At 48.8% G+C, this 55,996-nt stretch carries 59 protein-coding genes, 14 tRNA genes and 1 pseudogene (1 of these 74 cut by a window edge); 32 read left to right on the top strand and 42 right to left on the bottom strand.

The annotated features are described in order from the left end of the window. The 8 genes from fliR to T411_RS0100330 all read right to left on the bottom strand — a co-directional run. A protein-coding gene (fliR, locus tag T411_RS0100365; RefSeq protein WP_000456297.1) for a flagellar biosynthetic protein FliR crosses the window boundary here: on the bottom strand, positions 1 to 147 show its 5' end (the start). 636 nt of this gene lie to the left of the window's left edge; 147 of the gene's 783 nt are visible here — the first part of the coding sequence; its start codon is at positions 145 to 147; its stop codon lies off the left edge, out of view. A gap of 8 nt (positions 148 to 155) precedes the next feature. Continuing rightward, on the bottom strand, positions 156 to 425 hold the full coding sequence (gene fliQ, locus T411_RS0100360; RefSeq protein ID WP_000187051.1) for a flagellar biosynthesis protein FliQ: 270 nt from the start codon (positions 423 to 425) through the stop codon (positions 156 to 158). Between the two features lie 12 nt (positions 426 to 437). Then, a complete protein-coding gene (gene fliP, locus T411_RS0100355) occupies positions 438 to 1,337 on the bottom strand; it encodes a flagellar type III secretion system pore protein FliP (RefSeq protein WP_000831828.1) in 900 nt (299 codons plus the stop codon). Next, positions 1,315 to 1,704: a flagellar biosynthetic protein FliO gene (fliO, locus tag T411_RS0100350; RefSeq protein ID WP_001228179.1), complete on the bottom strand. Its 390-nt coding sequence runs from the start codon at positions 1,702 to 1,704 to the stop codon at positions 1,315 to 1,317. Before fliO ends, fliP begins: the two co-directional genes overlap by 23 nt. A 3-nt stretch (positions 1,705 to 1,707) precedes the next feature. After that, a complete protein-coding gene (gene fliN / locus T411_RS0100345) occupies positions 1,708 to 2,118 on the bottom strand; it encodes a flagellar motor switch protein FliN (protein WP_001129785.1) in 411 nt (136 codons plus the stop codon). A gap of 70 nt (positions 2,119 to 2,188) precedes the next feature. Beyond that, on the bottom strand, positions 2,189 to 3,238 hold the full coding sequence (gene fliM, locus T411_RS0100340; protein WP_000130773.1) for a flagellar motor switch protein FliM: 1,050 nt from the start codon (positions 3,236 to 3,238) through the stop codon (positions 2,189 to 2,191). Between the two features lie 7 nt (positions 3,239 to 3,245). Further along, positions 3,246 to 3,749, bottom strand: a complete 504-nt coding sequence (gene fliL / locus T411_RS0100335) for a flagellar basal body-associated protein FliL (RefSeq protein WP_000796799.1) — start codon at positions 3,747 to 3,749, stop codon at positions 3,246 to 3,248. Between the two features lie 34 nt (positions 3,750 to 3,783). Further along, positions 3,784 to 5,793: a flagellar hook-length control protein FliK gene (locus T411_RS0100330; protein ID WP_001102188.1), complete on the bottom strand. Its 2,010-nt coding sequence runs from the start codon at positions 5,791 to 5,793 to the stop codon at positions 3,784 to 3,786. Positions 5,794 to 5,828: 35 nt separating this feature from the next. On the opposite strand from T411_RS0100330, the gene T411_RS1000000119865 reads away from it, so the two are divergent. Beyond that, a complete protein-coding gene (locus T411_RS1000000119865) occupies positions 5,829 to 5,951 on the top strand; it encodes a hypothetical protein (RefSeq protein WP_001881830.1) in 123 nt (40 codons plus the stop codon). Between the two features lie 20 nt (positions 5,952 to 5,971). On the opposite strand, the gene fliJ is transcribed toward T411_RS1000000119865, so the two are convergent. The 18 genes from fliJ to T411_RS0100240 all read right to left on the bottom strand — a co-directional run bounded on the left by fliJ (position 5,972) and on the right by T411_RS0100240 (position 24,903). Next, positions 5,972 to 6,415 carry a flagellar export protein FliJ gene (fliJ, locus tag T411_RS0100325; RefSeq protein ID WP_000367979.1) on the bottom strand — a complete coding sequence of 148 codons (444 nt, stop codon included), beginning with the start codon at positions 6,413 to 6,415 and terminating at the stop codon, positions 5,972 to 5,974. A gap of 14 nt (positions 6,416 to 6,429) precedes the next feature. Further along, positions 6,430 to 7,749, bottom strand: coding sequence for a flagellar protein export ATPase FliI (gene fliI / locus T411_RS0100320; RefSeq protein WP_000880257.1), 1,320 nt, complete (start codon positions 7,747 to 7,749; stop codon positions 6,430 to 6,432). A gap of 3 nt (positions 7,750 to 7,752) precedes the next feature. Continuing rightward, positions 7,753 to 8,553 (bottom strand): flagellar assembly protein FliH, encoded by an 801-nt coding sequence (gene fliH, locus T411_RS0100315; RefSeq protein WP_000012402.1) that lies wholly within the window; start codon positions 8,551 to 8,553, stop codon positions 7,753 to 7,755. 92 nt (positions 8,554 to 8,645) lie between these two features. Next, positions 8,646 to 9,692, bottom strand: a complete 1,047-nt coding sequence (fliG, locus tag T411_RS0100310) for a flagellar motor switch protein FliG (protein WP_001030089.1) — start codon at positions 9,690 to 9,692, stop codon at positions 8,646 to 8,648. After that, positions 9,685 to 11,427 (bottom strand): flagellar basal-body MS-ring/collar protein FliF, encoded by a 1,743-nt coding sequence (fliF, locus tag T411_RS0100305; RefSeq protein ID WP_000752739.1) that lies wholly within the window; start codon positions 11,425 to 11,427, stop codon positions 9,685 to 9,687. Before fliF ends, fliG begins: the two co-directional genes overlap by 8 nt. 15 nt (positions 11,428 to 11,442) lie before the next feature. Further along, positions 11,443 to 11,754 (bottom strand): flagellar hook-basal body complex protein FliE, encoded by a 312-nt coding sequence (gene fliE / locus T411_RS0100300; RefSeq protein ID WP_001234824.1) that lies wholly within the window; start codon positions 11,752 to 11,754, stop codon positions 11,443 to 11,445. 75 nt (positions 11,755 to 11,829) lie between these two features. After that, entirely contained in the window at positions 11,830 to 13,263 is a 1,434-nt protein-coding gene (locus tag T411_RS0100295) for a sigma-54-dependent transcriptional regulator (RefSeq protein WP_000079330.1), read from the bottom strand. Positions 13,264 to 13,265: 2 nt separating this feature from the next. Beyond that, complete coding sequence (locus T411_RS0100290) at positions 13,266 to 14,321, bottom strand: sensor histidine kinase (RefSeq protein ID WP_001881834.1); 1,056 nt, start codon at positions 14,319 to 14,321, stop codon at positions 13,266 to 13,268. A gap of 111 nt (positions 14,322 to 14,432) precedes the next feature. Further along, positions 14,433 to 15,899, bottom strand: coding sequence for a sigma-54 dependent transcriptional regulator (locus tag T411_RS0100285; protein ID WP_001190986.1), 1,467 nt, complete (start codon positions 15,897 to 15,899; stop codon positions 14,433 to 14,435). Positions 15,900 to 16,130: 231 nt separating this feature from the next. Next, a complete protein-coding gene (fliS, locus tag T411_RS0100280) occupies positions 16,131 to 16,541 on the bottom strand; it encodes a flagellar export chaperone FliS (RefSeq protein ID WP_001214990.1) in 411 nt (136 codons plus the stop codon). 10 nt (positions 16,542 to 16,551) lie between these two features. Next, positions 16,552 to 16,857: a flagellar protein FliT gene (gene fliT, locus T411_RS0100275; protein ID WP_000387035.1), complete on the bottom strand. Its 306-nt coding sequence runs from the start codon at positions 16,855 to 16,857 to the stop codon at positions 16,552 to 16,554. 1 nt (position 16,858) lies between these two features. Next, complete coding sequence (gene fliD / locus T411_RS0100270) at positions 16,859 to 18,859, bottom strand: flagellar filament capping protein FliD (RefSeq protein ID WP_000052031.1); 2,001 nt, start codon at positions 18,857 to 18,859, stop codon at positions 16,859 to 16,861. 21 nt (positions 18,860 to 18,880) lie between these two features. Next, entirely contained in the window at positions 18,881 to 19,342 is a 462-nt protein-coding gene (gene flaG / locus T411_RS0100265) for a flagellar protein FlaG (RefSeq protein WP_000405330.1), read from the bottom strand. 73 nt (positions 19,343 to 19,415) lie between these two features. After that, entirely contained in the window at positions 19,416 to 20,546 is a 1,131-nt protein-coding gene (flaB, locus tag T411_RS0100260; RefSeq protein ID WP_000996996.1) for a flagellin B, read from the bottom strand. A 235-nt stretch (positions 20,547 to 20,781) separates the two neighbouring features. Further along, positions 20,782 to 21,915, bottom strand: coding sequence for a flagellin D (flaD, locus tag T411_RS0100255; RefSeq protein ID WP_000290371.1), 1,134 nt, complete (start codon positions 21,913 to 21,915; stop codon positions 20,782 to 20,784). Between the two features lie 289 nt (positions 21,916 to 22,204). After that, complete coding sequence (locus tag T411_RS0100250) at positions 22,205 to 23,341, bottom strand: flagellin (RefSeq protein WP_001251948.1); 1,137 nt, start codon at positions 23,339 to 23,341, stop codon at positions 22,205 to 22,207. A gap of 123 nt (positions 23,342 to 23,464) precedes the next feature. Then, positions 23,465 to 24,373 (bottom strand): Dyp-type peroxidase, encoded by a 909-nt coding sequence (locus T411_RS0100245; protein ID WP_000477170.1) that lies wholly within the window; start codon positions 24,371 to 24,373, stop codon positions 23,465 to 23,467. Between the two features lie 65 nt (positions 24,374 to 24,438). After that, the gene (locus tag T411_RS0100240; RefSeq protein WP_001270703.1) at positions 24,439 to 24,903 is read right to left on the bottom strand and encodes a DUF2919 domain-containing protein; all 465 of its coding nucleotides are present in this window, start codon (positions 24,901 to 24,903) and stop codon (positions 24,439 to 24,441) included. 143 nt (positions 24,904 to 25,046) lie between these two features. On the opposite strand from T411_RS0100240, the gene T411_RS0100235 reads away from it, so the two are divergent. Then, positions 25,047 to 25,403, top strand: a complete 357-nt coding sequence (locus T411_RS0100235) for a DUF2956 domain-containing protein (RefSeq protein WP_000799584.1) — start codon at positions 25,047 to 25,049, stop codon at positions 25,401 to 25,403. 66 nt (positions 25,404 to 25,469) lie between these two features. On the opposite strand, the gene T411_RS0100230 is transcribed toward T411_RS0100235, so the two are convergent. Continuing rightward, on the bottom strand, positions 25,470 to 25,757 hold the full coding sequence (locus T411_RS0100230) for a winged helix-turn-helix domain-containing protein (protein ID WP_000423624.1): 288 nt from the start codon (positions 25,755 to 25,757) through the stop codon (positions 25,470 to 25,472). A gap of 250 nt (positions 25,758 to 26,007) precedes the next feature. Here T411_RS0100230 and T411_RS0100225 point away from each other — a divergent pair, with 250 nt between their 5' ends. The 4 genes from T411_RS0100225 to T411_RS0100210 are packed head-to-tail and all read left to right on the top strand — an operon-like array spanning position 26,008 to position 28,410. Then, positions 26,008 to 26,355, top strand: coding sequence for an ArsC family reductase (locus tag T411_RS0100225; protein WP_000156592.1), 348 nt, complete (start codon positions 26,008 to 26,010; stop codon positions 26,353 to 26,355). 30 nt (positions 26,356 to 26,385) lie between these two features. Next, positions 26,386 to 27,519 (top strand): succinyl-diaminopimelate desuccinylase, encoded by a 1,134-nt coding sequence (gene dapE / locus T411_RS0100220; protein WP_000132408.1) that lies wholly within the window; start codon positions 26,386 to 26,388, stop codon positions 27,517 to 27,519. A 2-nt stretch (positions 27,520 to 27,521) separates the two neighbouring features. Continuing rightward, complete coding sequence (locus tag T411_RS0100215; RefSeq protein WP_000187300.1) at positions 27,522 to 28,196, top strand: M15 family metallopeptidase; 675 nt, start codon at positions 27,522 to 27,524, stop codon at positions 28,194 to 28,196. A 1-nt stretch (position 28,197) separates the two neighbouring features. Next, the gene (locus T411_RS0100210) at positions 28,198 to 28,410 is read left to right on the top strand and encodes a DUF2897 family protein (RefSeq protein ID WP_000404231.1); all 213 of its coding nucleotides are present in this window, start codon (positions 28,198 to 28,200) and stop codon (positions 28,408 to 28,410) included. A 92-nt stretch (positions 28,411 to 28,502) separates the two neighbouring features. Here the strand turns inward: T411_RS0100210 and bamC are convergent, their stop codons facing one another. Next, a complete protein-coding gene (gene bamC / locus T411_RS0100205) occupies positions 28,503 to 29,522 on the bottom strand; it encodes an outer membrane protein assembly factor BamC (RefSeq protein ID WP_000672778.1) in 1,020 nt (339 codons plus the stop codon). Between the two features lie 57 nt (positions 29,523 to 29,579). Then, the gene (gene dapA / locus T411_RS0100200; RefSeq protein WP_000491215.1) at positions 29,580 to 30,458 is read right to left on the bottom strand and encodes a 4-hydroxy-tetrahydrodipicolinate synthase; all 879 of its coding nucleotides are present in this window, start codon (positions 30,456 to 30,458) and stop codon (positions 29,580 to 29,582) included. A gap of 277 nt (positions 30,459 to 30,735) precedes the next feature. Between dapA and T411_RS0100195 the strand changes: the two genes are divergently transcribed. Next, on the top strand, positions 30,736 to 31,278 hold the full coding sequence (locus T411_RS0100195; RefSeq protein ID WP_000191995.1) for a glycine cleavage system transcriptional repressor: 543 nt from the start codon (positions 30,736 to 30,738) through the stop codon (positions 31,276 to 31,278). Between the two features lie 14 nt (positions 31,279 to 31,292). Continuing rightward, positions 31,293 to 31,760, top strand: a complete 468-nt coding sequence (bcp, locus tag T411_RS0100190) for a thioredoxin-dependent thiol peroxidase (RefSeq protein ID WP_001094790.1) — start codon at positions 31,293 to 31,295, stop codon at positions 31,758 to 31,760. 101 nt (positions 31,761 to 31,861) lie between these two features. On the opposite strand, the gene mlp24 is transcribed toward bcp, so the two are convergent. From mlp24 to T411_RS0100175, 3 genes are all read right to left on the bottom strand, one after another. Then, complete coding sequence (mlp24, locus tag T411_RS0100185; protein ID WP_001212589.1) at positions 31,862 to 33,733, bottom strand: methyl-accepting chemotaxis protein Mlp24; 1,872 nt, start codon at positions 33,731 to 33,733, stop codon at positions 31,862 to 31,864. Between the two features lie 190 nt (positions 33,734 to 33,923). After that, entirely contained in the window at positions 33,924 to 34,988 is a 1,065-nt protein-coding gene (locus tag T411_RS0100180; protein WP_000462611.1) for an AI-2E family transporter, read from the bottom strand. Then, positions 34,981 to 35,217: a sulfurtransferase TusA family protein gene (locus T411_RS0100175; protein WP_000433304.1), complete on the bottom strand. Its 237-nt coding sequence runs from the start codon at positions 35,215 to 35,217 to the stop codon at positions 34,981 to 34,983. The genes T411_RS0100180 and T411_RS0100175 overlap by 8 nt, the downstream gene beginning before the upstream one ends. Positions 35,218 to 35,400: 183 nt before the next feature. Between T411_RS0100175 and bepA the strand changes: the two genes are divergently transcribed. Genes bepA through T411_RS0100155 form a run of 4 tightly spaced genes read left to right on the top strand, consistent with a single transcriptional unit; the run spans position 35,401 to position 38,225 of the window. Continuing rightward, positions 35,401 to 36,855, top strand: coding sequence for a beta-barrel assembly-enhancing protease (gene bepA, locus T411_RS0100170; RefSeq protein ID WP_000667946.1), 1,455 nt, complete (start codon positions 35,401 to 35,403; stop codon positions 36,853 to 36,855). 22 nt (positions 36,856 to 36,877) lie between these two features. Next, positions 36,878 to 37,228, top strand: a complete 351-nt coding sequence (gene arsC, locus T411_RS0100165) for an arsenate reductase (glutaredoxin) (RefSeq protein ID WP_000117768.1) — start codon at positions 36,878 to 36,880, stop codon at positions 37,226 to 37,228. Beyond that, positions 37,225 to 37,785 (top strand): NAD(P)H:quinone oxidoreductase, encoded by a 561-nt coding sequence (gene wrbA, locus T411_RS0100160; protein WP_000623699.1) that lies wholly within the window; start codon positions 37,225 to 37,227, stop codon positions 37,783 to 37,785. The genes arsC and wrbA overlap by 4 nt, the downstream gene beginning before the upstream one ends. Before the next feature lie 23 nt (positions 37,786 to 37,808). Further along, entirely contained in the window at positions 37,809 to 38,225 is a 417-nt protein-coding gene (locus T411_RS0100155; RefSeq protein WP_001918774.1) for a DUF2069 domain-containing protein, read from the top strand. Positions 38,226 to 38,431: 206 nt separating this feature from the next. On the opposite strand, the gene T411_RS0100150 is transcribed toward T411_RS0100155, so the two are convergent. Next, on the bottom strand, positions 38,432 to 39,580 hold the full coding sequence (locus tag T411_RS0100150; RefSeq protein ID WP_001269703.1) for a DUF2066 domain-containing protein: 1,149 nt from the start codon (positions 39,578 to 39,580) through the stop codon (positions 38,432 to 38,434). Between the two features lie 220 nt (positions 39,581 to 39,800). Here T411_RS0100150 and T411_RS0100145 point away from each other — a divergent pair, with 220 nt between their 5' ends. Continuing rightward, on the top strand, positions 39,801 to 41,054 hold the full coding sequence (locus tag T411_RS0100145; RefSeq protein WP_000786153.1) for a uracil-xanthine permease family protein: 1,254 nt from the start codon (positions 39,801 to 39,803) through the stop codon (positions 41,052 to 41,054). 70 nt (positions 41,055 to 41,124) lie between these two features. Here T411_RS0100145 and ybaK read toward each other — a convergent pair whose 3' ends face one another. The 8 genes from ybaK to hemA all read right to left on the bottom strand — a co-directional run bounded on the left by ybaK (position 41,125) and on the right by hemA (position 49,137). Continuing rightward, on the bottom strand, positions 41,125 to 41,607 hold the full coding sequence (ybaK, locus tag T411_RS0100140; RefSeq protein ID WP_000186559.1) for a Cys-tRNA(Pro) deacylase: 483 nt from the start codon (positions 41,605 to 41,607) through the stop codon (positions 41,125 to 41,127). 133 nt (positions 41,608 to 41,740) lie between these two features. Continuing rightward, on the bottom strand, positions 41,741 to 43,402 hold the full coding sequence (ushA, locus tag T411_RS0100135; RefSeq protein WP_000809006.1) for a bifunctional UDP-sugar hydrolase/5'-nucleotidase UshA: 1,662 nt from the start codon (positions 43,400 to 43,402) through the stop codon (positions 41,741 to 41,743). A 411-nt stretch (positions 43,403 to 43,813) separates the two neighbouring features. Further along, on the bottom strand, positions 43,814 to 44,665 hold the full coding sequence (kdsA, locus tag T411_RS0100130) for a 3-deoxy-8-phosphooctulonate synthase (protein ID WP_000400335.1): 852 nt from the start codon (positions 44,663 to 44,665) through the stop codon (positions 43,814 to 43,816). A gap of 19 nt (positions 44,666 to 44,684) precedes the next feature. Then, complete coding sequence (locus T411_RS0100125) at positions 44,685 to 45,497, bottom strand: SirB1 family protein (protein WP_000933142.1); 813 nt, start codon at positions 45,495 to 45,497, stop codon at positions 44,685 to 44,687. Between the two features lie 15 nt (positions 45,498 to 45,512). Then, on the bottom strand, positions 45,513 to 45,896 hold the full coding sequence (locus tag T411_RS0100120) for a SirB2 family protein (protein ID WP_000272895.1): 384 nt from the start codon (positions 45,894 to 45,896) through the stop codon (positions 45,513 to 45,515). After that, entirely contained in the window at positions 45,896 to 46,756 is an 861-nt protein-coding gene (prmC, locus tag T411_RS0100115) for a peptide chain release factor N(5)-glutamine methyltransferase (RefSeq protein ID WP_000117272.1), read from the bottom strand. The genes T411_RS0100120 and prmC overlap by 1 nt, the downstream gene beginning before the upstream one ends. 3 nt (positions 46,757 to 46,759) lie before the next feature. Continuing rightward, positions 46,760 to 47,848 (bottom strand): peptide chain release factor 1, encoded by a 1,089-nt coding sequence (gene prfA, locus T411_RS0100110; RefSeq protein ID WP_000647701.1) that lies wholly within the window; start codon positions 47,846 to 47,848, stop codon positions 46,760 to 46,762. A gap of 29 nt (positions 47,849 to 47,877) precedes the next feature. Continuing rightward, positions 47,878 to 49,137 carry a glutamyl-tRNA reductase gene (hemA, locus tag T411_RS0100105; protein ID WP_000054219.1) on the bottom strand — a complete coding sequence of 420 codons (1,260 nt, stop codon included), beginning with the start codon at positions 49,135 to 49,137 and terminating at the stop codon, positions 47,878 to 47,880. A gap of 158 nt (positions 49,138 to 49,295) precedes the next feature. On the opposite strand from hemA, the gene lolB reads away from it, so the two are divergent. The 19 genes from lolB (at position 49,296) to T411_RS0100010 (ending at position 55,447) form a co-directional block, all read left to right on the top strand. After that, positions 49,296 to 49,913 carry a lipoprotein insertase outer membrane protein LolB gene (gene lolB / locus T411_RS0100100; RefSeq protein ID WP_000993150.1) on the top strand — a complete coding sequence of 206 codons (618 nt, stop codon included), beginning with the start codon at positions 49,296 to 49,298 and terminating at the stop codon, positions 49,911 to 49,913. Further along, a complete protein-coding gene (ispE, locus tag T411_RS0100095; protein ID WP_000581228.1) occupies positions 49,910 to 50,782 on the top strand; it encodes a 4-(cytidine 5'-diphospho)-2-C-methyl-D-erythritol kinase in 873 nt (290 codons plus the stop codon). The genes lolB and ispE overlap by 4 nt, the downstream gene beginning before the upstream one ends. 30 nt (positions 50,783 to 50,812) lie before the next feature. Then, positions 50,813 to 51,757 (top strand): ribose-phosphate pyrophosphokinase, encoded by a 945-nt coding sequence (locus T411_RS0100090; RefSeq protein ID WP_001113134.1) that lies wholly within the window; start codon positions 50,813 to 50,815, stop codon positions 51,755 to 51,757. A gap of 168 nt (positions 51,758 to 51,925) precedes the next feature. Further along, on the top strand, positions 51,926 to 52,516 hold the full coding sequence (pth, locus tag T411_RS0100085) for an aminoacyl-tRNA hydrolase (RefSeq protein ID WP_000081944.1): 591 nt from the start codon (positions 51,926 to 51,928) through the stop codon (positions 52,514 to 52,516). A 10-nt stretch (positions 52,517 to 52,526) separates the two neighbouring features. Beyond that, entirely contained in the window at positions 52,527 to 53,618 is a 1,092-nt protein-coding gene (gene ychF, locus T411_RS0100080; protein ID WP_000505884.1) for a redox-regulated ATPase YchF, read from the top strand. Between the two features lie 277 nt (positions 53,619 to 53,895). After that, positions 53,896 to 53,972, top strand: a tRNA-Met gene (locus T411_RS0100075). Positions 53,973 to 54,000: 28 nt separating this feature from the next. After that, positions 54,001 to 54,086, top strand: a tRNA-Leu gene (locus T411_RS0100070). Positions 54,087 to 54,110: 24 nt separating this feature from the next. After that, positions 54,111 to 54,195: transfer RNA gene (locus T411_RS0100065), tRNA-Leu, on the top strand. Between the two features lie 27 nt (positions 54,196 to 54,222). Then, positions 54,223 to 54,297 (top strand) — tRNA-Gln (locus T411_RS0100060). 77 nt (positions 54,298 to 54,374) lie between these two features. Next, a tRNA-Met gene (locus T411_RS0100055) sits at positions 54,375 to 54,451 on the top strand. A gap of 23 nt (positions 54,452 to 54,474) precedes the next feature. Next, positions 54,475 to 54,560 (top strand) — tRNA-Leu (locus tag T411_RS0100050). 17 nt (positions 54,561 to 54,577) lie between these two features. Beyond that, a tRNA-Gln gene (locus tag T411_RS0100045) sits at positions 54,578 to 54,652 on the top strand. Positions 54,653 to 54,693: 41 nt separating this feature from the next. Next, positions 54,694 to 54,778 (top strand) — tRNA-Leu (locus tag T411_RS0100040). A gap of 25 nt (positions 54,779 to 54,803) precedes the next feature. Further along, positions 54,804 to 54,880, top strand: a tRNA-Met gene (locus tag T411_RS0100035). A gap of 22 nt (positions 54,881 to 54,902) precedes the next feature. Next, positions 54,903 to 54,988: transfer RNA gene (locus tag T411_RS0100030), tRNA-Leu, on the top strand. Positions 54,989 to 55,005: 17 nt separating this feature from the next. Then, positions 55,006 to 55,080, top strand: a tRNA-Gln gene (locus tag T411_RS0100025). A 43-nt stretch (positions 55,081 to 55,123) separates the two neighbouring features. Beyond that, positions 55,124 to 55,208 (top strand) — tRNA-Leu (locus T411_RS0100020). Between the two features lie 38 nt (positions 55,209 to 55,246). Beyond that, positions 55,247 to 55,321: transfer RNA gene (locus T411_RS0100015), tRNA-Gln, on the top strand. A gap of 41 nt (positions 55,322 to 55,362) precedes the next feature. Then, positions 55,363 to 55,447: transfer RNA gene (locus tag T411_RS0100010), tRNA-Leu, on the top strand. 290 nt (positions 55,448 to 55,737) lie between these two features. On the opposite strand, the pseudogene tnpA reads toward T411_RS0100010, so the two are convergent. Next, positions 55,738 to 55,996 (bottom strand): annotated as a pseudogene (gene tnpA / locus T411_RS01000000118895) (IS200/IS605-like element IS1004 family transposase); the annotation flags it as partial.

Below are 55,996 nucleotides of genomic sequence, written 5' to 3'. Positions count from 1 at the left end.
GAGCGCTAACCCTAAGTAGAGACGTACTCGAGCAGGCACAAAGCGCGCGCCAGTCACCGTCATCACCATCAACATGGCCGCAATTCGGGTATACGGCCAGAAATAGTTGGCGATGAAATCAAGGACGACACTGGCGGGATATTCCATAAGGACTCCTAGTACAGAACCTGCGGCATGCGTTCAATCATGCTGTAGAAAAAGTCCATCAGGATTTGTGTCATCCAGTGCCCAAAAAACATCAGTGCTAATAAGGTAATGATAAGACGAGGCAAAAAGCTCAGCGTCTGTTCGTTAATCGAGGTGGCCGCCTGAAAAATGGCGACGACCAAACCCACCAATAAGCTAGGAATGATGATGGCACACACCATGATCAGTACCAGCCAGAGTGACTCTTTAAACAGCTCAACAAATATCTCTGGTGTCATGTGCCCTCCCCGCTACAAGGCAAAACTGCCCGCCAAGGTCGACAGGATAAGGTTCCAACCATCCACCAACACGAACAACATCAATTTAAACGGTAAAGAGACAATCATGGGCGAAAGCATCATCATACCCATGGCCATGAGCACTGAGGCCACAACTAAGTCAATGATCAAAAAAGGCAAAAACAGCATAAAGCCGATTTGGAAGGCCGTTTTTAACTCAGAGGTAATAAAAGCAGGGATCAGTACCGCCATCGACACTTGCTCAGGCGCGGTCACTTGTGCACCGGACATTTCCACAAAAGTTTCGAGATCGTTGACTCGGGTCTGCTTGAGCATAAAGGCTTTGAGTGGCTCTTGCGCTAAATCAAACGCTTGGCGTGCGGTGATCTGCTCATTGAGATAAGGCTGCACCGCTTGTTCATTAATCTGGTTAAATACTGGCGCCATAATGAAAAAGGTCAGAAACAGCGCAATACCGATAATCACTTGGTTAGACGGCGTTTGTTGCAAACCCATTGCTTGACGCAGAATAGACATCACCACCACGATGCGGGTGAATGAGGTCATTAAAATCACCATGGCAGGCAAAAAGCCGAGCATGGTCATCAGTGCCAGAATCTGCAGGTTTATCGAGTAATCTTCGCTGCCATCGGAATTGGTGGTCATAGTAAATGCCGGAATTCCACCGCCACCACTGCTACTGCCTAACGCGATAGTTTTGGCATTCCCCTGCTCTTTTTCTAGCGCCGTCACAGTGACAGAGGAAGCTCCGGCAGCGGTGGATGGAATTGCGGTATTCAGTGGCTCTTCTGCAAAAGCGAGCGAGGTAAAACCAAGCAACCCCGAAAGCAGCCAAGTGAGTAATCCTGTCGTCAACCAAGAGGTTAAATTAAGTCTTTGAGTCCGTTTCATGTTTTTTCAGTAGCTGCATCAACTGGTTAGAAAAGGCGGTTGCCGGCAGCTCCTCCTGTATGAGTGGATTATCGAGTTTGGCCAGCAGTTGAATTGACTGAGTGGTCACCCCAATCAAATACTGCTCTTCGCCCACTTGGATGATCATCACCCGCTCTCGGGTGCCAACGGGTAACTGTTTGATGATACTCAGCCCTTTTTGCTGACCGAAAGCAGGCACACGCATGCGTTTGAGTAACCAAGCCAGTAGCAGTATCAGAGCGATAACGAACAAAAGCGACCCCAAGGTGGTCGCTAAATCCAGTTGGCTGCTGGTAGCAGCCAACCCGGGGACAGGGATGAGAAACAGAGCCGCCAATTTTCGCATTGGCTATCTCAATTTCTTGATACGTTCGGTTTGACTTATCACGTCGGTGAGGCGGATACCAAACTTATCGTTCACCACCACCACTTCGCCATGCGCAATCAGCGTGCCGTTAACCATCACATCGAGTGACTCATCGGCAATCCGATCCAACTCCACCACCGAACCTTGGTTCAATTGCAGCAGGTTACGAATGCTGATTTTAGAGCGCCCGACTTCCATCGAGATGGTCACCGGAATATCCATAATGGTATCGAGCTTACGGCGCTCGTCATCCGTAATTGGGGGCGCCGTGTTTTTCAGCTCTTCAAGTGGTGCGGCTAAGATTTCATCCACATCAATATCAGGCGCATTAGGGTCTTCCCCCAGTGCGGCAGCCCATTCTTCGGCCAGTCTTTCATCTTCGCTTTTTGCCATCTTCAACTACCTATTGGTTCTTTTCATTATCCGCCGCTATCGAGCGATCATCCCGACGTCGTAAAACGGATTATTCGATTTCATCTTCTTCTGCGTTTTCAAACTCAGCAATAATGTCTTTACCAAGGAACGCGAGATCCGTTTTCACTACATCTGGGCGTTTGATTTTCTCAGAAACTTGTACTGCGAGTTTTTCACCGGAGCGTCCCATTTTCACACGATACGTTGGCAGCTCTTCGACAAACATTACCGCATGTTCTGGCATTTTTATCGGGATGACATCCCCCACTTGCAACTCCATCAAATCCCGCAGCGCAATATCCATTTCCAGTAAGTTCACTCGGAAATTGACTGGTACATCCATGATCTCTTCGCGCAGAGCCGTACTCCAGCGCACGTCGGTTTCCATTTTGTCCGACTGTACACCCGCATCCAGCAGTTCACGGATCGGTTCTACCATCGAATACGGCATAACCATGTGGAAATCGCCACCGCCACCATCCACTTCAACGTGGAAGGAGCTGACGACAATCACTTCGGTTGGGCTGACGATGTTCGCCATGCTCGGGTTCACTTCGGAATCGAGGTATTCAAACTCGACCCCCATGACGGGCGACCACGCTTCTTTGTAGTCGGCAAACACGATTTTGAGCAGCAGTTGAATAACCCGCCGTTCAGTTGGGGTAAATTCACGTCCCTCAATTCGGGCATGATAACGGCCATCGCCGCCGAAGAAGTTTTCCACCAGAATGAACACCAAACGCGCTTCCATGGTCACCAAGGCCGTCCCCTTAAGTGGACGAAAACGCACCATGTTCAAACTGGTAGGAACATATAAGGTATTTTGGTATTCACCAAACTTCATCATCTGCACGCCGTTGATCGACACTTCTGCGGTTTTACGCAGCATGTTGAACAGACTGATGCGCAGATGGCGAGCAAAACGTTCATTGATAAGCTCCAGAGTCGGCATTCGACCCCGGACGATACGATCTTGGGAAGAAAAATCAAAATTCGTGGCACTGGGGCCAGATTTGGGTAATTCCTCTTCTTCCTCATCGACGCTGTCAACGCCATGAAGCAGCGCATCGATTTCGTCTTGGCTTAATAAATCAGTCACATTTCACCTATTGCATTACAAAGTCGGTAAACAGCACTTTTTCAATAACGGGTTTGCCTACCGCTTGGTTGAGCGCGGCTTTGATGTCATCGGTGGCTTTATCACGCAGCTCAATGCGGCCATTGGGGGTACGCAATTGCTCCACCGTTGCTGATGCAAAAGTCGCCAGCAGCGAGCTTTCCACTAAAGGCGAGTGGTAACGTGCAAGGTTTTCATTTTCGCTGCCACGCACCATTAATTGGACTTTGATTTGCACTAAGCGATCTTTGGCATCCCCAGTGACATTAAACACAAACGGCTGAGCAATATTGACGTAAGACACCGGATCGGTCGGAGCGGCGACCTGTTCGGTTTTCTGCTCTGCGTCCGCAGCCGCTTCGTCGCCACCTGACCCCATCATGAAAAATGCGGCACCACCACCGCCAGCCAGTAACACCACGGCGGCGATAATGATGATCAACAGTTTCTTTTTCCCTTTGGGAGCTTCTGTTCCTAGATCTTCTTCGGCCATAATTGCCTCTGTATGTGGTTAATTTTGTATAAGTTTAAGCGTAATAACTGATTCCATCACGCTTTGTTGCCACATTCAAATCAAGTTTGATGTCAGTATCAAGGTTTTCTTCGCTATTGAGCCTTTCATTGCGTGCGCTTTGACCAAAACCAGACTGCTCTTGTCCTGTATAACGCTGCTGTTGTCCCGCACTTTGCTGCTGAACCGAGGTATCGCCCAATTGGACGCCTTGCTGCGCCAACATTTCACGCAGCCTTGGCATGGTTTGTTCTAATGCCTCACGTGCGTGTTGGTTCGCGACGGTGAAATGCACGGTCGCGCCATCACCTTGCATGTTCATGCGAATATGCATCCGTCCCAATTCCGGTGGATCCAGCCGAATATCAATATTTTTCAAGTTCTTCGACATCATCATCTGCACACGTTCAGCCAACTGATCGGCAGCCATCTCTTTATTCAATGGAACAGGGGTAGCATTGGTTTGTACCAGTTGCGACTCAGCGCGGTTGAGAGCTTGGTTTTGCGCCGTACCTTGTCCTGCTGCCGCTGCGATTTGCTGGGCTAAGTCTTCTTGTCCTGATTCACTGACCGCACGACGTTCGTCACTGCCCGCTAAAGCTCGGCCACCTAATGCTGCCAGCATGGCAGAGCTGGCGGCAAGCTCAGGATTCACCGTCGCGGCAGGATTTAACATTGGATTGACCGCTACGGTTTGAGGCGCTAGTGCCGCTATATCGATAGGCGTCGCCGCCGTGGGATTCATTGGCAGCGCCGTGGTGCCCGTTTGCTGCGCCGCTAAATGGGCTGGCGTTAACCCTTGTGCGACTGACTGAGCCAGCGCATTAGGAACAGGCGCTTTCGCTTTACCCCCTTCTTCGAGCATGGCTTTCAGCTCTGGTGTCAGCGCAGCCAACTCATTGTCAGTCGGCATTTGTGTGCCCCAAGGAATCACCACTTTGCCCGTTTCTGTTGCAGAAGTTGACTGATTAAGCCCTTCATCAGCCATGATTGATGCAGGATTGAGCGCTGATTGAGTCAATGGCGTCGCTTTCAGCGCTTGACTTGAAGCCGCAAGAGCCTCACTCACTTCGGCGCTTGGGCTTGCCAAAGCCGCGGTATTAGCGAAAGTCTGTGTCAGCGGCATTCCCTCAAGCATTGCCCCCTCAACCGGTTCAGCGTGCACAGTGTTTGCCGCCGCCAATGAAGCACCTGACAATCCGCCTACTAATGCGCCGCCCATCAGAGCGCTCGCCATCCATTCATCTTGTGCTATTTCATCTTCAGTGGCAGCCGAGTCTGAGACGGCAGCATCAAGGTCAGCACTGGTAGAAAGAGCACGATTGGAGATTGCCGTGGCAGATTCAATCGGTAAAACCGCTTCAGGCGGCGTCGCGTTCCGTATTCTGTCGGGATGTTGTGAGTCCAATGCTTGACCATGCTGCGCTGGCAAAATTTTGCCGTTGGTTTTGATGAGCGCTTGGTTCGCCTCTTGCAAACGCCCCAATAATTCATCCCCCTCACTCATCGCCTGTGCAGTTTTGCGTTGTAACTCACCACTTACAGGCTGGTCATCGATGGACTCCGCATTCGTGACCCATTTGGCGAGCGAAGCCGGTATGGGCGCATTTGCACCTTGTTCATCTTGCTTGACTGGTGCCACTTTGGTGGAAATCGCTTCACCTTTTTCTAATGATGGCGCTTTCTGAGCGGATTTTATGACATCGACTGGCAAGCCTTCTTCACTGGCCGCCTCCACTTCGCTGGCGCTAAACAAGGCGTCATCCATCTCTGCCATTAAAGCGGCATCACTATCAGCCTCTAGGACTGCCTCTGTATTCACTGGCGCTTCGGTGTCACCTTCAGTCTGAGTCACACTGGTAGCGGGGGCATCTGAAGCGGTTTTGCTGCCGAAAATAAGAGCGTGTAACTGCGCAAAAAAACCACCAGAGGACTCCGTCGCAGCGGCATCCGTACTGACTGCGCTACTTTTTGCCGTTGGAGCTATTTTACTCGGTTCAACCGGAGGGGTGAGATTCACATTCATATTCGCTACTCGCACAGTGGAATTGAAGTCTGAGCATGACCTGCGCAGATCAACTCATCAGTAACAGCTTGGGGTTAACGCCCTTTTGCGAAAATCTAGCAAGAAGTAAGCCAAGTGAAGGTTTTATTGCATCCAAGGAGGAGAAGCTCGCGCCGTGATACGACGTTTAAACTACGCCTTATGAGGAGAGACGGCGGCGATTGAACATCAGGGTCGAAAATTCATCCATCTGTTTCTGTTCGCGTTTTTCTTGTAATAACTGACGTTCGGTTTGTTTTTTCTCCATCAGCCATTGATAGGATTTCCGTTTTTGACGCATGTTCATCCAGTGCTGTTCGCAGTTTTCAACTTGCAGACGAAAATGCTGCTCAGCGCTTTTTTGTTTGGCTAAGGTTTCATCGAGCTGAGTGAGAAATCGGTTGAGGTGGCCATATTGGCTGGCGGTTAACCCTGATTTGCCGCGTTCAACTAACTGCTGACAATACTCTAAGCGGTACTGTTCAATTTGACGCAGTTGGTGGTAGTAACTATCCAGCTCACTGCGTGCTTTACTGAGCGCCAACACCGCTTTGTCTTCGCTTTCCTGAGCTTGTTCGAGCAAGAAATCTAACGCGTTATCCATTTCAATGCTCCAAGTTATGAGCTGAGTACATGGCGCAGCATATTGACGCACATGTCATAAGGCACGGTTTCTTTCATGGCTTGCTGCAAGTACTGATCCAATTTCGGTTTGAGGGTGAAAGCCGCATCAATCGCTTTGTCGGTGCCCAGTTTGTAGGCACCAATCGAGACTAAGTCTTGATTTTTACGACACACGGAAAGGATCTGTCGAACCGCTTTCGACATCAGTAAATGCTCATCGGTGGTGATTTGTGGCATAACCCGGCTGACGGATTTTTCGACATCAATCGCCGGATAGTGCCCTGCATCGGCCATTTCCCGCGATAACACGATATGACCATCCAAGATCGCGCGCGAGGCATCCGCAATCGGATCTTGTAAGTCATCCCCTTCGGTCAATACGGTGAAAAATGCGGTGATCGAACCTTGGTGTGGGCCGCCATTACCAGCGCGCTCAACCAGTGCCGGCAGTTTGGCAAACACCGATGGTGGATAACCTTTGGTCGCCGGGGGCTCTCCAACGGACAGAGCTATCTCACGCTGCGCTTGCGCAAAACGCGTGAGTGAATCCATCAACAGCAGCACATCCAAACCTTGATCGCGAAAATACTCGGCAATAGTCAGAGCCGTTTGGCACCCTTTTAAACGCATCAGCGGCGAGGAATCAGCAGGAGCGGCAACCACCACGGAACGCTGGCGACCATCTACGCCGAGGATCTCCTCGATAAATTCTTTGACTTCACGTCCCCGCTCACCAATCAACCCAACCACCACGACTTGCGCTGTAGTGCCTCGGGTCATCATGCCGAGCGTGACCGATTTACCGACACCGGAACCGGCAAACAAGCCAATCCGTTGTCCTTTACCGACCGTCAGTAAACCGTTAATCGCCTTGATGCCAACATCCAAAGGTTCGTTGATCGGTTTACGTGCCAGTGGGTTAATCGGTATAGCGTTAAGTGAAGCGCGTTGATCGGTATAAATCGGACCTAAACCATCGAGCGGATTACCCACGCCATCAATCACGCGTCCCAGCAGTTCCATACCGACAGGCAGGCCTGATTCGGTCGTGATAGGAGTCACTTTGGCTCCGGGAAGGACACCGATGATCTGTTCACTAGGCATCAAAAAGAGGTTATCGCCAGAAAAGCCCACCACTTCGGCTTCCATCTCGCCGTTCATGGTTTCGACTTTACACAAACTTCCGACGGGTGCTTTACAACCTGTGGCTTCCAGCGTCAAACCCACAACACGCACCAACTTTCCCGAAGCCATGGGTCGGGTGGTGTGTCCTTCGACTTTGTATTGGGCAAGGCGATCAGCTAACGCTAACATCGGCTACTCTCCCGGATGGTGACGGTTGATACCGCAGAAGCTTTTCAGCACGCTGCGGATCCGCTCTTCCATCCGATAGCTGACGCTCGACTCGCCCGCTTCAATCTGTACATCGCCGCGACTTAAGGCTGGCTCGCTGAGTAGAGTCCAGTTACGGGTTTCGATTTCTTGCTCACCGTAGGCTTGGCGAATAATCTCCACATCTTCTGGATTGAGTTTGAGAGTAATCGCGTGCCCTGCAATCGGCAGCGCTTCGACTGAAGCTTTGACGGTATCGAGGATCACTTGTGGGTTGGTTTGCACTTCAACGTGCACCACTTCTTTGGTCAACGCGAGTACCATGTCCACCAGCTGCTTTTCGACCTGAGCATTAAGCAGATCAAGGGGCTGAGCAAACTGGTTCGCCAGCGCCATAAAGGTTTTGACTTGTTCTTGAATTAAGGCTTGCCCTTCGGCAACGCCATCTTGATAACCTTGCGTTTGCCCTTCTTGATGACCAGCTTGGAAACCTTCAGCCTTACCTTGTTCAAAGCCTTGCTGATAGCCTTCTGCTTGCCCCGCCTCAAAGCCCTCTTGTTGAGCGGCAGTGCGGATCAGTGCAATCTCTTCTTCACTGAATTCGTGCTCGACGACCTGCTCCGGTTCGTCAAAGTTTGGGATCCAGCCCGGATCGTAATTAAACGCAGTCTGTTTAGCCGCTTTGTTACTTTCCGCACCGTAATCCGGCAGCCCCCAACGTTGAGGTGTGACCGTCGCATCATCTGTACCCGGGCGAATAAAACCACGCTTTCTTTCACCAGACATTGTGATCCTCAATCATGCAGCAAGTTTTGTTTAACGTTCATCAAAATAATGCATCGAAGGAAATAGGATCGGCTTACACCGATCCTACTTGATTATAAGAATTCGTCGGCACCGCCGCCCAGCATGATCTCGCCGTTGTCGGCCATACGACGAGCGATAGACAAGATCTCTTTCTGAGCCGCTTCCACATCGGACACTTTGATCGGTGGCATCGCCTCCAAATCGTCTTTCATCATCTCAGCAGCACGTTTCGACATGTTCTTGAAGATCTTCTCGCGCAGTGTATCGTCTGCCCCTTTGAGGGCTTTTTGCAAGACATCTTGCGGAACATCACGCAGCAATTTTTGGATGCCTTGATCGTCGACTTCGACTAAGTTCTCGAACACAAACATCAAATCTTGGATCTGAGTTGCCAAGTCTTCGTCTTTTTCGCGCATTCCTTCCATCAATACGCTTTCGATGTTGTTGTCCAGATAGTTCATGATGTCGGCAGCAGCTTTCAAGCCACCAATTTTGGCCGCTTGTGCCCCCGCTTGACCCGCGAACTGTTTCTCCATGATTTCGTTCAACTCGGCCAGCGCTGAAGGCTGTACTTCTTCCAAGTTGGCGATACGCATCAACAAATCGAGAGCGTCACGCTGAGCAAACTGCGCCAAAATCTCGGCCGATTGATCCGGCTCAAGGTACGACAATACGATGGTTTGGATCTGCGGGTGCTCGTTGATAATAATGCTCGCTACTTGACGTGGATCCATCCATTTTAGTGAATCCAGACCTTTCGAGCCGGTACCAAGCAGAATTTGATCCACCAAGTTGTTGGCTTTATCCGCCCCCAACGCCGCAACCAGAGCATTACGTAGGAAGTCTTCACTGCCCATACCAATGTTGGTGTATTTTTGAATATCTTCCAAAAAGGCACGATGCACCGCTGACACTTTGGTTTGGCTTAAGTCTTTGGCGCGTGCCATGGCACTACCCACCCTCTGTACCTGTTTAGGCTCGAGGTGGCGAATGATGCCTGCGGCATCTTCTTCATTCAAACTGAGCAGCAAAATGGCTGCTTTTTCTTCACCGGGAATTTCACTGATATCAATGGTTGATTCGACCACTTCTCCACCATCTTTATTGTCTTTAGCCATTTTGCATCCAGTTCTTCACTACTTGAGCCGCGAGTTCTGGCTCGTTTGCCACCAAGGCACGTACTGCTTTCAGCACGTCCTCATCCTTGTGAAGATTCGGCAGATCAATGCCTGAACCAAATTCGAACAACTCACCGCCATCAATATCGCTGCCGATGAGGCTTGTCTCACCATCCGCGCCAATTGGCATACCGTCTGGGCCGTACATTTGGTCATCGTTATCCGCCGCTGGGTTGATAAGTTTCTTCATCGCTGGGCGTACTAGCACCAAAATGACGATGATGATAACCAAGGCACTGGCGAACCAACGAACCCAATCGTTGAAGTTTGGATGTTCCCAAATTGGGACATCAACAATTTGTTCCATTTCGGGTTCAGCAAACGGCATGCTGAGGACATTCAGTAAATCTCCACGATTTTCACTATAGCCTACGGTGCCGATCAGAACCTGACGAATTGAGTTGAGGTCCGCTTCACTGAGTGGCGTGTAAGTGACTTCGCCAGTATCAGGATTGACGCTGGAACGACTCTTGACGGCCACCGCTACAGTCTGACGGTTAATCACCCCTGATTGCTTACGCTCATGGCTGATGGTGGTATCAAGTTCATAGTTACGTGTCGCTTCTTTATGCACCGACCCTTGCCCCATGACCGAGCCATCTTTCATCTGTGCTACATCTTGCGGAATTGAGGCATCGGCGGGAGGTTGGTTGCTAAGAGCGCCCGGCACCCCTGCGACAACGTTACCGTTATTGTAATCTTCCAGTGTGTATTCACTGCGTGTGGCTGGCGTGTTGGGGTCAAACACTTTACGTGTCTGCTCTACTGCACTGAAATCGAGTTCGATATCCACCTGCGCGGTGTAATTACCTAAACCAAGGATCGGGATCAGCACAGAGTCAATTTTTCCACGCAGGGCTTCTTCTTGTTGTTTCTCCAGCTCTTGCTCTTTACGGCGAGCTGCAGAAACGGGATCTTGAGAGCCTGAGCTGAGCAAACGACCATGCTGATCGGTCACCGTAACCCGGCTCGGTTTCATGCCCGGCACAGCACTGGCCACCATATCGACCACGGCATCAATCTCTTCTTGTTTAAGATTGGCTCCCGTGCGTACCGTCAAGAACACAGACGCTGACGCTTCTTGGTTATGACGAACAAACACACTCTGCTTTGGCAATGCAAGCAATACGCGAGCTTTGTTAACTTGGCGCATCTCTTCAATCGCTTTCGCGAGTTGACGTTCACGGCTCAGCTTGAGGCGTTCTTGTTCAAGACGCTGTGATACCCCAAAGCCCATATCCTGCATCAGAATCTCGTCGCCAGCCTGACGGTTTTGGTTTAATCCCGCGCGTACCATGGAGAGTTTGAGGCTGTTGTAATCACTGACGGGCACCAAAATGGTATTGCCATCAAGTTTGTATTGCTGTTTCTGTTGATCGAGGTAATCCAAGACTGGGATCAGTTCTTCGGTTTCGTAAGCACCCAGCGGACGCATATCCGGCTCACGTACCCAGAAGAACAGCATGACGATAAGGGCAACGCAGATTGAAATAGACAGTACCAGTACCACTTGGCGCAATAAATCGAGATCACCAACGGTAAAGTCCATTTTGCTACTTTTTTCGTTGATGTCCGGATTCTGCGTGTCGTGGTCCATATCAGAGCCTGCCATCAAGGCATGCTCACCACCACTATTGGTCAACGCGAGATCGGTTGTTTGTTTATCATCGGCCACAGTCTATTACCCAAGTTATACTGGCATATTCATCAGTTCTTTGTACGCTTCGACGAGCTTATTGCGTACTTGAATGGTCGCTTCAAACGCCACACTCGATTTATTACGGGCGATCATCACATCAGAAAGAGAAATTCCTTCATCGCCACGATCAAAACGCGTCTGCATATCACTTGAGGTCTTTTGCAGGCCATTGACGTTGTTGATCGCTTTGGTCAACATGGCACCAAAGTCAGCGCCAACTTTCTGACCTGTCGATGCGGGCTGAGTATTCATTGCCTCAAACATCATCGCCTGCATTTCGTTATTTAAACCGTCAAGTCTCATTGCTACCTCTGATGCCAATTGTTTGACTCAAAAATTCCATTCCTAACTCTAAAGAGCAATTTGTATGCCATGCCCTCAACCGGGGATATCAATCCCTGCATCACGCATTTTGGCGAGTTTGTAACGTAAAGTGCGTGGGCTAATACCTAGCTTCTCCGCCATCTCTTTACGGCGTCCCTGACATTCGGCCAACGTATCAAGAATAATCGCAAACTCTTGGTCGCGCAGCTCACCACCCAAACCTGAACTTTGCGAACTACTGTTTTGCCCACCACCTTGCACTAAGGGCTTAAACACTTCGGGCTCTGCAACAGGTTTGATCTGCGGCGCAGCCATCGACTCTCCCGCCACCGCTTGCTGTAAGCTGCTGGCATCATGCCAATCAACCCCTTCCAGCAAAATGTGCTCACTTTGAATATGGCCGTTTTCACTTAAGATCAAAGCACGCTGCACGACGTTATCCAGCTCACGCACATTACCCGGCCATGGGTAATTCAGCAGTTTAGTAATGGCGTTAGGCGCAATGCTTGGTACAGGTAAACCTAACTTTTTGCAGTGACGCTCAATCAGATGGTTAGCCAGCGGCTCAATATCGTCTTTACGCTCACATAAGGCTGGCCAGGTTAATGGGAACACATTCAAACGGTAGTACAAGTCTTCACGGAAATGTCCGGCTTGCACATACTGTTTCAAGTCACGGTTACTGGTTGCGAGCACGCGAACATCGAGCTTGATGCTTTTGCGGCTCCCTAAGCGCTCTACTTCACGCTCTTGCAGTACCCGCAGCAGTTTCGCTTGCAGATTCAGATCCATTTCGCTGATCTCATCGAGCAAAATGGTGCCACCTTGGGCTTGTTCAAACTTACCGGGACACGCTTGTACGGCTCCGGTAAACGCGCCTTTTTCATAACCGAATAGGGTTGCTTCTAACATGTTGTCAGGAATTGCCGCGCAGTTAATCGCAATAAATGGCCCCTCTTTACGAGGAGAGGCATTGTGGATGTAACGTGACATCACTTCTTTACCTGAGCCGCTTGGCCCCAAAATCATCACGTTGGCATCGGTCTTCGCCACTTTATCGGCTAAGGCAAGCAGCTTGAGGCTTTTCGTATCCGCGACCACAGCATCGCCGTTGTCATCTGACTTTACTGGTGCGTAACGGCTGACCATATTCAGCAGCACTTCTGGTGCAAAAGGCTTAGCCATGTAGTCAATCGCGCCATCTTTCATGGCAGATACGGCATCTTGAATATTGGCGTAAGCGGTCATCAGCAGTACGGGTAAATTCGGCCAGTGCTGTTTGATACTGCGCAGCAGAGCGAGTCCCCCCATGCCTGCCATTTGCACATCAGACACCACAATATCGACACTGTGTGATTTGAGTTTGAGCAGGGCATCTTCTGCACAATCGGCTTCCAGCCACTCATAACCCGCTAAAGCTAAGGTGTCGATCAACGCTTCGCGAAGACCTTCGTCATCTTCTACGATTAAGACTTTGCTTTGAGCCATCTTCACTCTCCAGTCTCTGAGTTTGAGCTATCTGCCTGACGTTCAAGGGGAATGCACATGGTAAAACAAGCGCCCTCTCCCTCCTTGGATATCAGTTCCAATCGCCCACCGTGGGCGCGACACACCATCTGCACTACTGCTAAGCCAAGGCCTGTACCTTGTGAGCGAGTGGTGAAAAAGGGTTCCATGATTTTGTGCTGCAACGACTCTGGCACACCGGGGCCGTTATCTTGCACGGAAATTTTAAGTTCGCCATTCACTGGGCGGAAAAACACATCAATTTGTGAACCTTTCCCCGCAATTTGCAGCGCATTCATCACCAAATTACTCAGCGCGGAAGCCAAAGCATTGGCATTACCCAGCAACATGGTCTCTTCACTTTCGACTTCTTGACCGTAATCGATCTGATTATTTTTCAGCGCCGTTTCGACCATAGGCATAAATTCGGCGGCCAAATCGCCAATCGAGAAGGGCATCACCACCTTGTTATCGCCACCTTTGGCAAAAAGCAGCATGTCGTTTACTTGCTTTTCCAAATCGTGCAGTCGGTCAACCAACTTACTTTGAAAACGCTCACGAGTAGCAGGCGGTAAATTCGGTGCTGCGAGATTTGCGGCATACAGCATGGCACTGGACAGTGGCGTTCTCACTTGGTGAGCCAATGACGCCACCATGCGTCCCAAGGAAGAGAGACGTTGCAGATCACTGATCCGTGACTGCAATAGGCGAGTTTCCGTTAAGTCGGTAATCAAAATGAGCTGACCCGTTGTCGAGGCGGAGATCGCCAAGCGCACTTTGCGTCCATTGCGCAGCGAGATTTCATGACCATCATCGTCACGCGGGGCAAAAGCAATCTGGATCACGCTGTACCATTTTTCACCCACGAGTGGTACATCCAGTAAACGCTGCGCTTCTGGGTTGGCTTCACGCACTATGCCTTGGGTATCGAGCAAAATCACCCCGGCGGGCATCACATCCAATACCTGTTTATAGCGCTCAACTTGATCTTCTAACGAGTCCAAATGGGAATGCTGCTCTTGCACTGCGCTGCTCATCATTCACTCTCTGTTTTTAAATGCAACAATGGCTTGGCACGCAAGAGTCATGCCAAGCCATTCATGTTTAAAATCAACACGTTAATTAATGCCAATATATTGACTATGGTTTCCCTAGCGTTGCATGTTGTATTTGCGCATCTTCTCAACCAAGGTGGTGCGACGCATACCGAGCATGTCTGCCGCTCTCGCCACTACCCCCCCTTGCGCTTCTAACGCTTGGTTGATGAGGTTCACTTCTAAATCAGCGAGCAACTCTTTGAGATTCACCCCTTCAGGTGGCAGCGCTTGCGGCGCATCTATATCAGGGACAAACTCCTGCGGCTCTTCAAAATTAAAGTCTTCTGCAAAAATGCCTTCCAACACATCACGCTCTTGCTCTTCAACCGAGCTAAAACGGCTAGGCTCTGGCTGGAATTCCGGAATATCACTGTAACGGTATTTGGTCGGCAGGTGATTCACATCGACCAAACTGTTTGGATACAGGATGACCATACGCTCAACCAAGTTGGCAAGTTCACGCACATTACCCGGCCAGTCATGCTCCATCATCGAATTGATCGCACGCGGCGTGAAACAGATGGGCTGCGCCCCTTCCGCTTCCATACGAGTCATCAGCTCTTGTAACAGCAAAGGAATGTCATCAATCCGATCGCGCAGAGCGGGCATTTCAATCGGGAACACGTTTAAGCGGTAGTAGAGATCTTCACGAAATTTCTGTCCGTCAATCATCTCTTCCAAATTACGGTGCGTTGCGGCAATCACGCGCACATTCGCTTTGATGGTGCTGTTGCCTCCCACCCGTTCAAAACAGCGCTCTTGCAGCACGCGCAGCAGTTTAACCTGCATGCTCATCGGCATATCGCCAATTTCATCTAAAAAGAGTGTGCCGCCTTCAGCCAGTTCAAAACGGCCTTTACGTGCGGTAATCGCTCCGGTAAACGCCCCTTTTTCATGACCAAACAGTTCACTTTCCAGCAATTCAGCCGGGATTGCACCACAGTTGATGGGGACAAAAGGGCCATTACGGCGTCCTGAATGGTAGTGAATGTTACGCGCAACCACTTCTTTACCCGTGCCCGACTCACCGAGGATCAGCACGTTGGCTTCCGTGGTCGAGACTTGCTCAATCAAGTGGCGAACTTCTTGAATCCCCATGCTTTGCCCAACAAGGCTACGAAACAGGGTGTTTTTGCGTGCGGTCGCAAGGACTTGAAAACCTTTGCGCCCAAGAAATTCTTTACAGTGACGCAAAGCATCGCTCAGCTGCGGATAGTTGAGCGGAAAATCTAACTCACCCACATAGTTGGGGAATTCTTCTAAGGAATAAGGCTGCTTATTGGCAACCAGCAACGGGATATGGTTAGCCTTGGTTAAAGATTGGATTAATTGTTCAGAAAGCGCTTGACCACGTAGCGAGCCTAAAATGCACCCACCCCACACTGCCGACCAATTGATTTGGTCAATCTGAGTAGACTCAATGACCTCACACTGCTCTCCTACAAATTCTAAAATAACACTGAGATTGAGCCGGATCGCGGCATCGTCCTCAATCACAAGTAGTTTCGCTAAACTCTGCATAGGTGAGATTATTTGCCTTTATTATAAGAAGTTGTGGTTGCACCGTTTGAACATCATTTTCAGGTGTTAATTTTGATTCTGGATCCTGAATAAACGATAGACAATTTGTGGAAATCAGCAACAAAAAAAGCCACTTGGCTAGTTAGTGGCTTCTATTCTATTTAAATCAGCAAATAAGGCAACCAAGCATTTGCTGGGTGTGATATCTGTTAAAAGTTTCTCTGACAGAAATCAAATACCCACTTCAGCGGCAGTCAAGTTGTGATATTCCGGTGGAATTTGATCCCAAGCTGACTTTATTTCACGGATGATCTCAATCACATCATCGAGCATTTGCGGATCATTTTTATGGTTCGCTTGAGTAATTTGGTTGACCATAAAGTCATACAGTTGATCGAGATTTTTGGCGATGTCGCCACCGTCTTCCATCGACAAGCAGCTGCGTAGGCTAATGATGATATCCAAGGCTTTACCTAAACGTTCGCCTTTCACAGGGATGTTACCTTGCTGCATTGCCGCCTTACCTTGGATCAGGCGCTCAATCGCTCCGGCCATTAACATCTGGACGATTTTATGCGGTGAGGCCGCACTTAGCTGGCTATCCACTGATACTTTTTTGTACGCCTGTAAAGAACCACGCATAGTCTTCCTCTTATAAAAACTTTTTGTATTGCTGAACCGATTTATTTCCGTGACGATATTTGTGGAGTGTTTGCCCCATCGCCGCCGTTTTTAACTGCATCTGTTCCACAAGTTGTTGAGTATTACCAATTGCCTTGAGCCATAAATCGGACTTTGCCAATTCAGGGTGCTCGGCCAAATAGCCTAACAAGCTATGCAATAGCTGTTCCCTGTTATCGACCAACTGCAAAATATCTTCAGTATGAATGTCATCTTCCGCAAGAAGAGTTGCGATTTGTTGATCGAGATCACTCAAACGTTGCAGTTCTGCTTCCACATTAACCACCTAAAGCGTTCATCATGCCCGCTAACTGCGATTGCATCTTGCTGGTCGCATCTTGCATGGCACTGAATTTCGCATGGGTCCGTTTTTCCAAACTCTCCATCCGGCGGTCGAGAGAACGTTGGTCGTCATCCAATCGGTAAGTCTGTTCATTCAAGCTCTTTTCTCGGGTACGGATTGAACCCGTAACCCCAGTCATGCTCGAAATCGCATCTTCGACCCGCTTAGCAAAGCCTTGATTGCCGCCAAAAAACTCACCCAACTTAGTGAAGTTGTTATTCAATTGGCGGTCAAGCATAGCATAGTTGATTTCTAGCGTCCCTTGTCGGGTGGTGGTGATCCCAAACTCAGTCAGTGATTTGAGGTTTTCTGGCGCTTGCTCAATGCTCGATGAGAAGACCGTTTTTAATCGTGAGTCTGCGCTACGAACTATGCTGTCACCCGCTAAAGGACCGGCTTGTCCGGTTCGTGGATCAACACCCGCGAGCTCTTTACTGGTTTGGAAAAACTGATTATAGGCCGCGACAAACTGTTCAATGTCGTTACGCACTCGTTCGCGGTCATATTCAATGCCGATTTCCGCGGGAGGCTGATTGCGATCGGTTTTGCCTTTGAGGGTTAAGTTAACCCCTTCGATCGCATTTTCGATGATGTTGTTATTGCTCGATAAGGTCGCCACCCCATCCAGCACCACCATAGAGTCTTGCGCCGATTGCACTTCGGTCATGCCGCCGTAGCCATCAAAGGCACTTTGCGCCGCATTCAAGGCTGCTTGCGCTTTTTCGACCTGTTCAATGTAGGCACGCTCTTCTGGGCTAAGTTTCGCGCGCGCTTGGGCTTTGGCCTCTTCTGGCGTCATTTTTCCGCTGCGGATCGCCGCTTCAATCTGCGCCTTCTCTTGCGCTAATTTCTGTTCTAGCTTTTGCTGCGCTTCTTGCGGCGTGACGTAGGAATCAAGCAGTGTACCGGATGCGGTGTTGCTCCATCCGGGAACGTCAGCGGCCTTTTTTTGACCTTGAGCGTCGAGTTCTTCTTCCGGTTCCCAATAGGAATCGAGCAAGGTACCGGACGCGGTTTCTGTCCAGCCCGGAATTCGGTCTTCCGGCCTGATGTATTTTTTGGCTTCACTGGCGGCGTTAGCCGCGGCTTTTACCGCACTCTCGGTTAACTCACCAGCGTTGAGCGCCTCTCCGGCCGCACCTTGTGCACTTTGTGCGGCACTTCGAATTTCTTGTGCGACTTCTTGATCGACCAGCCGAGCAGCATCGCCAATTTTTTCCGCGACTTTGGCGGCGACTTTTTGCTGTTCAGGGGTGAGTGGGGCGATGAGTTGCTGAGCTTGCGCACGCGCTTTTTCTAAATCACGAACTCGCTGTTCGAGGGTTTTGTATTCGAGTTGCTTAAGTGGATTACCGGGTTCCGCTTGAGCGGACATTTTTACGCTGTGATCTTTGCCTGACACGTTAGAGGCAACGATCAGCCGCGGCCCTTCAACATCATTGATGATGGAGGCTCGCACGCCCGGATTGGATTTTTCACCATTGATTCCACGGACAATATCAACCAGCTTGGAGTTACCTTGCACATCCAGCGTAAAACTCTTATCGCCCAATGAAATATGCAGCTTGCCCGGACCAAATTTCGCGTCTTTGTCCAATACTTCAGACGCAATTTTATGGCTTTGAGCAAGCTGCAACACATCGACGGAGTAGTTGCCAGCAATAGCTTCCGTGGTGGCCGTCGCGGAGACAACCTGTTCGTTACTGGTGTCGACTTTGCGTACTGCAAAAGCCTTCTCCTGACGAAACTGGGTCATCAGATTTTTCATCGTATCCAGCGACTCTCTGAGCCGACCATAGGCGCTGATACTGGTGTCAATGTTGGTACGCTCATTGTCAATGCGTTGCTGCTTAGGTACGCGCTCCGCACTGACAATTTTGCTGACCATGCCATTGATGTCAAAGCCAGTATTCATCCCCATCGGGCCTAAACTCATTCAATCACCTCAAAAACCGTGTTACACCTTTGCCATCAGTAAACCGGATCGATGATCCTGTTCACGGGCAAGGCGGCGCAATACTTCAAGCATCTCTTCCTCGGGGATTTGGCGAATAATATCACCCGTCGAGGCTTCGTAGATAGTAACCACCTCGCGCCCGGATTCACGATCCAATCTGAAAGACAGGCCTTTGTTAATGGATTTCACAAACTCATTCATTTGCTCCACCATCTTGGCAAGTTGCTCCTCGTTAAGACGTTGGCGCTGTTTTGCTTGCGCCATGGCCGTCTCTGCCGATTCTTGCTGCCTTGCCCTGACCTGCTCAGAAAAGTGTTCAGATAATTTATCTGTACGCGAAACCGAGCGACTGTTATCCCCTGAAAGCGAAACGCTTTTTGCATTATCGTTTTCTGAAGCAATTTTAGTGCCACTTTGTGAGCCGTAAGGCTGGATGTTCGATGCGTAGGATGGTATTTCCATAACAATCTCCCTTCCACCTTATAAGTAACATTTAAACCACAAGTTACTTACTAGCTCAATACCGCTCAAAGGGTTATCCCAATAAGCTCAGAGCTGCAGATGGTGACTGCTTCGCTTGCGCCAACACAGAGGTACTCGCCTGCTGCAATATTTGCGCCTTCGTCATCGCCGTGGTTTCACGAGCATAATCGGTATCACGGATACGGCTACGAGACGCGTTGACGTTTTCGTTAACGTTATCCAAGTTACTGATCGCATGACCGAAACGGTTCTGGAATGCACCCAATGAAGCGCGTTGGCTATCCACCGCCTTCAGAGCCCCATCCAGAATAGATACCGCTTCTTGCGAACCGGCCACGGTTGAAACGTTCACATCCGCCACCGTCACATTACGGCCAGCATCAAAACCGATTTCACCACCCAGTCCACCACCAATGGTCACATCACCATTGACTTTTTGTGATGAAGCAAACAGTTGTAGCTTACCGTCTTCACCGACCGACGCTTTAACGTCTTCAGTTTGACCGTTGATGTAAGTCGCAAGCTCTTCTAAGTCGTCACCTTGTTTGGCATTAATGGTCACTTCACGTGCTTCACCCTGCTTATTAGTATAGCTCAGGGTCAAATCGGTTGCTGCGCCGACACGCCAGTCTGCGGCCTTGCCTTCTTGAGCTCGATAGCTTTTTCCGCCCATAGCTTGAGTATCCGAGCGCATACTGCCCATGCTAAGCATGACCGCTTCACCCGAATCCGCACCAATCTGGAACGATTTACTACCAAACGAACCATTCAGCAGTTTGTTGCCACCAAAAGAGGTGGTTTCTGCAATACGGTTCAACTCGTCATTGAGGGCAGACACTTCTTCTTGAATCGCGCGGCGTTCCGAAGAAGAGTTTGAGCCGTTAGAGGATTGCAACGCAAGATCGCGCATCCGTTGTAAGATGTTGGTCGTTTCGTTCATCGCCCCTTCTGCAGTTTGGGCGATGGAAATACCATCGTTGGCGTTTTTCACCGCCATGTCCAAACCACGACTTTGCGATGTCAAACGGTTAGAAATTTGCAGACCTGCGGCATCGTCTCGGGCACTGTTGATTTTGTAGCCGGACGACAAACGCTCCATCGATTTCTGCATACCATCAGCAGCACCATTTAAATAGCGCTGAGCGGTCATGGCAGACACGTTCGTGTTTACATTAATTGCCATATTGATCTCCTTAGGCGGATAAGTTGGTAAACCTTGGTGTCTCTCACCTCACCTCGGTTTACCTCATTTCTCTCGTATCTTGTAACGGCGAGAAATAAATATCCTTTAGAGAAATTTCAGGCTTTTTTTCAAAAAAAGAAAATCCTCTCCACTTTCGTGAAGTTAGGCACTCATTAATGAAACTGGCTGCAATAAAAAATCCAGCCGAAGCTGGATTTTTTTGGCGGTGTGGGGATTAACCCAACAGGCTGAGTGCGGCGTTTGGCGCTTGTTTGGCTTGAGCCAGCACAGAGCTTGATGCTTGAGACAGGATTTGCGATTTGGTGAGCGCTGTAGTCTCTTTCGCGAAATCGGTGTCTTTGATACGGCTCTTAGAAGCATTCACGTTTTCGTTAATGTTATCCAAGTTGCTGATAGCATGGTTGAAACGGTTCTGGAACGCACCCAGTTCAGCACGGTGACTATCTACATACTTCAGCGCAGAGTCGATAACTGCAACCGATTGTTGCGCGCCACCAACTGAAGTCACATCGATAGTGTCAACGGTTTCTGCTGTACCCGCTTGCATGTTCAGAGCACCCGCTAGACCACCAGAGAAGGCTACATCACCGGTGACTTTGTTGTTACCAGCAAAGATTTGTAGCTGACCTTTCTCGTTGACAGACGCTTTCACCATGTCGGTTTGACCGTTGATGTAAGTCGCCACTTCTTCGATATCATCGCCTTCTTTAGCGTTCACGGTAATGGTTTGGTCATTGCCGTCGATGTCTTTCAGCGTGAAAGTGATGTCGTTCGCGCCCGCTTGTACTTTCCAGTCTTTGTCTTTGCCTTCTGCCGCGACATAGCTGGTACCACCCATCATGCGGTTATCACTGCGCATGTCTTTCAAGGTCAGCATGACCGCCTCACCGTTGTCAGCACCGATTTGGAACGACTTGGTTGAGAAGGTACCGTTGAGCAACTTGTTACCACCGAATGACGTGGTTTCTGCAATACGGTTCAGCTCATCATTCAGTGCGGTGATCTCTTCTTGGATTGCCACACGCTCAGATTTGGAGTTCGAGCCGTTCGCAGATTGCAGTGACAAGTCACGCATACGTTGCAGAATGTTGGTAGTTTCATTCATCGCGCCTTCTGCGGTTTGAGCAATTGAAATACCATCATTCGCGTTGCGTACTGCCACATCCAGACCGCGGCTTTGTACGTTCAAGCGGTTAGAGATTTGTAGGCCGGCAGCATCATCTTTAGCACTATTGATTTTAAAGCCTGAAGATAGACGCTCCATTGAAGTTTGTTGTGCATTGGTTGCACCAGTCAAATAACGTTGAGCTGTCATTGCTGCTACGTTGGTATTTACATTCACTGCCATGGTGATTTCTCCAATTGATTTTCCGATGTATCCGGTTTCCGACGTCTCGGAAAACCAAAGTAGTTCTCTCAAAGTTACCTTTTATAACGGCGCGTTTTTTAAATCCTTTAGGAAAAATTTTCGATTTTTTTAAGAAAAAAGTTTGGTTGGCGATAAATTAGGCATCAAACACATAAAATGCACAAAAAGTGCACTTTGGCACTCAAGGTTTTTCTACCACGGACGATAAAGCGAGCTTGATCTTGAGTCAGATGAACAATGAGTTAGAGACGAAGTCGAGCAGGCAACGTTAATTACGCAGCAAAAACAGCACAAACTTCGGCTGGCGTTTCGCTTGAGCGAGCACAGAAGTGCTGACTTGCTGCAAAATTTGCTGCTTAATCATTTGCGTGGTTTCTTTGGCGTAATCCGCATCTTTAATCCGGCTGTTCGAGGCCGCTAGGTTTTCATGCACGTTATCGAGGTTACTGATCGCGTGTTGGAAACGATTTTGCATCGCCCCTAGCTCTGAGCGATGCCCATCGACATACTTGAGTGCCGTATCAATCACCGAGACGGCGCGCTGCGCTCCGCCAGCACTGCTGATATCAAGATTATCTACCGCTTCATAACCCAATAAGTTCATCTGTAATTCGTTGGCTAAACTGCCACTGAACGACAAGGTGCCTGACGTCTCTTTCCCCGCGATGTACAACTGGAGTTGTCCCTTTTCATTCACGGACGCAGAGACTTTATCGGTTTTGCCATTGATGTAAGTCGCCAACTCTTCAATATCGTCTCCCTCTTTGGCTTGGATCTGAATGTTCTCATTCTCCCCTTGCGCATTGACGTAGCTGATATTGAGCTGTTGTTTACCTTTTGTAACTTGCCACTGTTTATCGGCTAGCGCAGCCGCAACATAGCTAAACCCGCCCATCTCCAAACTGTCTGATCGCATATTGCGCAGTGAAAGCTGTACGGCTTCACCACTGCTGGCACCAATTTGGAAACTGGCTTTCATAAATTGGCCATTGAGCAGCTTGCGCCCTGCAAAAGAGGTGGTTTCAGCGATTCGATTCAATTCATCGTTTAAAGCAGCCATTTCCTCTTGTAATGCGACTCTTTCGGCTGCACTGTTTGAACCGTTGGCCGATTGCAAAGAGAGGTCGCGCATGCGTTGCAATAGCTGAGTGGTTTCCTGCATTGCCCCTTCAGCCGTCTGCATGATCGAAATCCCATCGTTGGCATTGCGCACAGCAATGCCGAGGCCACGCATTTGCGTTTCCAAACGATTGGAGATCTGCAGCCCTGCCGCATCATCTTTGGCACTGTTGATTCGATTGCCAGAAGAGAGCCGCTCCAGAGACTGATTGAGCATCTCGGACGCAGAATTAAGATGTCGCTGTGCTACCAGCGCAGACACATTGGTATTTACCGTCATGGCCATGGCTGCTGCACTCCTTACACGATTGCTTACTTGTTCTTTTATCGGTGTAAAGTGAGTTTTCTTTAATCAAAAAACCGAGCACTAGGCTCGGCTTTGGCATGAAACATATGCAACAGTGTTGCATTATTGATTCTTGAGTGTCAGTTCCTGCAACATCACTTGCGACGGTGCAAAGAAATAAGCCCCGGTCACGGCTTTGGTAAAGCGTAGCAGTTGGTCTGTTTTGCCATCAGTGACACCGTACATGCTTTCCAGCATAGTTTTGAAATTATGCAGCGTGTGACAGTACGCAATAAACAGTAGGCCGTGATCGCCGCTCACGCTGCCATACGGCAAGCTGTGGCGAACAATCTTCAATCCTTTACCTTCTTCTTTAATATCCACTCGACCTACATGCGAAGCGGCAGGAACATTTTCTAGCTCGACGGAATCAGGCTTAGTGCGACCAATCACTTTTTCTTGCGCCGCTAAGTTGAGACGATTCCACGCCGGCAAATTATGCACAAAGCGTTGTACCATCACATAACTGCCTCCCGCAAAGTCGCCATCAGCCACCAACGCGACTTCCGCACGTTTCTCAGCTTTCGGGTTTTCTGTGCCATCAATAAAGCCCGTCATGTCACGTGCGTCTAAATAACGGAAACCATAGGTTTCATCCACGATTTCAATATCTTGAGCTATGTCGCTAATCCCTTTACGTAGAGTATAAAACAGCAAATCGTGGCGCGTGGCGTGACAATGGATCAACACATCCACATCCGTGCTTGGCGCGTGAGTTTCGCCCTCACCCAGCTCAGGAAAATCAATCAGTTCTGGTGGCGACGCCATCTCAAAATGGCTCCAAAAACCTTTGCTGAACGCGACAGAAACCGTCAGCTCGGCTCCCGGCTGATTTTGATTGATTTCCTCAACTAACGCAGGCAAAGCCTTAAGCGCTTGCAAAACATGGGCGTGGTTCTGACGAACTTTCAGTAGTGTGTACAGGGCAAACGGGCCAGCTTCTGGCAAGATTGCGGTCTGTGACTTAAACATAACGAATCCTCACTTTTCGGTTTTGCTCAGTGTAATAAAAAGAAAAATCATCGCGTTGATGATGATCATGCCTTATCCAACGCGGGGGCTTTTAAACTGTCGCGTACATGGCGACTCTGCACAAGGTAAATGCCAAACCACAGTAATAAGAGTAGGGTCAATGCGTTGGCCCAGTGAAAAGCCCCCTGCTGCAAGTAAACGTGAAAAGCCGTTTGCACAAATTGGCCTATCACAACGAATAAAGAAATCGCACGACCTTGCGCGACAATCTGATTGACCCATTGCCGCTGCGAACTGCGTAATGTGATGAGCCACATTAAGGCAAGAGCCGGAGCCCCCATCGCAAGTCCAACATACAACAAAGAGTGATCGGGATAGATCAATGAGAGCAAATGGGAACCTTGTTCGCGGCTCACCCCCGCCATCACAAACATGACCCAAGCTCGATTAAGAAACAGCCATCCTAGCCATAGCCATATCGGTGCTTTTAAAAATCCTTGACTATCATACTGTTCAATCGAATAACGCACGGTTTTCTCAACTCATAAAACACAGGCTGTTCACTCTAGCGCAATTCCCCTAAATGACCACTGCTTATTCTTAGCTCGCCCCATTTTTTACCCTGCGCTCACATGCTAGTCTTAGTCCTAAGCTTTTTAAACCGTATAGATTAATGAAAAACACGACTCTCATTCCGTCAGAACAAACCCAGCAAGAGGCGTTAAAAATTGCGAAAGCGACTCAGCGCCCCGGACAAACCAAAGAGCAAACTAAGCTCATCACTCAAGGTATCGAAAAAGGGATTGCTTTATACAAAAAGCAGCAGAAAGAGAAACACCGGCAGGCAGATAAGCTGCGTAAAAAAGCGTTAAAAGCCAAGCAATCTTCGACAGAGGAAATCCACGAAGCGGATGACTATGCAGCCGAACTCGGCGATGACTCTCATACCAATCAAGCCAAACTCGCATGGGTATTATTAGCGCTAAGTTGGTTAGGTTTTATCAGTTACTGGTTGTGGCAAAACAGCTGACGCACCAAGCCGCATGATGTGCCAAGCCGCATAATGTGGAAAATGAAAAAGCCAGCGATGCTGGCTTTAAGCACAAAACCCTAAGCTTGCCGCAATGTCTTTTTTGCGTTCGGTGACCCATTGGCTGTCAAAGGGACCCCAGTCAGAAAGCTGGTAGTAGCCATCATTGTGTCGGCGGCCATCTTGCACGAAGTTCAGTTCAATACCGATACCCGGCATGGCTTTGATGACATCTTGGATAGTACGACGAGGCCAGCCCGTCTTTTCAATCAGTTTAGGGACATTGGGTCGCTCAAGGCTCTCCACAAGCAAAGCTAAATATAAGCGCCTTGCGAATACAGGACTCAGTTCCATTGATACCTCCTAAAGTATGCTGTGCTCATTATTTCCGTTTTACTGTGTGATGTGTTGCGTTTGATCAATAACTTGCCAATCGATTTACTTTAGTAGGCTATTTTTTCCGTGCGTGAAATATCTACATCACACTTTTGTCTCGGCCGAACCTTCCTGTTAGGATTGAACGCACAATAAGCAAGGTTGCCCTAAGCTCAACACCATGAAGCAACCCATTCAGGCCTTCAATAAAACCCATTTAAGGATAAACATGACGATCACTTTGTATGGCATTCCGAACTGCGACACCATGAAAAAAGCCCGTAAATGGCTAGAACAAGCGGGCGTCGCCTACCAGTTTCATGACTATCGCAAAGAGGGCATTACCCCAGAATTGGTGGCTGGATTTTGTAGCCAATTAGGTTGGGAACAAGTACTCAATAAGCGCGGCACAACCTTTCGCCAACTGAGTGATGAGCAAAAAGCCACTTTGAATGCCGACAATGCAGTGGCATTGTTAGTAGAACATCCGGCGATGATTAAGCGCCCTATTTTACAACGTCAAGATGAACTGCATCTTGGCTTTAGCGATGCCCAGTATCGCGCTCTTTTTTCTTAAGCGTTTTGATTAATAAAAGGAATTTCAAGGATGACAGATAGCCCTGTACTGGCTCTGGCAAAAGAGCTGATTAGCCGCCAATCCGTTACTCCTGCCGACGCAGGATGTCAGGATCTGATGATTGAGCGCTTAAAAGCGCTGGGTTTCGAAATTGAAAGCATGGTGTTTGAAGACACCACCAACTTCTGGGCTCGCCGCGGCACGCAATCTCCCCTGTTTGTTTTTGCAGGTCATACCGATGTGGTGCCTGCCGGCCCTTTGTCGCAGTGGCACACTCCTCCTTTTGAGCCGACTGTGATTGATGGTTTCCTGCATGGGCGTGGCGCAGCAGATATGAAAGGCTCGCTGGCTTGTATGATTGTGGCGGTAGAGCGTTTTATTGCCGAACATCCCGATCATCAAGGCTCAATCGGTTTTTTGATCACTTCTGATGAAGAAGGCCCCTTTATCAACGGTACCGTCCGTGTCGTAGAAACGCTAATGGCACGTAACGAACTGATCGATATGTGTATCGTCGGTGAGCCGTCCAGTACCCTAGCCGTAGGCGATGTGGTGAAAAATGGCCGTCGTGGCTCCATCACGGGGGATTTGAAGGTAAAAGGCACTCAAGGCCATGTTGCTTATCCGCATCTGGCTAATAATCCCGTGCATAAAGCGCTCCCCGCATTGGCCGAACTCGCCGCCACCCAATGGGATGAAGGTAACGCCTATTTCCCCCCCACCAGCTTTCAAATTCCTAACCTGCAAGCGGGTACTGGCGCATCGAATGTCATCCCCGGTGAATTTGATGTGCAGTTTAACTTCCGCTTTAGTACAGAGCTCACCGATGAAGAGATCAAACGCCGCGTACATTCGGTCTTGGATGCTCACGGGCTCGATTACGGTGTGAAATGGACTCTCAGCGGCCAACCCTTCCTGACCGATACGGGCGAACTACTGGCAGCAGTAGTCGCGGCCGTAGAGGAAGTAAACCATCAAGCTCCTGCGTTATTGACGACAGGCGGAACATCTGATGGTCGCTTCATTGCCCAAATGGGCGCACAAGTGGTTGAGCTCGGTCCCGTGAATGCCACCATTCACAAGGTAAACGAGTGTGTACGTATTGCGGATTTAGAGAAATTGACCGATATGTATCAAAAAACCTTAAATCATCTTTTAGGCTAACTATGACCCCAGAGCAGCTGACCGGGCAAACCGACACACATTTGATCTCCGTGATGGTCGGACAAAAAGCGTTTCAAGTGCATCCCCAAGTGAGTGCGGATCTTTTAGCACTCAAGCAAGCGGCGCAAGATGCAGGGTTTAATCTTTGTATCGCCAGTGGTTTTCGCTCCTTTGAACGCCAACTGGCGATCTGGAACCAGAAAATGCTCGGTCAAAAACCGCTGCTCGATGAACATAGCCAGCCATTGCATAGCAACACACTGAGTGAAGCTGAAAAAGTGTTAGCCATATTACGCTGGTCAGCCTTGCCGGGCGCAAGTCGTCACCATTGGGGAACGGATTTTGATGTGTATGACCGCGATGCTTTACCAGAGAACACCAGTCTGCTGCTTGAACCGTGGGAATATCTTGAAGGGCATCAAAGTGAGTTCTCTCAATGGCTAAACGCACATCTTGCTCAATTTGGTTTTTTCCTACCCTATCAGCATGGTGAAGGCATTGGCTTTGAACCTTGGCATATCAGTCATAAACAGACTGCGCAGCAATGCTTAGCAGCACTAAGTGAGCCCCTATTGCTTGAGCAGCTCTCTGCCGTAGCGATGGAAGGAAAAACGACAGTCCAAGCGCTGTTGCCGGAGATTTATCAGCGCTTCATCACGAATATTTGTGAGGCATAACATGGAGATACTGTTTAACCCTTGGGTGATCTCGTTGATTGTGGTCGCCGTGATTGTCGGGAATATTGCCGCGCTTAAATACACCGCCAACATGAAATTTGGGCAAATGGATAAAAAAAGCGAACTTGATCGGCTGAATGAACTGGATCAGAAGAGATATCCGCGCTCACCCAAAGGCACGGATACTCCCTCTGAACCTAAAGATAACGGGTAACGACAAATCGCAAAACAATGACTACCGCTAAAAGCGGTGGTTTAGGGGTGACCACAAAAACAAAGGGATGCCTTGGCATCCCTTCTTTTTTATTACTTCTTATCCACCACAGCTGAGAGCACTGGCACCATCTCTTTCAACAGCGCTTCGTTGACCGGTTTACCCGCTGAGTCAGTCACGTTAATCGACGTACGGTTACCCAAGTCACCAAAGAGGAAGGTGTAAGTCCCGGATTTAAGCTCAATCGGTTTAACCCCAACCTGTTGCCAGAATTCATCATCTGGTGCAGCGTATTTGGCTTTGACCGTGCCTTGTGACTGGTTACGCTCTTCAATAGTAAAGCCCATTTTGGGCAGTAACTCTGGCAAACGTTGCCACAGTACATCGTAAGGCGTACGCGCAATGATCACAGGGAATCCACTGCGATCTGAGCCCATGGTAATCGGAATTTGCTTAACCAGCTCTTGAGCACGGCGCGCCGCTTCCGCACGCACATCGGAGTCGTAACGAGTGGTGACCAAGTTGGTCATAAAGGCGTTGTAACGCTCTTTATTGGTGGTACTGACCGTTTGCACTTGACCATTTTCACGCCAACCAATCAGCGAAATTTTAAAGCCATAACGATTATTGGTTTCCACCATCGACATTAAGTAGCGGCTGCCAATCGTCACATCTTCATCTTCTGATACCCAATCGACCCAGTCCGTTTCCACCATAGAATCGGTTTGCTTACGAAGAGGGATTTTGCGCTCCGCAATCATTTTCAGTGCGGTATCCCACACTTTTTGCGCTTCATCTTGGCGCAACATCCATAAGGTCACTTCGCCATTTTGACGTTCTGCGCGAGCACCTGGGATGAGTTCCAACACTTGTTGTGGCGGGCGAATATCGACCACATTGCCCACGCCACCATGAAACGCCCCCTGCGGAATATCATAGTTAGGATAAAACTGCGGAGTGGCACCTTGTGGCAAAACCCAAGGCTTAAATTCTATGGTTTCGAGATAGTCGAAATCGTCTTTGGCTTGGCGTCGTTGCGTGGGGCTGCTGGAGCAAGCACTTAAAACCAAAACAGCCAGTGAACTGAGAACTAGCTGGCGAGAAAACTTCATTGAAACTCCTAAAAATTGCCGGGGTCATGATACCCCGGCATTGTAATGGATCGCGCCTTAATAAATACAGGCTTCAGACAGGGCTTGGGCAACGATTGGGCGTGCTGGTTCCGAAAGTTGCGTCAAAGGTAGACGCAGATCACCATTTGCAATCAATCCCATCTTATGGGCTGCCCATTTCACTGGAATTGGGCTCGATTCGATAAACAGATTTTTATGCAGTGTCATCAAGCGTTGGTTGATGCTCGCCGCTTCGTCAAACTTACCATCCAGCGCCAAATGCATCATCTTCGCCATGTCGGCAGCAGCGATATTGTTGGTCACTGAAATCACACCTTGCCCCCCGAGTTTGACGAACTCAAGGCCTGTGGCATCATCACCGCTGAGTAGGACAAAACCTTCTTTACACATCTCACGGTGCTTCGCAACACGGCTTAAATCACCGGTTGCATCTTTCAGTGCGACAATGTTCTTGATTTCAGATAAACGGGCAACGGTTTCTGGACGCATATCCACAGCGGTACGTCCCGGCACGTTGTACAAAATCACGGGAATATCGGTTTCTTGCGCAATCGCGTTGTAGTGCAGGAACAGACCTTCTTGGGTCGGCTTATTGTAATAAGGCGTGACACTCAAATACCCTGCAATACCTGTGTTGTTCAGCAGGCGGCTAAAAGTGACCGCTTCATGGGTCGCATTTGCGCCTGTTCCAGCAATAATAGGCAGACGACCTTCAGCGAACTCCACCGTTTTTGCTACTACTTTCACGTGTTCTTCGACCGTTAGCGTCGCGGATTCACCGGTGGTGCCAACGGAAACAATCGCATCGGTTCCTGCATCAACATGGAAATCGACCAGCTTTTTCAGGCTGATATAATCGACTTCACCGTCCGGAGTAAATGGGGTAATTAACGCAACGATACTTCCTGAAAACATGTCTATCTCCCTAATCTGATACTCTCAGCATGGTAATGCATGGCGCTAAAAAAAGACAAGCGGAGAAATGGGCTTAAATCACCATGCGGATGAATATTGATAAGATGCCCTCAATAAATGGCGGGCAAGACGAGTGACCTTTATACACGGCACTTCGTCGTGGGTGTCAAACTGTGGTCATTTTCAGGGTGAGCGCACGGAAAAACGCACTTGGTCACGCTTTTTCTCTAGTTTAACTGTGTTAACATGCCCGAAAAATCATCTCTAAAGTGACAGTATGACTCAGCATCTTGTGATCACCGCCGTGGGCACTGACAGACCCGGCATTTGTAACGAAGTGGTTCGATTAGTGACCCAAGCGGGTTGCAACATTATTGATAGCCGCATCGCTATGTTTGGAAAAGAATTTACACTTTTGATGTTAATTTCTGGCTCCCCAAGCAACATTACTCGCGTCGAAACCACGTTACCTTTGCTTGGCCAACAGCATGATCTGATCACCATGATGAAACGTACATCACCTCATGATCATCAAACCCACGCTTATACCGTGGAAGTGTACGTAGAGTCTGACGATAAACTGGGGCTGACCGAAAAGTTCACCCAATTTTTCGCACAGCGCCAAATCGGTATGGCATCACTAAGCGCACAAACCATCAGCAAAGACAAACTGCACAGTGAGCAAAATCAGTTCCACATCGCCATCAGCGCGCGAGTGGACTCAGGTTGTAACCTCATGCAGTTGCAAGAAGAGTTTGATGCCTTATGTACAGCACTTGATGTTCAGGGTTCACTTAACTTTATAAAAAACAGTCAGTAATCAAAGGGATCATTATGAATACGCTTACTGCTGGAACTCCAGCTCCGGCTTTCTCTTTACCAGATCAAAATGGCAATCCAGTGACGCTTGCGGATTTTGCAGGCAAAAAAGTTCTGCTCTACTTTTACCCCAAAGCCATGACGCCAGGCTGCACAGTGCAGGCACAAGGACTACGCGATATTCAAGCGGAGCTGCAAGGACACAATGTGGTAGTGCTGGGGGTGAGTACCGACCCCGTGAAGCGATTAGGCAAGTTCATTGAGCGTGATAATCTCAACTTCTCACTGTTATCAGATGAAGATCACCAAGTGGCTGAACAGTTTGGCGTATGGGGTGAGAAAAAGTTCATGGGTAAAATCTTTGATGGCTTACATCGCATCAGCTTTTTGATCAATGAACAAGGTGTGATTGAGCAAGTCTTTGATAAGTTTAAAACCAGCAACCACCATGAAGTGGTACTGGCTTATCTCAGCGGCAAATAATCGGTAGAAATGCCGATTTTAGTCCGTTTAAATACAGAAAAGATTAAGGCCAGTCATTGACTGGCCTTATTGTTGGCATTCGAAATGCGTAGGTCAAAACGCTACACGATAAAGGTGTTGAGGAGTTTGCCTTGCTCGCGCACGTTTTCGGTTTGTACTTCCATGGCCATACTCGCTGATTTAGCGGAGTCCGCCACCTGAGTCGAGAGGTCTTTAATCTTCACCGTATTGGTGTTGATCTCCTCGGCAACGAGACTTTGCTCTTCCGCTGCAGAAGCAATCTGCATGTTCATATCGCTGATCCGTTGGATAGCACCACGAATCCGTTGCAGAGATTCATTAGCAAGCTGCGCCTTCTGCACAGCATCATCCGCCGTGTACTTACTCTCATTCATCGCAGCAGAAACCGCACTCGCACCGCTTTGCAACTGTTCGATCATATTGCGAATTTCCGTGGTCGATTGTTGCGTACGCTGTGCCAACGTCCGAACTTCATCGGCAACCACCGCAAAACCTCGACCCGATTCCCCCGCGCGCGCGGCTTCAATCGCCGCATTAAGTGCCAGCAAGTTGGTTTGATCAGCAATATCGTTAATAACTTTCAAAATGGTTTCGATATTTCCGGTCGCCACTTCTAGTCCTTTGACCTCTTCTACCGCTTGTTCGATACGAGCAGAAAGCGCATCAATCGATCGCGTGGTATCACTCACCACTTTACTGCCATCTTGTGAAGCTTCATCAGCCTCGTGAGCCGCAGCCGCTGCTCCTTGCGCGTTATTCGCTACTTCTGTCGCCGTTACCGCCATCTCATGCATTGCCGTCGCGAGCTGCTCCAGCTCTTGCAACTGCTGCGCCATGGCACTGGCCGACTCATGCGCACCCAGTACCGTTTGCTCGGTACCATGCATGATTTCCGCGCCAATCCCTTTTAGGTGTTGGATACGTTTTTGCAACGTTTCGCAGAACACGTTGAAATCCTTCGCCAATATTGCAAATTCCATATCGGTGTTGGTGTCCAAACGTTTAGTTAAATCCCCTTGACCTGAAGCTACATCTTCAATGGCTCGACTCAGCGCACCCAGAGGCTTCATCAGCACTTTGATTAGGAAGCTTAAGCCAATGATACTGAGCAATACGCCAATAACGGTATAAATCAATGAGCTGTGGCGTAAATCATCCACCATCGCAAACGCGATCGATTCATCCACCACAGCGCCGATATACCAACTCTCAGATGGCACTTGGGCAAATTTAACCAGATAGTATTTACCGTCCAGCTCAATCCGTTGGGTTCCTTCTTTCAGATCGACATTCGGTAAAAACTGACTGAATTTTTCGCCATTGTTTTCCGCATTCGGGTGAGCAATGGTAACGCCGTCTTTCGTCGTGATGAATAAGTAACCCGCATCAAACAGATTCACAGAGTTAACCAATTGCGCCAACTGAGTCAGCTCTACGTCATAGAACATGGCACCAACAAAGTTACTCTGCTGATAAACTGGCGTACCGATAGAGATGATGATTTTCTTGGTCGAGATATCGACATAAGGCTCGGTGACCACTAGCTTTCTTTCACGCTTAGCATCCACATACCAAGGACGCTTACGTGGGTCGTAATCTGCGTTTGGCTCCCAACCATCATCATTTTCGACCACGGTCGCATCAGATTCATAGCCAAGACCAATCGCTAAAAAGCTCCCTTTTAGGTTGGGGGATTCTAAAACACTCTTAGCAAATGCTTTGTTGGTTGGATCAAGCTGTAAAATCTCAGTGGTCGACTGCGCTAATCCCTTTTTACTGGCAAGATCTGACTCAATTGTGTTTTTGACCCCTTTCACCATCTCCATCAAGCTATCTTGAACGAGTGACTCAATCTCCTCACGAACGGTGGAGAGCTGTTGGAATGACAGCAGTGCAATAACACAGAGTAGTAATGCCGATGAAGCGGCAACGATCTTCTGACTAAACCTCATAATGTCCGATCCTTCTGTTCTGGGTCCCTGATTTGCCCATTTGCGATAAATAGTGTTGATTAAATTGGTTTTGTTATAGGAGCTATATCGCCAACTCTCTCTACAAACTTTAGTCTGAAATTTTCGTTTTGGACTCAATGACAATAAAAAACCAGCAAAATGCTGGTTTTTTGTTCACCACTAGGCCTCTTTAGGAAGCGGGCTCTTCATCAATACTTGGTAAGGCTTTCCACACCGCCTTAACGAGAGTGGCTAATGGGATCGCAAAAAACACGCCCCAGAAGCCCCATAATCCGCCAAATACGAGTACCGCAATAATGATCGCAACCGGGTGTAGGTTCACCGCTTCAGAGAAAAGTACGGGCACTAAAACGTTACCGTCCAAAGCCTGAATAATGCCGTAAGCAATCAACAAGGTGTAAAACTGCGGGGTCAGCCCCCATTGGAACAAGGCCACAATCGCAACAGGTACGGTTACAGCTGCAGCGCCGATATAAGGGATCAATACCGAAAGCCCGACTGCGACTGCCAGCAATACGGAATAACGCAGATCTAAAATCGCGAACGTGATGTAACTGACTGTGCCGACGATAACAATCTCCAGCACTTTGCCACGAATGTAGTTGGAGATTTGTTGGTTCATCTCTTCCCAAACTTTATTCGCCAACTTGCGGTTACGCGGCAAAATGCCACTCGCCATCCGCAGCATCTCTTGTTTATCTTTCAACAAGAAGAACACTAATAGAGGCACCAAAATCAGATAAACCCCTAGCGTGGCTAAGCTGACCAGAGACGCAAGAGAACCTTTTACCACCGATTCGCCCATGCCTAGCACTTTGTTTTTCGCATTACCGATTACCGATTCGACAATCTCTAGATGTGCCAATTCCGGATAACGTTCAGGCAGACTGGTGATGAATTTCTGCGTACCATTGTACATATTCGGCACGTCGTTAATTAAATTCCCCACCTGCTTCCAAATCGTTGGCACCAAACCAAACACCGCCAAAATCATCAAGCCAGTGAACACCGTAATCACAATGATCACCGCTAAGGTGCGCGGAATTCGTAATCGACGCAGTTGAGTAACGGGCCACTCAAGCAGATAGGCGAGTACAATTGCCACCAATAAAGGGGCAATCAAATGACCAAAGAAGTAGATGGTGATAAAACCAAACAACAAAATCGCCACCAAGCTGGCAGCGTGTGGATCGGAGAAGCGTCGCTTATACCAACGACTGACCATTTCAAACATTAAACGAAGTCTCCTTACTAACCTTGAGCGAACAGTGATCGTGATTTAGAGTGCGCTGACAATCCAGCGGCTGTTGAGCAATATACTTTTCAATGTCACGTTGTGAGGCGGGATCGGCAATCAAAATGGTCAGCGATTCACCGGGCGATAGAGCTGCCGCGGCTCGTTTAACCAGTAGTAACGTCATAGGGCAACGCTGCTCCCGCAAATCGAGAATAATCGGTTCCATTCTGCCGCTTAATCCTTAATATAGGTGGCACATTGTATCGGCTTTCGTTCAGGGTTACACCTAATTGGCGTTAATGGGTGGTCGATTTTGACAGGAAATTCACTGCTCGAACGCCAAATCAAGAAACCAATAGACATCGGATATGTCTTACAGGCAGATAAACTCGGAGTATGCACCGCCATTATGAAATTCTTCCCGACACGTACCCTGTTATGTCTATGCATTGCAGCGCCATGTCTTCCTGCCATCGCACAAAATGATCCTATCGAATTGCCGGATATTGGCACGGTAGCGGGCTCGACGCTGACCATAGATCAAGAACTGATTTATGGCGATGCTTATATGCGTATGCTGCGCAATAACCAACCTGTGATTAACGATCCTGTGCTCAATGAGTACATTGATAATTTAGGACATCGTTTAGTCGCCAGCGCCAACGATGTCAAAACGCCGTTCACCTTTTTTATGATCCGCGATCGTAACATCAACGCTTTTGCCTTTTTTGGTGGTTACGTCGCCTTGCACTCTGGGTTGTTCCTTCATGCGCAAAGTGAAAGTGAGTTAGCGTCGGTCATGGCGCATGAAATTGCTCACGTCACCCAACGCCACCTTGCGCGCAGCATGGAAGAACAAGCACGCCGCTCTCCCGCGACAATCGCAGCGCTCGCCGGTTCATTACTGCTGGCGATTGCCGCCCCAGAAGCAGGAATTGCGGCGATCAACGCCACCATGGCGGGCAGCATCCAAGGCCAGATTAACTACACGCGTAGCAATGAAAAAGAAGCGGATCGATTTGGTATCGCGACCTTAGCCAAAGCCGGATTTGACGCCAACGCCATGCCGCAATTTTTCACTCGCCTTGCTGATGAATATCGCTACGCCAGTAAGCCGCCCCCTATGCTGCTGACTCACCCACTACCAGAAGACCGGATTACCGATAGCCGTGAGCGGGCCAGACAATATCCGCCACTCAAACTTGCTCCACACTTGGATTATCATTTGGCGCGCGCACGGATCATCGCTCGTTATGCAGGCATTGATGCCGACGCAGCGTTGGATTGGTTTGCTCGCAGTGAGAAAAAAATCGACGCCACCCTACAGCCGTCTATCCAGTACGGCAAAGCCTTGGTCTATCTCGATCTCAAACAGTTCGATAAAGCAGAGCCACTGTTGACCCAGCTAGTTAAAGAACAACCGGACAATCATTTTTATCTCGATGCGATCAGCGATTTGTATATTGAGCTCAAGCAAGCCGATAAAGCACAAAGCTTGTTAGAAAAGGCGCTCAAGCAGACGCCAAATAACTCAGTGTTGACCATTAACTATGCGAATGTGCTGCTTAAGCAAGATAAGTTCACCGATGCCATTCGAATCTTGCAACGTTACACCCATGACAATCCTAATGACATCAATGGTTGGCAACTACTGTCTGAAGCCAATAGCCGTTTAGGCAACAGTGCGGAAGACTTAGCGGCACGCGGTGAAATCATGGCGCTGCAAGCAAACTGGAACAAAGCGATTCAGTTTTATACCCAAGCCAGTCAGTTGGTGGAATTGGGTAGCTTGGCGCAAGCCCGTTACGATGCGCGGATTGACCAGTTAATGGTGCAACGCGAGCGCTTTTTATCCCTCCAATAATAAATCTGATACAGGAGAAGTTATGTCAGTCGTGATTTATCACAATCCTAAATGCTCCAAAAGCCGTGAAACGTTAGCCTTACTCGAAAACCAAGGCATTGCACCGCAAGTGATTAAGTATTTAGAAACCTCACCTTCGGTGGAAGAACTCAAGCGTCTCTACCAACAATTGGGGCTGAATGAAGTGCGTGCCATGATGCGCTGCAAAGAAGAGCTGTATAAAGAGCTCAATTTAGGGGATAGTCAATTGAGCGATGATGCGCTGTTTGCCGCGATGGCGGAACACCCGAAACTGATTGAGCGCCCGATTGTGGTGTGCAACGGTCAAGCTCGTCATGGCCGACCACCAGAACAAGTGCTTGAAATTCTATGATTTCGATAGTGGTGCTCTATTATAGCCGTCACGGTAGTACGCAAGCATTGGCACGCCAAATTGCCCGCGGCGTGGAATCCGTAGAAGGTTGCCAAGCCTTGCTGCGAACCGTCGCAGAGCTTGATGGCACGGCAAGCAACAGCGATCCTTACCTTAGCCTTGATGAGTTGAAACAGTGTGACGGCTTAGCGTTGGGCAGCCCAGTTTGGTTTGGCAATATGGCCGCGCCATTAAAACATTTTTGGGATCAAACCACGCCACTTTGGCTGAGTGGCGCGCTGATTGATAAACCAGCTTGCGTGTTCACGTCTTCATCAACCTTGCATGGTGGGCAGGAAACAACCCAGCAGAGTATGATGCTACCTTTGCTGCATCATGGCATGTTGATTTTAGGGATACCTTATTCCGAGCCAGCCTTGCACACCACCCAATCCGGCGGTACACCGTATGGTGCAAGCCATGTCCATCAACAAAAAACACTCTCTAGTGAAGAGGCGGAGCTGGCACGCCAGCTAGGAAAGCGCCTGGCTCATGTGGCCAAACAGTTAAAGGGATAACAATGACCACCTCCAGTATTGCAATGCAACCTCGGACCGCGTTTTATCGCTGGCTGGCACTGAGTGCCAACCTCGCTCTGTTGGTTTGGATCCTGTTATGGCAACTCACGTTGTCACCACATCCTCATCTTAATCCTACCGCGCTCGCGATAGGCTGGGTCATTCCACTGCTACTGCCTCTGTTTGGCATTCTCAAAGGCAAACCTTATACCCATGCTTGGGCAAACTTTGTTTTGATGCTCTATTTCTTGCATGCGTTGACCTTGCTGTATGTGGATGGCGGGGAGCGTTGGTTAGCCTTGGTAGAACTGCTACTGACTTTTGCGGCATTTATCGGCAATACCCTTTATGCGCGCTTACGTGGTAAGGAGTTAGGCTTAAAGCTGACCAAGCTTTCTGAAGTGGAAAAGCAAGAAAAAGCCCATTTTGACCACCAATGATCTTTTTGCCTATCGGTGACTCATTGCTTGGCTGAGTGCGCATAAAAACCACTTGGAAAGTAATAATCGAAAACAATCACCACCGCTAAAAGCGGTGGTTTAGGGATGACAATAAAAATAGCGCCTTTTTCGGCGCTATTTTTTGCTTTGGTTTATCCCCTACCTTCCTGACAATTCAAGTCATTTGGGGCTCTCTCCTCAAAGCATTAACCTTGCCAAGAGAAATAGAGAGTTTTAGGTTGAACAGGTTGTGGCTGAGCAGCAGCGTTATTTGGGTTGCTCGGGTCTACCGGCATTTCTGACGCACTATTTTCCAGTGAACTATTTTCCAGCAAATTATTGTCTGCAGAGACGGGCTCTTCTGGCGGCATATCCATCAATACTGCCTGCCCCATGCGCACCACTTCATTAGTGAACTCTTCCACACTGGCCAATAAATGCACGTTAAAGGTCACTTGAGTACCTTGAACCTTCAAAATATCTAGCGAAGCAACTGAGCTTAAGCGCTTGAGTTTATTCTCAACCACAAAGAAATCCTGCGCGCTATCGAGTGGGCTAAATTGCGCCAATACCGATTGCGAGGATTCACTGCTTACTACAACCGCGCTTTTACGCGCGTAGTAATCACTGATTTCATCAATCATCTCGGTGACCGCTTGCTCACCCGAGGCTTGACCTGAGATAGGCGCTTTCGGTTGACTCACCATGGTGTTAGCCAACTGATCAAACAGAGTCCAACGCAGTTCAGAGCCTTGAGCACGCACGACCAAAACCGCATCGGTCGGATAACGTTGACTTGCGATGCTGATCGGGTTGATAAAGCCGCCCCATAAATCGGAGACCTGCACACCGGTTACATCATCAAAATCACCAACCGGAACCGTTAAGGGTAAGCCGCGAATACGGGCGCGAACTTTCATTTGGTTCAGTAACGGCGTATCTGCATGTTCCCAACTCACGCTGCGATCGTAGTTGGCTTCTTCCACCAGCCATACCAGCAAATTACTGCGGCTTTCAGGCCAGAATGGCAACTGAGCTTGACTTAACAGTGAGCGAATGTGCTGCGCGCTGAATTGCAAACGCATCACCGACTGAGCACCCTCTTGTTGAGTGCTGATCTGGGTGATGTACTGGTTACTCTGACGCAAAGCTTTTTGCACAGCATCATTTTTGAGCGCATCTTGGCTACCAGTAGCGCGGACAATCACTTCTTCCATACCACGGACACGCGCCGCCGCATCAGCGTTACTTTGCTGCGGATCGACCGCAACTTCTGCCTGATACAAGTTGACTCGAGTGAGGGCGAAGGCGGGAAACGTGAGCAATCCCATCATCAACACAGCTAAATAGCGCATACCATACCTACATTCTGTTTACTGAACGACGATGATAAGCAACTATCTAAAGTTCAGCAAGGCGAGAGGTTACAGGAGTGCGTCAGAATTTGTGCGACGCGATCCACGTCGTTTTTAAACATAGCCAATAATCCTGTCAATTTTTGATCTTTTTCCGCTCGCAATCGATTGCAGAAGTGATAGAATCCCGCGAATTTTTATTTAGCTCAGGGAAAATACGATGAAAAATGCCATACAAGGCGCGCAAATGCTGTTTGTCGCATTCGGCGCGTTGGTTCTGGTCCCGCTTCTGACCGGACTCGATCCAAACGTTGCACTATTCGGTGCTGGTTTAGGAACACTGCTTTTCCAATTGATCACCCGCCGCTCTGTCCCCATTTTCCTCGCCTCTTCTTTTGCTTTTATCGCTCCTATTATGTTCGGCATCCAAACCTGGGGCATTCCTGCCACTATGGGTGGCTTGATGGCCGCTGGTGCGGTGTATATCGTACTCGGTGGCATTATTAAGGTGCGTGGTGTGGCCATCATCCACAAACTGCTGCCTCCTGTCGTAGTCGGTCCTGTGATTATGGTGATTGGTCTGGGACTTGCGCCAGCCGCCGTGAACATGGCACTGGGCAAAACCGGGGATGGCTCCGTACAACTCGTCGATCCACAAGCCGCACTCTGGATTTCTTGTATTTCACTTTTGGTCACAGTGGTATTCAGTGTCTTCGCTAAAGGCTTTTTTAAGCTAGTTCCTATCCTAGCGGGCATTGTCAGCGGCTATGCAGTCTCACTGGTAATGGGTGTCGTCAGCTTTGCGGCGGTGGAACAAGCCGCTTGGCTTGCGTTACCCAACTTCACTTTCCCTGAATTTAACATCAACGCCATCCTGTTTATGATCCCAGTCGCGATTGCTCCTGCGGTCGAACACGTGGGCGATATGCTGGCTATCTCAAATGTGACCAACAAAGATTACCTAAAAAAACCGGGCTTACACCGCACTATCGCTGGTGACGGGGTCGCGACCATGGCCGCAACCATGCTTGGTGCGCCACCCAACACCACATACAGTGAAGTGACTGGTGCCGTGATGCTGACTCGTGCATTTAACCCAGCGATCATGACTTGGGCGGCAATCACGGCCATCGTACTTGCTTTGGTGGGCAAACTCGGTGCACTGCTGCAAACCATTCCGGTTCCGGTCATGGGCGGCATCATGATTCTACTGTTTGGATCCATCGCCACCGTCGGTTTGAATACGCTGATCAAAAACCAAGTGGATCTGCACAAATCACGCAATCTGGTGATTGTGGCCGTCACTCTGGTCTTTGGTATTGGTGGTATGGCATTCGGCGTGGGTGACTTTAGCCTGCAAGGCGTGAGCTTGTGCGGTATCGTCGCCATTGTGCTCAACCTCGTTCTGCCAAACGACTTAGGTGAAAACCACGTAGTGGACAATGCACAAATGGAAGAAGAAGCACGCCATTAATCTTCGCTGATTTCTCACCACTTCTAGAATCAACGGCCTCCCTTTGAGGCCGTTTTTACAGGGGTATCGATTAATTCTCTTCTTGACACAAATCCGCAAACTGGCCACGGGTTAAGCGCGCGAGATCTTGCGGTGATAACTCAATTTCTAAACCACGTTTACCCGCACTGACACAAATCGTCGCTTGGCTTTGCGCACTTTGATGAATAAAGGTTGGCAGCGCTTTTTTCTGGCCGAGAGGACTTATCCCCCCCACCACATAACCTGTGGTTTTCTCAGCAATCTCTGGTTTGGCCATCTCGGCTTTTTTGGCTTTGGCCGCTTTGGCCGCGAGCTTTAAATTCAGTTTGAGATCGACAGGAATAATCGCTACCGCGAGATTTTTTTCCTCGCCATTCATACAAAACAGTAAGGTTTTGAATACGCGCTTCGGATCTTGACCGAGCGCCTGCGCCGCTTCTAGGCCATAACTGGCATGGCTCGGATCATGTTCATACTGATGGATGGTATGGGAGATTTTATTTTTCTTTGCAAGATTGATTGCAGGAGTCATGAATCACGTGTCCTCATTTACTCACACTGCTGATGGGCAGAGCTCGGGCCATATGGGTATGGCAAAACAAAAAAGGCGGTATTTGCACACCGCCTGTCAGTAAACGCAATTCAACTTTGCGAGTCAAACCTTATTAACGATAAACAATCTCGCCCGCTGGCGCGAAACGGTTCACATCGATTGGACTGTTCGCCTCAAGGTAATCTTTCAGTACTTCGGCATCCACAAAGCCAGTGTTGACATAGCCTGGGTGGTCAGTAATTTTTGGATAACCGTCACCACCCGCTGCGTTAAAACTTGGCACAGTGAAACGGTAGGTCGCATCGAGACGCAGTTGTTTGCCACCGATGACCACGTTAGAGACTTTGCCATCCGCAACCGTCATTGAAATCCCTGCGAACTGGGCATACGCACCTGAATCGACCGGCTTGGTAGCGACGACATTGAGATAATCCAGCACTTCCTGACCATTCATATCCACGTAGCTGACGATGTTGCCAAATGGCTGCACTTTCAGTACATCTTTATACGTAATGTCACCGGCTTGGATAGAATCACGTACGCCACCAGAGTTCATTACCGCAAAATCGGCTTTAGCACGTTGCATGTGCGCCATTGCAATCATGCGGCCCAAGTTGGTTTGCTCAAAACGCACCACGTTACGATCGCCTTCTAGCTTACCGTTACTGTGGGCAATTTTGATGCTCAGTTGCTCTTGGCCTTTCTCTTGGAATGGGCGCAGGAACTCTAGCATTGCGCTGTCTTCTTTAATTTCAGAAGTCGCAAACACACGCTGAGTTTCACCATTCACTTCAACTTTCTTCTTCAAGTTAACGGGAATGAGGTTATAGCTGACCATATTCAGCTCACCGTTACGGAATTCATAATCCGCACGACCGACGTATTTACCCCACTCGTAAGCTTGCACAATGTAAGTGCCGTTTTGAATATCAGGCTTACATTCGTCACCCGGCTTAAAGTTCTTTTTCACCAGATTAGGGCCTTCCATACACACAGGCTCTTGTGAGTGACCGCCGACAATCATATCCAACTCACCCGCTGGCAAGTAGCGCGCCAAAGCAACATCACCCGGAGCGTTCACACCATGCTCACCGTTTTGGTAGTGACCCATGTGCGTTACTGCGATGATAAGATCCGGCTTCTCTTTTTTCTTCAGCTCAGCGATCACTTTCTTCGCTTCTTCTTTCGGATCGCGGAAGTCGATACCACCGATGTATTCTGGGTTACCAATTTTCGCGGTGTCTTCGGTGGTTAAGCCAATAACCGCAATCTTAATCCCTTGCTTATCAAAGATATGGTACGGTTCAAACAGACGCTTACCGGTCGCTTTATCGTAAATGTTGGCCGACAGCATTGGGAAGTTCGCCCACTCTTTTTGCTTAAACAGCACTTCAAGTGGATTATCAAATTCGTGGTTACCCAGCGCCATAGCGTCGTAACCGATTTTGCTCATACCTTTGAAATCAGGCTCTGCATCTTGTAGGTCTGATTCTGGTACCCCAGTATTGATGTCACCCCCCGAGAGCAGTAATACACTGCCACCTTGAGATTCAATGTCGGCACGCAGTTGATCAATCAGCGTTTTACGTGCTGCCATGCCATATTCACCATACTGGTTTTGCCAGAAACGGCCATGGTGGTCGTTGGTGTGCAGAATAGTGAGTTTGTAGGTTTTGTCTGCTTCCCACTGCTGAGCGGGTGCAGTTGCACAACCTGCCAAAGAGGCAATAATGGCTGCACTGAGGACGGATTTTAGAATGAGGCCTTGTTTCATTGTCATACCTTTGAACTGATGAAAACCACTGCTTGAAATGTCGTTGGGCGCTCGCACGGCGCAGTCGTTTACCACAGCACATCGCTTGAGCACATTGCTTGGAGTGCGGATAAAACTTGACTTAGTTTAAAGTAACCGACTTGGTGAGACAGCTTGATTTCATATTTATGTAGAGTAGATCACCTAAAAGTAGCCAATATAATGTAATCAATAGAAAGAGTTAAAAAGATAACCTGCTCGGATCACAGGCAAACGTTTGACTAATGGGATGGGCTTTTAAGCCGTTTTGTGCGCGCAAGCGTTTAATCTACAGAAACCGTCGTTTGCTGAAACAGAGCCATATTGATAAGCGCTAGGCATGAAAAAAGCCATCCGAAGATGGCTTTACAATATAGAGTCAGGCTATCGCGCTTATCGAATATCGATGTGCGCAAAGCTTTTGATTAAATCATCCAGCGCTTTCATTTGCGCAAGGAATGGCTCTAATTTGTCGAGAGGTAATGCCGATGGGCCATCGCAACGCGCTTTATCTGGATTTGGGTGCGCCTCAATAAACAGACCTGCAATGCCCGTCGCCAAACCGGCTTTCGCCAGTTCAACGGTCTGCTCACGACGACCGCCCGATGCCGCACCTGATGGATCACGCATTTGCAGTGAGTGAGTCACATCAAAAATGATTGGACTGCCGTTAGAAGCTTGCTTCATCACACCAAAGCCGAGCATATCGACGACGAGGTTATCGTAGCCGTGGCAAGAGCCACGTTCACATAAGATCACTTTGTCATTGCCACACTCAGCAAACTTCTCAACGATGTTGCCAACTTGACCCGGGCTCATGAACTGCGGTTTTTTCACGTTAATGACCGCGCCGGTTTTCGCCATCGCTTCAACCAAGTCGGTTTGACGGGCCAAAAAGGCAGGTAGCTGAATCACATCCACCACATCCGCCACAGGCTGCGCTTGCGCTTCTGTGTGGACATCGGTGATGATCTTCACGCCAAAGGTCTCTTTCAGCTCTTGGAAAATTTTCATCCCTTCTTCCAAGCCTGGGCCACGGTAAGAGTGCACTGAACTGCGGTTCGCTTTATCAAACGATGCTTTGAACACATAAGGGATGCCGAGCTTGTCGGTCACTTTCACGTAGTGCTCACAAATTTGCATCGCCAAATCACGCGATTCCAGTACGTTCATCCCTGCAAATAGGGTAAACGGCTTATCGTTGGCAACCGGAATATCACCGACATGGACAATTTTGTGTTCCATCTTAATCTCTCTTGTTGGGTTAATGCAGCGTCACTTGACTGTCGTGACTGAGTGCATTGACTTGCGTTTTTAACAATTCAGCCGCCGGATCGTTCGGACAGTGCTCAATAAAATATTGATAGTCCGAAATAGCAATTTGATGGCACTGTAGCTGTTGGTAAATAAAGCCACGATCACGGATTTCGTATGGGTCATCGGGCACAAAAGTGAGTGCCAAATCGGTACATCTTAGCGCCAGAGTATAGCGCTCTTCACGCAGTAAGGCACTTTTGAGTAGCGCCAACCAACGCCCAATAATGGTCGGATTATCGACACTTTGTAAATGCTGTGGCTTAAGCTTGGCCAGTGGGCCTTTGTGCCCAACTAACCAAGCTTGCAGTGTATGTTGTGACACTATCTCGCCATTAAATGGATTGAGATAAATCGGCCGCTCTCCCGGCCAATTGAGCGACAGCAGAAACTGAGTCGGGAAACTTATCCCATTGAGTGGAAAGCCAAGTTTGTGTCCTAGGTAGAGCAGTAATGAGCCTAAACTGACGGGAATGCCTTTGCGCCGCTGCAATACTTGATCAATAAAGGCATTGCGAGAATCAAAGTAGGCTTCGCGATCGCCGCTAAAGCCCCACTCTTGATAAAACAGGCGCAAAAAAGCCTCGAAACGCGCTTTCTCATCACGCTCATGTACCAGTGCCAGTTCGGCTTCTTTTAGCAGACGTGCTAACTCGATGTGAGCCCATTCTAGCTGCGTTTCGGGATTAATGGCTTTGTTGAGCGCAAGCGCCCCTTCCACCAACTCCATCGCATCAAAATCTTCATCACATAAATTCAGCATGGTCGCACCTTAAGCTTAACCAAACAGAATCGGCGCTTTGGCGACCGCGATTTTTCCAGCCATCGCCAACCAGCCCAACGCGCCAAAAAACGCAAAGCTACGCAGCAATTTATTACGACCTAATTTCAGTGCAAAAAAGCCTAGCGCGATGTACGCCAGCACGCAGGTAAATTTTTCTGTCATCCACGGCGCGGCAGCGGTAAAAGGAATGAATCCAGTGATGAATATCAAACCGATACCGGAAAGCAGCAATAACGTGTCATTCACATGCGGGAAAATTTTGAAAAACTTACGCTCTAGGTGTGCTGAATTCATCATCATGAGCACATAGCGAATCGACAGCATGACTACACTGACGCCGATAGTGAACAGGTGAAAATGTTTTAATCCTTCGTACATTATGCTTCTCTTTCCGTTTTATATTGTCCCAGTGTAACTCGATCATGACCGGCGTAATCTTGCTCGGTCATGATGTTTTGATAGCCTAAATCACTCATAATCGTGCGCACCGCAACGCCTTGATCGTAACCATGCTCAAACAAAAGCCAGCCGTCATCGAGCAAAAAACGCGGCGCGTGCGTGCTGATGTGGCGAATGTCCGCCAAACCATTTTCTGCGGCAACCAGCGCGCTTTTCGGCTCAAAACGCACATCGCCCAGACTCAAATGCGGATCATTTTCTTCGATATAAGGCGGGTTGGAGACGATCAAAGCAAACTTCGTACCGTCTGCTAATGGGCTAAACCAACTGCCCTGAAAAAACTGCGCATTGTGGATCGCCAAGCGAGTCGCGTTTTCTCTTGCTAACTCTGCCGCCTCCGGACGTAAATCAATCCCCGTGACTTGCCGCGTGGGCAATTCCGAAGCCAAAGCCAACGCAATCGCCCCAGTTCCGGTGCCAAGATCCAGCAGTTCGCCATCAATCAACGCCGCTTTATCCAGCGCTAATTCAACCAAACGTTCCGTATCCGGACGTGGAATAAGTGTCGAAGGAGAGACTTTCAGCGGCAGCGACCAAAATTCGCGCTCACCAAGGATGTAGGCCATCGGCTCTCCCGCTCTGCGGCGAGCAAGGAGCAGCTCGAGAGAAGCCAAAGTAGGCTTCTCCAAGATTTTATCAGGCCAAGTCAACAAGTAAGAACGAGGCTTAGCCAGTACATGGCAAAGGAGTACTGCGGCATCTAGGGCTGGCGAATCACTGCCGCTTTGCTGCAGTTGCTCGGTTGCCGCTTTTAATGCCGCTTCAATGGTAACTGACATGGATTAGTTTTGATCCGCCAGTGCCGCCAATTGATCCGCTTGATGCTCGTGAATCACAGGGTCAATCAAGGATTGCATATCCCCTTCCATCACTTCGGTCAGGCGATATACCGTCAAATTGATACGGTGATCGGACACTCGACCTTGCGGGTAGTTATAAGTGCGAATGCGGTCACTACGATCGCCTGAACCCAGAAGGTTGCGGCGTGTATCGGAAATTTCCGCAGCGCGTTTTGACTCTTCAGCTTGAGCAATACGTGCAGCCAATACTGACATCGCTTTAGCTTTGTTCTTATGTTGCGAACGCTCATCCTGACACTCGACCACAATACCAGTCGGTAAGTGAGTGATACGGATAGCCGAATCGGTGGTGTTAACGTGCTGACCACCCGCGCCAGAAGAGCGGAACGTATCAATTTTCAGATCGCTGGCTTTGATTTCTGGAATTTCCGCTTCAGGAATTTCAGGCATCACCGCAACGGTACAAGCGGACGTGTGGATACGCCCTTGCGCTTCCGTAGCCGGAACACGTTGCACTCGGTGGCCGCCAGATTCAAACTTGAGCGTACCGTAAGCACCGTCACCGTTCACTTTCGCGATCATCTCTTTGTAGCCGCCGTGTTCCGCTTCACTCGATGACATCACTTCGATGCGCCAGCCTTTTTTCTCCGCAAAACGGCTGTACATACGGAACAAATCGCCGGCAAAAATACCCGCTTCGTCACCACCCGCACCCGCGCGAATTTCTAAGAAACAGTTGCGATCATCGTTTGGATCTTTTGGCAGCAACAGAATTTGCAGTTCATCGGTCAGGCGCTCAATTGCCGCTTTCGCCGCTTTGATCTCGTCCTGTGCCATTTCACGCATTTCTGCATCATCTTCTTGTGCCATCTCTTCGGCAGCAACCAGATCTTCCTTCGCTTGTTGGTAAGCTTGGAAACACTGAGTGATCTCTTCCAGTTGCGAATACTCTTTGGATAGAGCACGGAATTTATTTTGATCACCGATAACTGTTGGGTCGCCAAGGAGGTGCTGAACCTCTTCATAGCGCTCAACAAGGGATTCAAGCTTGCTTAAAATCGACGCTTTCATAGTTGCTTCTTTAAACTCTAAGTTGAGATTTAGTTCAGATCGTCAAGACCTAAACTTTGTCTGATCACGGCCAGTTTAGCCGGTTCCCCTTGTTCCGCCGCGGTTTGTAGCGCTCGGGTTGGGGTGTGAATTAGTTTGTTGGTCAGTTTGTTGCTTAATTCTATGAGCAGCTTTTCAGGATCGCCACCCGCTGCCAATGCTTGCAAACTTTTATTGAGTAGCTCTTCACGCGCTTCATTGGCTTGCTTACGATAATCACGAATACTGTCCACCGCTTGCAGTGAGCGCATCCAACTCATGAAGGTGGCGCTCTCTTCACTGACAATCGCTTCTGCCTGAATCGCTTCCACTTTGCGCTGCTCGATATTGCTATCGACAATCGACTGCAAGTCATCGACCGAATAGAGATAAGCATCGTTAAGCTTACCGACCTGCGGCTCAATATCGCGTGGCACGGCAATATCCACCAACAACATAGGCTGATGGCGACGGGCCTTTAGTGCACTTTCGACCATGCCTTTACCTATGATGGGCAAAGGGCTAGCGGTCGAGCTGATCACAATATCCGCTTGCGCTAAATAGTCTGGGATCTCATTTAATGCGATGACGTCGGCGCCAAACTGCTGCGCTAAGCTCAAAGCTCGCTCTCGCGTGCGGTTCGCCACTATCATCCGTTTACAGTGGTGTCCGGCCAAATGTTTTGCTACCAGTTCAATGGTTTCACCAGCCCCGACCAACAGTACCGTAGCGTCGGCCAGCGATTCAAAAATGTGTTTTGCTAAAGTGCAAGCGGCATAAGCGACCGAAACCGCGCTGCCGCCGATTTCGGTTTCTGTTCTTACCCGTTTCGCGACCGAAAAAGCCTTTTGAAACAGCTTTTCCGTCGCCGGATTGACGGCGTGATTCTCTCTCGCCTCTGCGTAAGCTTGCTTAACTTGTCCTAATATCTGCGGCTCGCCCAACACTAGAGAGTCCAAACCACAGGCGACACGCATCAAATGACGAATGGCGGCTTGCTCTTCATGAACGTATAGGCTGGGTTTTAACTCATCCAAGCTGACTTGGTGAAACTGGGACAACCATTCGATGACTTTGTTTTTACTTGCTGATCTCACATCACAATAAATTTCGGTGCGGTTACACGTTGAGAGGATCACGCCTCCTTTAACGTGTGAACTGGTGGAAAGCTGATTCAGCGCCAAAGAGAGCTTCTCTGGACCGAACGCCACTTTTTCCCGCAATTCTACCGACGCCGTATTGTGATTGATTCCAATGGCAAGCAAAGACATCTATAGAGGATTCTCAGATATGTGTGGTGGACTAGAGGCGGAATTTTACTTGATGCCCTCTTTGATTGAAAGGGCAGACCGGATTTGTTTTCCTGAGTTCGTGAGATCAATGATATAGTTAGCCCGTTTTCGCTCTCGCTTTGGATAAAAAACGCACTATGAATGCTCTCGTACGTCGCCTACTGCCAGGATTGGCGAGTCTGTTGCTTTTGGCAGGTTGTGCCACCGCACCGCTACAACCCGTCAATGTTCAATGGCAATCACACCAAGTCACTCTAGAACAAATTCAACATTATCAATTAACCGGAAAACTCGGCTATATCGCGCCCGATCAGCGACAATCGTTCAACTTTCAATGGCAAAAAAGCCCACAAAAACTCTCACTGCGTTTAAGCAATTTTCTTGGTCAAACCGTGCTGAACTTACAGGTCGATGAACAAGGTGCGCGGGTCGAAACTTATGATGATCAAATCTACCGCGACCAAGATGCACAAAGCCTGATCCGCAATTTAACAGGGTTAGATATTCCCGTTGAACAGCTTGAAGATTGGATTTTAGGCTTGCCGACCCAAGCAACCCATTACGAGTTGAATGAACAAAACACTCTTGCCACTCTCACCAAACTCGCCTCAACGGAGGAATGGCACGTAGAATACCAACGTTACCAAGCGATTGAGTGGCAACATCAGCCCATTCCGCTGCCTGATAAACTTAAACTCCAGCAAAATAAAACCTCGATTCAACTGGTGATCTCACAATGGACGCTGCTCCCATGATCCACGGCACAACCGTGTGGCCTTCACCGGCCAAACTCAACCTGTTCCTTTACATCACAGGTCGTCGAGCTAACGGCTATCACGATCTGCAGACCTTGTTTCAGTTTCTCGATCACGGTGATGAGTTAACCATTACCGCCAACAACAGCGGCAACATCACCCTCTCTCCTGCTCTGGCCGATGTCGCGTTAGAAGATAACCTGATTTACAAAGCCGCGATGGCACTCAAAAATGCGGCGCAATCACCACTCGGCGCAGACATTCAACTGCACAAGGTGTTGCCTATGGGCGGCGGAATTGGTGGCGGATCATCCAATGCGGCCACTACCTTAGTCGCACTCAATTACTTGTGGCAAACTGGGCTTAGCGATGATCAATTGGCTGAAATTGGGCTGGCACTCGGAGCGGATGTCCCTGTCTTTACTCGTGGTTTTGCGGCTTTTGCTGAAGGAGTTGGCGAAGAATTATCCGCAGTAGAGCCAGAGGAAAAATGGTATCTCGTGGTTCGCCCTGCGGTCAGCATCGCGACAAAAGATATTTTCACTCATCCACAGCTGATGAGAAACACGCCAAAGCGTGATCTGGCAAGCCTTCTTACCACCCCGTACGAAAACGATTGCGAAAAAATTGTCCGATCACTGTACCCCGAGGTTGATAAGCAACTTTCATGGCTGCTACAATACGCGCCGTCAAGATTGACCGGGACGGGATCTTGCGTTTTTGCTGAGTTTTCGAGCAGGAAAGATGCACAGGCCGTCTTTGCTCAATTATCTGACAACGTCTTAGCGTTTGTCGCCCAAGGGCGCAATGTTTCACCGCTCAGAAAGACGTTGGCTGACTACCAATCAGCTAAAATCCGACCTTACTAAAAAACTGGACGCAACCCTGAGGTTTCCACCGTGCCTGATATGAAGCTATTTGCTGGTAACGCAATACCCGAACTAGCCCAACGTATTGCAGATCGCCTGTACATTTCCCTTGGTGATGCTACTGTTTCTCGTTTCTCTGATGGTGAAGTAGCAGTACAAATCAACGAAAATGTGCGTGGTAGCGATGTATTTATCATTCAATCCACCTGTGCCCCAACCAATGACAACCTGATGGAACTGGTGGTAATGATTGACGCAATGCGCCGTGCTTCTGCAGGCCGTATTACGGCAGTTATCCCTTACTTCGGCTATGCCCGCCAAGACCGCCGTGTGCGCTCGGCTCGTGTACCTATCACTGCAAAAGTTGTTGCAGACTTCCTTTCTAACGTTGGTGTTGACCGCGTTCTGACTATCGACCTCCACGCAGAGCAGATCCAAGGCTTCTTCGATGTTCCAGTAGACAACATTTTCGGTACCCCTGTCCTGCTGGAAGATATGAAAGCACGTAACTTGGAAGATCCTGTTGTCGTATCGCCAGACCTTGGTGGTGTGGTGCGTGCTCGCGCAACCGCGAAAGCACTGGGTGACATCGATATCGCGATCGTAGATAAGCGTCGTCCACGCGCGAACGTTTCAGAAGTCATGAACCTGATCGGTGATGTTGAAGGCCGTGACTGTGTGATTGTCGATGACATGATCGACACTGGTGGCACACTGTGTAAAGCCGCGGAAGCGCTGAAAGAGCGTGGTGCGAAACGCGTATTTGCTTACGCCACTCACGCGGTATTCTCAGGCAATGCAGCGAAAAACATCAAAAACTCTGTGTTGGATCAAGTGATTGTGACTGACTCTATCACCCTATCAAAAGAGATGGCGGCGACAGGAAAAGTGACTCAGTTGACTCTATCAAGCATGCTGGCTGAAGCGATTCGTCGTATCAGCAACGAAGAGTCCATCTCTGCGATGTTTAACTAATCATTGAGTAACCCAGTCTATCTGCTGTCAGGTAAGCTCTGGAATCGATGATACGAAAGCGTTTCATCTCCGATGAAGCGCTTTTTTATTGCCTTTTGTGTGACTCGCACCTCGCGGCGGATGTGTGCTATCATACCGCGCTTTTGAGTTTCCGAAGAGATATTCGCCTTGAGTCAACCAATCAAACTCCTTGTCGGACTGGCCAATCCTGGGCCGGAATACGCGAAAACACGCCATAATGCAGGTGCTTGGGTTGTCGAAGAGTTAGCCCGTATCCATAACGTCACGCTCAAAAATGAGCCGAAGTTTTTTGGTCTGACCGGACGTTTGTTGATTAACAGCCAAGAGTTACGCGTGTTAATCCCCACCACTTTCATGAATCTCTCCGGCAAAGCGATTGCTGCACTGGCCAATTTCTATCAGATCAAGCCAGAAGAGATCATGGTTGCCCACGATGAGCTAGACTTACCACCCGGTGTGGCAAAATTTAAGCAAGGTGGCGGACATGGCGGGCATAATGGGCTCAAAGACACCATAAGCAAATTAGGCAACAACAAAGAATTCTATCGTCTACGGCTTGGCATCGGCCATCCGGGACATAAAGACAAAGTAGCCGGTTATGTACTAGGCAAAGCTCCCGCTAAAGAGCAAGAATGCCTTGATGCCGCAGTGGATGAATCCGTTCGCTGCCTTGAGATCCTCATGAAGGATGGCCTCACCAAAGCACAAAATCGTTTACACACTTTCAAAGCTGAATAAGGTTACAGTCATGGGTTTTAAATGTGGCATCGTCGGTTTGCCAAACGTAGGTAAATCAACTCTTTTTAATGCGCTGACCAAAGCGGGCATCGAAGCAGCTAACTTCCCGTTTTGTACTATCGAACCAAATACAGGCGTTGTGCCTGTACCAGATCCGCGTCTGGATGCCTTAGCCGCGATTGTCAAACCTGAACGCATTCTGCCAACGACGATGGAGTTTGTGGACATTGCAGGTCTAGTGGCGGGCGCATCAAAAGGAGAAGGTCTAGGTAACAAATTCCTCGCTAACATCCGTGAAACTGATGCAATTGGTCACGTAGTACGCTGCTTTGAAAACGAAAACATCATTCACGTGGCGGGTAAAGTGTCACCGCTGGAAGACATCGAAATCATCAATCTTGAATTAGCGCTGGCTGACTTAGACAGCTGCGAGCGCGCGATTCTGCGTCAAAGCAAACGCGCTAAAGGTGGCGATAAAGAAGCCAAATTTGAACTCGCGGTACTTGAAAAGCTGCAACCTGTTCTGAGCGAAGGCCAATCGGCTCGTTCCGTCAACCTAACCAAAGAAGAATTACTGGCCGTCGGTTATTTAAACCTGCTGACGCTAAAACCCACCATGTACATTGCGAACGTCAATGAAAATGGTTTTGAAAACAACCCATATCTGGATGCGGTGGTTGAGTTCGCAGCCAAAGAAAATGCTTCTGTGGTAGCGGTTTGTGCAGCGATCGAGGCGGAACTGTCTGAACTTGAAGAAGAAGAACGCGATGAGTTCTTAGCCGACCTCGGTATTGAAGAGCCAGGCCTCAACCGCGTGATTCGCTCAGGTTATGACCTACTCAATCTGCAAACTTACTTCACCGCAGGCGTGAAAGAAGTGCGCGCATGGACCATTCCTGTCGGTGCGACCGCACCACAAGCCGCGGGTAAGATCCACACAGACTTCGAGCGTGGTTTTATTCGTGCTGAAGTGATCGGTTACAATGACTACATCCAATTCAATGGTGAGTCAGGTGCCAAAGATGCCGGTAAATGGCGCTTGGAAGGTAAAGAGTACATCGTAAAAGATGGCGATGTAATCCACTTCCGCTTCAACGTTTAAATCTCGCTTTACTGCGAACCAAAAGCCAACCAAAGTGTTGGCTTTTGCCATTTATAAGCCTCTAAAAAATGATCTTTATGACTCTCCAAGCGTAATGAATTTGTTGTTTTGGTGATGGTTTTTGATCATAAACACGCCTCTTTGTTTAAAAAAAACCCGAACGGTTGGTTTCAAAGAATTTATTCAAAAAAACTGTTGACGCTCCTAACCCATATCCGCATAATGCGCTCCGTTCTCAGCGATAAGGCATCGCCTTCTCGTTAAGAAAATAAAATTTGGCTACGTAGCTCAGTTGGTTAGAGCACATCACTCATAATGATGGGGTCACAGGTTCGAATCCCGTCGTAGCCACCAAATTTTGACAATTTGATGCTTTTGACACGCGGTGGTGGCGGAATTGGTAGACGCGCTAGCTTCAGGTGTTAGTGTCCTTCGGACGTGAGGGTTCAAGTCCCTCCTTCCGCACCAAATGCATCGAGTTGTAACAAATTTGCGGAAGTGGCGAAATTGGTAGACGCACCAGATTTAGGTTCTGGCGCCGCAAGGTGTAAGAGTTCAAGTCTCTTCTTCCGCACCATATTTTGATGATATTAATCATCACAGCAGGTCTGTCGCCAAGCGGTAAGGCAACGGGTTTTGATCCCGTCATACCTAGGTTCGAATCCTAGCAGACCTGCCATTTTTCAAACTTTCAACGGGGCAAAAACCATTGGAAGTCAGAGCGAGATTGTATTATAGTCTCTCGCTCGAAAAGATGGCTACGTAGCTCAGTTGGTTAGAGCACATCACTCATAATGATGGGGTCACAGGTTCAAATCCCGTCGTAGCCACCATATTACAATTTGATGCATTTAACGCGGTGGTGGCGGAATTGGTAGACGCGCTAGCTTCAGGTGTTAGTGTCCTTAGGACGTGAGGGTTCAAGTCCCTCCTTCCGCACCAAATGTATCGAATTCTGTAGGTCTGTCGCCAAGCGGTAAGGCAACGGGTTTTGATCCCGTCATACCTAGGTTCGAATCCTAGCAGACCTGCCATTATTTCGATGATTTGAGCAATCAAGTTATCAACAAAATTTGCGGAAGTGGCGAAATTGGTAGACGCACCAGATTTAGGTTCTGGCGCCGCGAGGCGTAAGAGTTCAAGTCTCTTCTTCCGCACCATATTAAATCTGAAAAGATTTAGAGTGGCTACGTAGCTCAGTTGGTTAGAGCACATCACTCATAATGATGGGGTCACAGGTTCGAATCCCGTCGTAGCCACCAATTACAATTTGATGCATTTAACGCGGTGGTGGCGGAATTGGTAGACGCGCTAGCTTCAGGTGTTAGTGTCCTTAGGACGTGAGGGTTCAAGTCCCTCCTTCCGCACCAAATGTATCGAATTCTGTAGGTCTGTCGCCAAGCGGTAAGGCAACGGGTTTTGATCCCGTCATACCCAGGTTCGAATCCTGGCAGACCTGCCATTATTTCGATGACGTGAGTAATCAGGTTATCAACAAAATTTGTGCGGAAGTGGCGAAATTGGTAGACGCACCAGATTTAGGTTCTGGCGCCGCGAGGCGTAAGAGTTCAAGTCTCTTCTTCCGCACCATTATTGAGAGCAACGACGATCGTCGTGCAGAACACTGCAGGTCTGTCGCCAAGCGGTAAGGCAACGGGTTTTGATCCCGTCATACCTAGGTTCGAATCCTAGCAGACCTGCCATTACATCGATGATTTGAGCAATCAAGTTATCAATACAATTTGCGGAAGTGGCGAAATTGGTAGACGCACCAGATTTAGGTTCTGGCGCCGCGAGGCGTAAGAGTTCAAGTCTCTTCTTCCGCACCATATAAACAACCTAGCTTCGGCTAGGTTTTGTTTTATCTGGGCTTTATTGATAGCGACATCACATCCACATCCATAACTTAAGCCGCTTTCCGGCGGAAGCTAAGCTCCTTCAGATAAGACACAACGCCACCATTAGCTAACCATTTATACGCTCTTTTGCGTGATGGCCGCTGATGTTCTCTCTTTTACGTTCTTCTTTTTAGGTTTCTCTGCCACACAAAACCAATAAAAATCCGCCTTCTTAGAAGGCGGTTTTAATATAAGCCCCCTAAAAGGGGGCCACGACGCTGTTAGTCTCTCAATAACTCTAACTGCTGCTCTTGCTCAAGCTCTTTTTTGTCTTGATGCCGTACATACCGTCTAATGATTTCTTCATTTACACCTACCGTATCCACAAAATAGCCTCGCGCCCAAAAATGATTTCCCCATAACTTTTTCCTGATATGTGGAAACTTGTTGAATAGCCTAATTGCACTCCTACCCTTTAAAACTCCCATCAACGTCGAAATCGATACTTTGGGCGGAATTATCGCAACTAAGTGGACATGA

The sequence above is a fragment of the Vibrio cholerae ATCC 14035 genome (genome assembly GCF_000621645.1).
Lineage (GTDB): Bacteria > Pseudomonadota > Gammaproteobacteria > Enterobacterales > Vibrionaceae > Vibrio > Vibrio cholerae.
This window is presented reverse-complemented; position numbering and strand designations above follow the sequence as displayed.

Bases quoted from the DNA above. Each gene is read 5' to 3' on its own strand.
- ushA (WP_000809006.1), bottom strand. From the start codon at position 43,402: ATGAAACAAGGCCTCATTCTAAAATCCGTCCTCAGTGCAGCCATTATT.
- fliE (WP_001234824.1), bottom strand. From the start codon at position 11,754: ATGAGACTTGACGGTTTAAATAACGAAATGCAGGCGATGATGTTTGAG.
- fliO (WP_001228179.1), bottom strand. From the start codon at position 1,704: ATGCGAAAATTGGCGGCTCTGTTTCTCATCCCTGTCCCCGGGTTGGCT.
- arsC (WP_000117768.1), top strand. From the start codon at position 36,878: ATGTCAGTCGTGATTTATCACAATCCTAAATGCTCCAAAAGCCGTGAA.
- flaG (WP_000405330.1), bottom strand. From the start codon at position 19,342: ATGGAAATACCATCCTACGCATCGAACATCCAGCCTTACGGCTCACAA.
- mlp24 (WP_001212589.1), bottom strand. From the start codon at position 33,733: ATGAGGTTTAGTCAGAAGATCGTTGCCGCTTCATCGGCATTACTACTC.
- prfA (WP_000647701.1), bottom strand. From the start codon at position 47,848: ATGAAAGCGTCGATTTTAAGCAAGCTTGAATCCCTTGTTGAGCGCTAT.
- T411_RS0100295 (WP_000079330.1), bottom strand. From the start codon at position 13,263: ATGGCTCAAAGCAAAGTCTTAATCGTAGAAGATGACGAAGGTCTTCGC.
- fliQ (WP_000187051.1), bottom strand. From the start codon at position 425: ATGACACCAGAGATATTTGTTGAGCTGTTTAAAGAGTCACTCTGGCTG.
- fliI (WP_000880257.1), bottom strand. From the start codon at position 7,749: ATGTTAGCGTTAGCTGATCGCCTTGCCCAATACAAAGTCGAAGGACAC.
- fliJ (WP_000367979.1), bottom strand. From the start codon at position 6,415: ATGGATAACGCGTTAGATTTCTTGCTCGAACAAGCTCAGGAAAGCGAA.
- flaD (WP_000290371.1), bottom strand. From the start codon at position 21,915: ATGGCAGTGAATGTAAATACCAACGTAGCAGCAATGACAGCTCAACGT.
- ispE (WP_000581228.1), top strand. From the start codon at position 49,910: ATGATCCACGGCACAACCGTGTGGCCTTCACCGGCCAAACTCAACCTG.
- flaB (WP_000996996.1), bottom strand. From the start codon at position 20,546: ATGGCAATTAATGTAAACACGAACGTGTCTGCCATGACCGCTCAGCGC.
- fliD (WP_000052031.1), bottom strand. From the start codon at position 18,859: ATGAGTTTAGGCCCGATGGGGATGAATACTGGCTTTGACATCAATGGC.
- T411_RS0100210 (WP_000404231.1), top strand. From the start codon at position 28,198: ATGGAGATACTGTTTAACCCTTGGGTGATCTCGTTGATTGTGGTCGCC.
- T411_RS0100155 (WP_001918774.1), top strand. From the start codon at position 37,809: ATGCAACCTCGGACCGCGTTTTATCGCTGGCTGGCACTGAGTGCCAAC.
- T411_RS0100330 (WP_001102188.1), bottom strand. From the start codon at position 5,793: ATGAATGTGAATCTCACCCCTCCGGTTGAACCGAGTAAAATAGCTCCA.
- T411_RS0100145 (WP_000786153.1), top strand. From the start codon at position 39,801: ATGAAAAATGCCATACAAGGCGCGCAAATGCTGTTTGTCGCATTCGGC.
- T411_RS0100225 (WP_000156592.1), top strand. From the start codon at position 26,008: ATGACGATCACTTTGTATGGCATTCCGAACTGCGACACCATGAAAAAA.
- ybaK (WP_000186559.1), bottom strand. From the start codon at position 41,607: ATGACTCCTGCAATCAATCTTGCAAAGAAAAATAAAATCTCCCATACC.
- ychF (WP_000505884.1), top strand. From the start codon at position 52,527: ATGGGTTTTAAATGTGGCATCGTCGGTTTGCCAAACGTAGGTAAATCA.
- T411_RS0100235 (WP_000799584.1), top strand. From the start codon at position 25,047: ATGAAAAACACGACTCTCATTCCGTCAGAACAAACCCAGCAAGAGGCG.
- T411_RS0100245 (WP_000477170.1), bottom strand. From the start codon at position 24,373: ATGTTTAAGTCACAGACCGCAATCTTGCCAGAAGCTGGCCCGTTTGCC.
- T411_RS0100290 (WP_001881834.1), bottom strand. From the start codon at position 14,321: ATGATGAGCAGCGCAGTGCAAGAGCAGCATTCCCATTTGGACTCGTTA.
- T411_RS0100195 (WP_000191995.1), top strand. From the start codon at position 30,736: ATGACTCAGCATCTTGTGATCACCGCCGTGGGCACTGACAGACCCGGC.
- fliL (WP_000796799.1), bottom strand. From the start codon at position 3,749: ATGGCCGAAGAAGATCTAGGAACAGAAGCTCCCAAAGGGAAAAAGAAA.
- kdsA (WP_000400335.1), bottom strand. From the start codon at position 44,665: ATGGAACACAAAATTGTCCATGTCGGTGATATTCCGGTTGCCAACGAT.
- T411_RS0100120 (WP_000272895.1), bottom strand. From the start codon at position 45,896: ATGTACGAAGGATTAAAACATTTTCACCTGTTCACTATCGGCGTCAGT.
- bamC (WP_000672778.1), bottom strand. From the start codon at position 29,522: ATGAAGTTTTCTCGCCAGCTAGTTCTCAGTTCACTGGCTGTTTTGGTT.
- T411_RS0100285 (WP_001190986.1), bottom strand. From the start codon at position 15,899: ATGCAGAGTTTAGCGAAACTACTTGTGATTGAGGACGATGCCGCGATC.
- bepA (WP_000667946.1), top strand. From the start codon at position 35,401: ATGAAATTCTTCCCGACACGTACCCTGTTATGTCTATGCATTGCAGCG.
- fliP (WP_000831828.1), bottom strand. From the start codon at position 1,337: ATGAAACGGACTCAAAGACTTAATTTAACCTCTTGGTTGACGACAGGA.
- lolB (WP_000993150.1), top strand. From the start codon at position 49,296: ATGAATGCTCTCGTACGTCGCCTACTGCCAGGATTGGCGAGTCTGTTG.
- T411_RS0100125 (WP_000933142.1), bottom strand. From the start codon at position 45,497: ATGCTGAATTTATGTGATGAAGATTTTGATGCGATGGAGTTGGTGGAA.
- fliH (WP_000012402.1), bottom strand. From the start codon at position 8,553: ATGTCTGGTGAAAGAAAGCGTGGTTTTATTCGCCCGGGTACAGATGAT.
- T411_RS0100230 (WP_000423624.1), bottom strand. From the start codon at position 25,757: ATGGAACTGAGTCCTGTATTCGCAAGGCGCTTATATTTAGCTTTGCTT.
- fliN (WP_001129785.1), bottom strand. From the start codon at position 2,118: ATGGCAAAAAGCGAAGATGAAAGACTGGCCGAAGAATGGGCTGCCGCA.
- T411_RS1000000119865 (WP_001881830.1), top strand. From the start codon at position 5,829: ATGACCTGCGCAGATCAACTCATCAGTAACAGCTTGGGGTTAACGCCC.
- prmC (WP_000117272.1), bottom strand. From the start codon at position 46,756: ATGTCAGTTACCATTGAAGCGGCATTAAAAGCGGCAACCGAGCAACTG.
- dapA (WP_000491215.1), bottom strand. From the start codon at position 30,458: ATGTTTTCAGGAAGTATCGTTGCGTTAATTACCCCATTTACTCCGGAC.
- wrbA (WP_000623699.1), top strand. From the start codon at position 37,225: ATGATTTCGATAGTGGTGCTCTATTATAGCCGTCACGGTAGTACGCAA.
- dapE (WP_000132408.1), top strand. From the start codon at position 26,386: ATGACAGATAGCCCTGTACTGGCTCTGGCAAAAGAGCTGATTAGCCGC.
- T411_RS0100175 (WP_000433304.1), bottom strand. From the start codon at position 35,217: ATGGAACCGATTATTCTCGATTTGCGGGAGCAGCGTTGCCCTATGACG.
- T411_RS0100180 (WP_000462611.1), bottom strand. From the start codon at position 34,988: ATGTTTGAAATGGTCAGTCGTTGGTATAAGCGACGCTTCTCCGATCCA.
- bcp (WP_001094790.1), top strand. From the start codon at position 31,293: ATGAATACGCTTACTGCTGGAACTCCAGCTCCGGCTTTCTCTTTACCA.
- T411_RS0100250 (WP_001251948.1), bottom strand. From the start codon at position 23,341: ATGGCCATGACGGTAAATACCAATGTGTCTGCGCTGGTAGCACAGCGA.
- fliG (WP_001030089.1), bottom strand. From the start codon at position 9,692: ATGGCTAAAGACAATAAAGATGGTGGAGAAGTGGTCGAATCAACCATT.
- fliS (WP_001214990.1), bottom strand. From the start codon at position 16,541: ATGCGTGGTTCTTTACAGGCGTACAAAAAAGTATCAGTGGATAGCCAG.
- T411_RS0100150 (WP_001269703.1), bottom strand. From the start codon at position 39,580: ATGCGCTATTTAGCTGTGTTGATGATGGGATTGCTCACGTTTCCCGCC.
- hemA (WP_000054219.1), bottom strand. From the start codon at position 49,137: ATGTCTTTGCTTGCCATTGGAATCAATCACAATACGGCGTCGGTAGAA.
- T411_RS0100215 (WP_000187300.1), top strand. From the start codon at position 27,522: ATGACCCCAGAGCAGCTGACCGGGCAAACCGACACACATTTGATCTCC.